This window comes from Streptomyces sp. NPDC012935, assembly GCF_042900345.1.
Lineage (GTDB): Bacteria > Actinomycetota > Actinomycetes > Streptomycetales > Streptomycetaceae > Streptomyces.
In genome coordinates this window covers 56317-113987 of sequence record NZ_JBIBBC010000009.1, presented here as the reverse complement: position 1 = coordinate 113987, position 57671 = coordinate 56317, and the positions used below count along the sequence as shown (strand labels likewise).

At 70.4% G+C, this 57671-nt stretch carries 46 protein-coding genes (2 of these 46 only partly in view); 26 read left to right on the top strand and 20 right to left on the bottom strand.

Features of this window, described 5'->3' with window-relative positions:
• The 6 genes from ACFY5C_RS22660 to ACFY5C_RS22635 form a co-directional block, all read left to right on the top strand.
• On the top strand, positions 1-808 hold the 3' portion of the coding sequence (locus tag ACFY5C_RS22660; protein ID WP_389446861.1) for a SulP family inorganic anion transporter. The gene continues 650 nt to the left of window position 1, outside the view; the window shows 808 of its 1458 coding nt (coding positions 651-1458); the start codon falls outside the window, past its left edge; the stop codon is at positions 806-808.
• Between the two features lie 165 nt (positions 809-973).
• Entirely contained in the window at positions 974-1945 is a 972-nt protein-coding gene (locus ACFY5C_RS22655) for a slipin family protein (RefSeq protein ID WP_389446859.1), read from the top strand.
• Positions 1946-2038: 93 nt separating this feature from the next.
• Positions 2039-3406, top strand: coding sequence for a PhoX family protein (locus ACFY5C_RS22650; RefSeq protein WP_389446857.1), 1368 nt, complete (start codon positions 2039-2041; stop codon positions 3404-3406).
• Between the two features lie 60 nt (positions 3407-3466).
• Positions 3467-4945, top strand: a complete 1479-nt coding sequence (locus ACFY5C_RS22645; protein WP_389446855.1) for a serine/threonine-protein kinase — start codon at positions 3467-3469, stop codon at positions 4943-4945.
• Positions 4946-5033: 88 nt separating this feature from the next.
• On the top strand, positions 5034-5891 hold the full coding sequence (locus ACFY5C_RS22640; RefSeq protein WP_389446853.1) for a polysaccharide deacetylase family protein: 858 nt from the start codon (positions 5034-5036) through the stop codon (positions 5889-5891).
• 18 nt (positions 5892-5909) lie between these two features.
• Positions 5910-6101, top strand: coding sequence for a hypothetical protein (locus ACFY5C_RS22635; protein WP_328422081.1), 192 nt, complete (start codon positions 5910-5912; stop codon positions 6099-6101).
• 27 nt (positions 6102-6128) lie between these two features.
• Here the strand turns inward: ACFY5C_RS22635 and ACFY5C_RS22630 are convergent, their stop codons facing one another.
• Together ACFY5C_RS22630 and ACFY5C_RS22625 are read right to left on the bottom strand one after the other, a co-directional pair.
• On the bottom strand, positions 6129-6800 hold the full coding sequence (locus ACFY5C_RS22630) for an ABC transporter (protein ID WP_389446851.1): 672 nt from the start codon (positions 6798-6800) through the stop codon (positions 6129-6131).
• Complete coding sequence (locus ACFY5C_RS22625; protein WP_389446849.1) at positions 6797-7669, bottom strand: ATP-binding cassette domain-containing protein; 873 nt, start codon at positions 7667-7669, stop codon at positions 6797-6799. The genes ACFY5C_RS22630 and ACFY5C_RS22625 overlap by 4 nt, the downstream gene beginning before the upstream one ends.
• Before the next feature lie 106 nt (positions 7670-7775).
• Here ACFY5C_RS22625 and ACFY5C_RS22620 point away from each other — a divergent pair, with 106 nt between their 5' ends.
• The 6 genes from ACFY5C_RS22620 to ACFY5C_RS22595 all read left to right on the top strand — a co-directional run bounded on the left by ACFY5C_RS22620 (position 7776) and on the right by ACFY5C_RS22595 (position 14846).
• The gene (locus ACFY5C_RS22620; protein WP_389446847.1) at positions 7776-8492 is read left to right on the top strand and encodes an aminoacyl-tRNA hydrolase; all 717 of its coding nucleotides are present in this window, start codon (positions 7776-7778) and stop codon (positions 8490-8492) included.
• A 79-nt stretch (positions 8493-8571) separates the two neighbouring features.
• On the top strand, positions 8572-8880 hold the full coding sequence (locus ACFY5C_RS22615; protein WP_389446845.1) for a hypothetical protein: 309 nt from the start codon (positions 8572-8574) through the stop codon (positions 8878-8880).
• 325 nt (positions 8881-9205) lie between these two features.
• On the top strand, positions 9206-10858 hold the full coding sequence (locus tag ACFY5C_RS22610) for a DUF692 family multinuclear iron-containing protein (protein WP_389446843.1): 1653 nt from the start codon (positions 9206-9208) through the stop codon (positions 10856-10858).
• Positions 10859-11364: 506 nt separating this feature from the next.
• Positions 11365-12144: a DUF4142 domain-containing protein gene (locus tag ACFY5C_RS22605; protein WP_389446842.1), complete on the top strand. Its 780-nt coding sequence runs from the start codon at positions 11365-11367 to the stop codon at positions 12142-12144.
• A gap of 102 nt (positions 12145-12246) precedes the next feature.
• Positions 12247-13041 carry a TIGR04222 domain-containing membrane protein gene (locus ACFY5C_RS22600; protein WP_389446840.1) on the top strand — a complete coding sequence of 265 codons (795 nt, stop codon included), beginning with the start codon at positions 12247-12249 and terminating at the stop codon, positions 13039-13041.
• Positions 13042-13178: 137 nt separating this feature from the next.
• A complete protein-coding gene (locus ACFY5C_RS22595) occupies positions 13179-14846 on the top strand; it encodes an alpha/beta hydrolase (protein WP_389446838.1) in 1668 nt (555 codons plus the stop codon).
• Here ACFY5C_RS22595 and hemQ read toward each other — a convergent pair whose 3' ends face one another.
• Entirely contained in the window at positions 14847-15578 is a 732-nt protein-coding gene (gene hemQ / locus ACFY5C_RS22590) for a hydrogen peroxide-dependent heme synthase (protein WP_389446836.1), read from the bottom strand.
• Positions 15579-15583: 5 nt separating this feature from the next.
• Entirely contained in the window at positions 15584-17044 is a 1461-nt protein-coding gene (hemG, locus tag ACFY5C_RS22585) for a protoporphyrinogen oxidase (RefSeq protein WP_389446834.1), read from the bottom strand.
• 161 nt (positions 17045-17205) lie between these two features.
• Between hemG and ACFY5C_RS22580 the strand changes: the two genes are divergently transcribed.
• Positions 17206-18228: a DUF4349 domain-containing protein gene (locus tag ACFY5C_RS22580; RefSeq protein WP_389446833.1), complete on the top strand. Its 1023-nt coding sequence runs from the start codon at positions 17206-17208 to the stop codon at positions 18226-18228.
• Positions 18229-18255: 27 nt separating this feature from the next.
• Entirely contained in the window at positions 18256-19665 is a 1410-nt protein-coding gene (locus ACFY5C_RS22575) for an FAD-dependent oxidoreductase (protein WP_389446831.1), read from the top strand.
• Between the two features lie 135 nt (positions 19666-19800).
• Here ACFY5C_RS22575 and ACFY5C_RS22570 read toward each other — a convergent pair whose 3' ends face one another.
• Positions 19801-20139 (bottom strand): hypothetical protein, encoded by a 339-nt coding sequence (locus tag ACFY5C_RS22570; RefSeq protein WP_362386788.1) that lies wholly within the window; start codon positions 20137-20139, stop codon positions 19801-19803.
• Positions 20140-20264: 125 nt separating this feature from the next.
• On the opposite strand from ACFY5C_RS22570, the gene ACFY5C_RS22565 reads away from it, so the two are divergent.
• On the top strand, positions 20265-21086 hold the full coding sequence (locus ACFY5C_RS22565; protein WP_389446830.1) for a rhomboid family intramembrane serine protease: 822 nt from the start codon (positions 20265-20267) through the stop codon (positions 21084-21086).
• A gap of 7 nt (positions 21087-21093) precedes the next feature.
• Here ACFY5C_RS22565 and hemE read toward each other — a convergent pair whose 3' ends face one another.
• A complete protein-coding gene (gene hemE, locus ACFY5C_RS22560; protein ID WP_389446828.1) occupies positions 21094-22149 on the bottom strand; it encodes a uroporphyrinogen decarboxylase in 1056 nt (351 codons plus the stop codon).
• Between the two features lie 104 nt (positions 22150-22253).
• Here hemE and ACFY5C_RS22555 point away from each other — a divergent pair, with 104 nt between their 5' ends.
• From ACFY5C_RS22555 to ACFY5C_RS22535, 5 genes are all read left to right on the top strand, one after another.
• Positions 22254-22931: a DUF3000 domain-containing protein gene (locus tag ACFY5C_RS22555; protein ID WP_389446826.1), complete on the top strand. Its 678-nt coding sequence runs from the start codon at positions 22254-22256 to the stop codon at positions 22929-22931.
• A 319-nt stretch (positions 22932-23250) separates the two neighbouring features.
• Positions 23251-23913, top strand: a complete 663-nt coding sequence (locus ACFY5C_RS22550) for a response regulator transcription factor (RefSeq protein WP_003997051.1) — start codon at positions 23251-23253, stop codon at positions 23911-23913.
• A 178-nt stretch (positions 23914-24091) separates the two neighbouring features.
• A complete protein-coding gene (locus tag ACFY5C_RS22545) occupies positions 24092-25372 on the top strand; it encodes an HRDC domain-containing protein (protein WP_389446825.1) in 1281 nt (426 codons plus the stop codon).
• Positions 25373-25659: 287 nt separating this feature from the next.
• The gene (locus tag ACFY5C_RS22540; protein WP_389446823.1) at positions 25660-26886 is read left to right on the top strand and encodes a thiolase family protein; all 1227 of its coding nucleotides are present in this window, start codon (positions 25660-25662) and stop codon (positions 26884-26886) included.
• A complete protein-coding gene (locus ACFY5C_RS22535; protein ID WP_389446821.1) occupies positions 26883-29012 on the top strand; it encodes a 3-hydroxyacyl-CoA dehydrogenase NAD-binding domain-containing protein in 2130 nt (709 codons plus the stop codon). Before ACFY5C_RS22540 ends, ACFY5C_RS22535 begins: the two co-directional genes overlap by 4 nt.
• A gap of 134 nt (positions 29013-29146) precedes the next feature.
• Here the strand turns inward: ACFY5C_RS22535 and ACFY5C_RS22530 are convergent, their stop codons facing one another.
• Complete coding sequence (locus ACFY5C_RS22530) at positions 29147-30163, bottom strand: hypothetical protein (protein ID WP_389446819.1); 1017 nt, start codon at positions 30161-30163, stop codon at positions 29147-29149.
• Between the two features lie 95 nt (positions 30164-30258).
• Here ACFY5C_RS22530 and ACFY5C_RS22525 point away from each other — a divergent pair, with 95 nt between their 5' ends.
• Together ACFY5C_RS22525 and ACFY5C_RS22520 are read left to right on the top strand one after the other, a co-directional pair.
• The gene (locus tag ACFY5C_RS22525) at positions 30259-31152 is read left to right on the top strand and encodes an NAD(P)-dependent oxidoreductase (protein ID WP_389446817.1); all 894 of its coding nucleotides are present in this window, start codon (positions 30259-30261) and stop codon (positions 31150-31152) included.
• Between the two features lie 19 nt (positions 31153-31171).
• Positions 31172-31579, top strand: a complete 408-nt coding sequence (locus ACFY5C_RS22520; protein WP_389446815.1) for an NTP pyrophosphohydrolase — start codon at positions 31172-31174, stop codon at positions 31577-31579.
• Between the two features lie 39 nt (positions 31580-31618).
• Here ACFY5C_RS22520 and ACFY5C_RS22515 read toward each other — a convergent pair whose 3' ends face one another.
• From ACFY5C_RS22515 to ngcE, 9 genes are all read right to left on the bottom strand, one after another.
• Complete coding sequence (locus ACFY5C_RS22515) at positions 31619-33142, bottom strand: amino acid permease (RefSeq protein WP_389446813.1); 1524 nt, start codon at positions 33140-33142, stop codon at positions 31619-31621.
• A 144-nt stretch (positions 33143-33286) separates the two neighbouring features.
• Complete coding sequence (dxs, locus tag ACFY5C_RS22510; RefSeq protein WP_389446811.1) at positions 33287-35251, bottom strand: 1-deoxy-D-xylulose-5-phosphate synthase; 1965 nt, start codon at positions 35249-35251, stop codon at positions 33287-33289.
• Positions 35252-35436: 185 nt separating this feature from the next.
• Positions 35437-36729, bottom strand: a complete 1293-nt coding sequence (locus tag ACFY5C_RS22505) for a sugar ABC transporter permease (protein ID WP_389446809.1) — start codon at positions 36727-36729, stop codon at positions 35437-35439.
• Complete coding sequence (locus ACFY5C_RS22500; protein WP_328878578.1) at positions 36726-37517, bottom strand: ATP-binding cassette domain-containing protein; 792 nt, start codon at positions 37515-37517, stop codon at positions 36726-36728. The genes ACFY5C_RS22505 and ACFY5C_RS22500 overlap by 4 nt, the downstream gene beginning before the upstream one ends.
• Before the next feature lie 199 nt (positions 37518-37716).
• On the bottom strand, positions 37717-38820 hold the full coding sequence (locus ACFY5C_RS22495) for a substrate-binding domain-containing protein (protein WP_389447188.1): 1104 nt from the start codon (positions 38818-38820) through the stop codon (positions 37717-37719).
• A 133-nt stretch (positions 38821-38953) separates the two neighbouring features.
• Positions 38954-40153, bottom strand: coding sequence for an ROK family protein (locus tag ACFY5C_RS22490; protein ID WP_389447186.1), 1200 nt, complete (start codon positions 40151-40153; stop codon positions 38954-38956).
• 209 nt (positions 40154-40362) lie between these two features.
• Positions 40363-41295: a carbohydrate ABC transporter permease gene (locus ACFY5C_RS22485; protein WP_389446807.1), complete on the bottom strand. Its 933-nt coding sequence runs from the start codon at positions 41293-41295 to the stop codon at positions 40363-40365.
• 12 nt (positions 41296-41307) lie between these two features.
• Positions 41308-42231: a carbohydrate ABC transporter permease gene (locus ACFY5C_RS22480; RefSeq protein WP_389446805.1), complete on the bottom strand. Its 924-nt coding sequence runs from the start codon at positions 42229-42231 to the stop codon at positions 41308-41310.
• A 51-nt stretch (positions 42232-42282) separates the two neighbouring features.
• Complete coding sequence (gene ngcE, locus ACFY5C_RS22475) at positions 42283-43749, bottom strand: N-acetylglucosamine/diacetylchitobiose ABC transporter substrate-binding protein (RefSeq protein WP_389446803.1); 1467 nt, start codon at positions 43747-43749, stop codon at positions 42283-42285.
• Positions 43750-44103: 354 nt separating this feature from the next.
• Between ngcE and ACFY5C_RS22470 the strand changes: the two genes are divergently transcribed.
• Together ACFY5C_RS22470 and ACFY5C_RS22465 are read left to right on the top strand one after the other, a co-directional pair.
• Positions 44104-47904: a GH92 family glycosyl hydrolase gene (locus ACFY5C_RS22470; protein ID WP_389446801.1), complete on the top strand. Its 3801-nt coding sequence runs from the start codon at positions 44104-44106 to the stop codon at positions 47902-47904.
• Between the two features lie 85 nt (positions 47905-47989).
• Positions 47990-48385 (top strand): hypothetical protein, encoded by a 396-nt coding sequence (locus ACFY5C_RS22465; RefSeq protein WP_389446799.1) that lies wholly within the window; start codon positions 47990-47992, stop codon positions 48383-48385.
• Between the two features lie 250 nt (positions 48386-48635).
• On the opposite strand, the gene ACFY5C_RS22460 is transcribed toward ACFY5C_RS22465, so the two are convergent.
• Complete coding sequence (locus ACFY5C_RS22460) at positions 48636-49736, bottom strand: lytic polysaccharide monooxygenase (RefSeq protein ID WP_389446798.1); 1101 nt, start codon at positions 49734-49736, stop codon at positions 48636-48638.
• 282 nt (positions 49737-50018) lie between these two features.
• Between ACFY5C_RS22460 and ACFY5C_RS22455 the strand changes: the two genes are divergently transcribed.
• Together ACFY5C_RS22455 and ACFY5C_RS22450 are read left to right on the top strand one after the other, a co-directional pair.
• A complete protein-coding gene (locus ACFY5C_RS22455) occupies positions 50019-50633 on the top strand; it encodes a Uma2 family endonuclease (RefSeq protein WP_389446796.1) in 615 nt (204 codons plus the stop codon).
• Between the two features lie 83 nt (positions 50634-50716).
• On the top strand, positions 50717-53425 hold the full coding sequence (locus tag ACFY5C_RS22450; protein ID WP_389446794.1) for a SpoIIE family protein phosphatase: 2709 nt from the start codon (positions 50717-50719) through the stop codon (positions 53423-53425).
• On the opposite strand, the gene ACFY5C_RS22445 is transcribed toward ACFY5C_RS22450, so the two are convergent.
• The 3 genes from ACFY5C_RS22445 to acnA all read right to left on the bottom strand — a co-directional run.
• Positions 53422-55065, bottom strand: a complete 1644-nt coding sequence (locus tag ACFY5C_RS22445; RefSeq protein WP_389446792.1) for a sensor histidine kinase — start codon at positions 55063-55065, stop codon at positions 53422-53424. The two genes, ACFY5C_RS22450 and ACFY5C_RS22445, sit on opposite strands and share 4 nt — an antisense overlap.
• Entirely contained in the window at positions 55062-55787 is a 726-nt protein-coding gene (locus ACFY5C_RS22440) for a response regulator transcription factor (RefSeq protein WP_389446790.1), read from the bottom strand. The genes ACFY5C_RS22445 and ACFY5C_RS22440 overlap by 4 nt, the downstream gene beginning before the upstream one ends.
• 180 nt (positions 55788-55967) lie before the next feature.
• A protein-coding gene (gene acnA / locus ACFY5C_RS22435) for an aconitate hydratase AcnA (protein ID WP_389446788.1) crosses the window boundary here: on the bottom strand, positions 55968-57671 show its 3' portion. Its footprint extends 1014 nt past the window's final position; the window shows 1704 of its 2718 coding nt (coding positions 1015-2718); the start codon falls outside the window, past its right edge — the gene reads right to left on this strand; its stop codon occupies positions 55968-55970.

The window sequence follows — 57671 nt, the reverse complement described above, 5'->3', positions numbered from 1 at the left end:
GGGCCTGCTGGGCTCCATCCAGCCGCCGTCCCTGACGGCCTTCGGTGAGCTTGCGAATGTCGGCGTGCTCGCCACTCTCGTCGCCTTCACGCTCATCGCGTCGGCCGAGTCGCTGTTCAGCGCCGCGGCCGTGGACCGGCTGCACGACGGGCCGCGCACCGAGTACGACAAGGAGCTGATGGCGCAGGGCGCGGGCAACGCGGTCTGCGGCGCCCTCGGCGCGCTGCCGATGACCGCGGTCATCGTGCGCAGCTCCGCCAACGTCCAGGCGGGCGCCAAGACGAAGGCGTCGCGTGTCATGCACGGCGTGTGGCTGCTGCTGTTCGCGGCGCTGCTGCCCGCCACGCTGGCACTGATCCCGATCCCCGCGCTGGCGGGCATCCTGGTCCACGCGGGCTTCAAGCTGATCCCCTTCCGCGGGATCGTCTCCCTGTGGCGGGGGCACCGGGGCGAGGCGCTGATCCTCGTGGTCACCGCCCTCTCGATCGTCATGGTGAACATGTTCGAGGGCGTGCTGATCGGTCTGGCCCTGTCGGTCGCCAAGACCGCCTGGGAGGCCTCGCACGTGAAGCTGGAGGTCATCGACAAGGGCGCCGGACCGATCCAGGCGTACCTGTCGGGCAACGCGACCTTCCTCAGGCTGCCGAAGATCCTCGACAGCCTGGAGGCCCTGCCGCAGGACCGCCCGGTCGAGCTGGACCTGTCCGGACTGCACCACCTCGACCACGCCTGCCGTACGGCCCTGGAGAGCTGGGCCGAGCGCCACAGTGCGGCAGGCACGGATCCGGTACGGGTCACGGCGCCCTGACCGGCGTACGACTCCGGGTGGCGTGTGCCCCCTGGTGAGGTGTGACCCCAGGCCCGGTGTCCGGTCCGGGGCCGTCCATGGCCCCGGACCGGACACCGGGCATATCGTTGCAGGACATACCCTTACAGGAGCGTACGGATCGGACCTCTCGGCGAGGAGGTCGCCATGGTCGAGGAACTGCTGGGTGCGGCCGCGGGTGTCGCAGCGGTGGGGCTGGTGTATGTCGCGGCTGCCGCGCGGGTCGTCAAGCAGTACGAGCGCGGGGTGATCCTGCGGCTCGGGCGGCTGCGGGGCGCCGTACGCGAGCCGGGGTTCACGCTGATCCTCCCTGCCGTGGACCGGCTCCACAAGGTCAACATGCAGATCGTGACGATGCCCGTGCCCGCCCAGGAGGGCATCACCCGCGACAACGTGACCGTGCGGGTCGACGCGGTCGTGTACTTCCAGGTCGTGGACGCGGCGGCCGCGATCATCAACGTCGAGGACTACCGCTTCGCCGTCTCCCAGATGGCGCAGACCTCGCTGCGCTCGATCATCGGCAAGAGCGATCTCGACGACCTGCTGTCCAACCGCGAGAAGCTCAACCAAGGCCTGGAGCTGATGCTCGACAGTCCGGCGATCGGCTGGGGCGTGCAGATCGACCGCGTCGAGATCAAGGACGTGTCCCTGCCGGAGTCGATGAAGCGGTCCATGGCCCGCCAGGCCGAGGCCGACCGGGAGCGGCGGGCCCGGGTCATCAACGCCGACGCCGAACTCCAGGCATCCAAGAAGCTGGCCGAGGCCGCGCACCAGATGGCCGACGCGCCCTCCGCCCTCCAACTGCGGCTGCTGCAGACGGTGATGGCCGTGGCGGCGGAGAAGAACTCCACTCTGGTGCTGCCGATCCCGGTGGAATTGCTGCGGTTCCTGGAGCGCGGCGCACAGCCACCGCAGGACCACACGAGCCGGGCGACCACTGAGCCGGCTGCCACCACCGAGTCGGCCGCACTTGCCGAGTCGGCCGCCGGCGAGTCGGCCGCCGTCACCGATCCGGCCGCCGTTGCCGATCCGGCCGCCATCGAGGAATTCCTGGAACCTCCAGCCGAACTTCCGGCCGAACCTCCTGCCGACCCCCCTGGGCAACCGCCACTGAAGTGACACACGCTACGCGCGTGGTTCACGCGACTGGCGCCAGGTGATAGACACGGCGGAATCAAAGTTCCTGTCCGCCAGCAGGAAGGTTTCCTCACCATGTCCGCAACACGACGTCAGGTCCTCGCCCGCTCCGGCGCCCTGGGTATCGGCATCACGTTCGCCGGGTCCCTGTCGGAGCTCTTCGCAGGCACCGCCGCCGCGCAGAACCTCGGTGACACCGGATACGGACCCCTGGTCCCCGACCCCAAGGGCCTGCTCGACCTGCCGGAAGGCTTCCGCTACCGGGTCCTGTCCCGCGAGGGCGACCAACTCCGCTCCGGCGAGGGTCCGGTCCCCTCCAACCACGACGGCATGACAGCGCTGGCCGGCTCCCGCGGTCGCGTCCACCTGGTCCGCAACCACGAGAACCGCAACACGGCGGCCGTCCCCGTCCCTACGGTCCCCGGCCTCACCTACGACCCGGAAGGCAAGGGCGGCTGTACGGCCCTGACCCTGGACTCCCGCAACCGCGTCCTGTCCGAGCGCGTCGCCATCGCCGGTACGGCCGTCAACTGCGCGGGCGGGCCCACCCCTTGGGGCACCTGGCTGACCTGCGAGGAGACCGAGGACAAGGCCGGCACCAACGGCTACACCAAGGACCACGGCTTCATCTTCGAGGTCGACCCGGCGAACCCGCACCGCTCCGGCGCCGTCCCGCTGACCGCGATGGGCCGCTTCCAGCACGAGGCGATCGCGGTGGACCCACGGCGCGGCATCGTCTACGAGACCGAGGACGCCTTCGAGCGCCCCTTCGGCCTCTTCTACCGCTTCCTGCCGCACACCCCGCACGGCGGCCTCGGCTCCCTGCGCGCGGGCGGCCGGCTCCAGGCGATGCGTGTCCCGGGCGTACCCGACCTCTCCTCGATCCAGGAGACGGGCGCGAGCTTCGAGAACATCGAGTGGGTCGACGTACCGGATCCCCTCGCCGCGCAAACCCCCATCCGCCACCAGGACTTCGGCCCGAAGGGCATCACCCACGCGCAGAAGCTGGAGGGCTGCTACTGGGGCGGCCGCTGCGTTTACTTCGTCTCCTCCTTCGCCCGCAGCGCGGAGGGCTCGGCGGCAGACCACTACGGCCAGATCTGGCGCTACGACCCCACCGAGCGCCGCCTCACCCTCGTGATCGTCTTCGGCCCCGACACCGACCTCCAACTCCCGGGTGAGTCCCCGGACAACATCTGCCTCGCCCCCAGCGGCGGCCTGATGGTGTGCGAGGACGGCAACGGCGCCCAGCACGTGTTCGGCGTGACGCGGCGCGGGGAGGTGTACGCGATGGCGCGCAACGCACAGAACCTGGGCACGCCGCAGGAGCCCGAGTGGGGCGAGTTCGCCGGGGTCACCTTCGCGCCGGACGGCGAGACGATGTACGTCAACTGCTACACGCCGGGGACGACGTTCGCGGTGACGGGCCCCTGGCGCAGGTAGCGCCCCGTCCCCCGAACGAGTGGAGGCCGCCTCTCCGGAACGTCCTCTAACCTGTGCGGCATGAACGCACCGGGGGATCTCGTCGACGGCCGTTTCGAGCTGGTGGAGCGGCTGGGCAGCGGAGGGATGGGCACCGTGTGGCGGGCTCGCGACACGGTGCTGCACCGCGAGGTCGCGCTCAAGGCGGTCCGGTCCGACGCGGACACGGTCGGCGTGGTGCGCGAGCGGGTGCTGCGGGAGGCGCGGGCGCTGGCCCGGCTGAGCCACCCCCATGTGGTCACCGTCCACCAGATCGTGGCCGCCGAGCCGCATCCCTGGATCGTCATGGAGCTGGTGCCGGGCGTCTCGCTCCAACGGCGCCTGGACGACGGCCCGTTGACTCCGGTCGAGGCGGCCCGCGTCGGCCGTCAGGTGCTCGCCGCGCTGCGGGCCGCGCACACGGCGGGCATCCAGCACCGGGACGTCAAGCCCGCCAACATCCTCCTGCGCCCCGACGGCGACGCCGTCCTCACCGACTTCGGCATCGCAGCCCTGCAGGGCACGACGGCCCTCACGGCGACCGGCGAACTCGTCGGTTCGCCCGAGTACATGGCCCCCGAGCGGATCCGGGGCCGCGACGACGACCCCGCCGCCGACCTCTGGTCGCTGGGCGTGGTGCTGTACGTGTGCGTGGAGGGCGTCAGCCCCCTGCGCCGCCCCACCACACTGGCCACCCTGGCCGCCGTACTCGACGAGCCGCTCCCGCCACCGACCCGCTCGGGCTCGCTGACTCCGGTGCTCGACGCCCTGCTGGTTAGGGACCCGGCGGCGCGCCCGGACGCCGCCCGGCTGGACGCGATGCTGGCGCAGGTGGAGGCGGGTACGACTCCGTACTGGGCCCAGCCGACGCTGACCGCCGCCGCCCCGCCCGCGCCCGCGACGCCGACGCAGCTCGACACTCCCCGGCCCACGGTTCCGCAGCGGATGCCCAAGCCCCGACGCAGGCGCCCCCTCGTGGTGGCCGCGACCGCGGGGCTCGCGATCGCCACCGCGGCGGCTCTCGTCCTGCTCGCCCTGCGCCCCGGCGACCCGGGCGACGACAAGACCCGCGCCACCACGAACGCTCCGGCCACCACGTCCGCCCCCACCCCGGCGAAACAACAGCCGACGCCTTCGCCCACCACGAAGTCGCCCACTCCCACTCCCCCCACCACACCCGCCACAACCGACGGCCGCTGGATCGCCCAGCTCCACTCCGAACCCCTCAGCGCAGGCACCGCGGCCCGGGACAAGCGGCTCGCCACCGTCCGCCAGTCGGTGCCGGAGGCGGCCGTCCTGCGCAGCGACGAGTACGCCTCCCTGCGCCCCGGCTACTGGGTGATCTACGCCCCCGGCCCCTTCACCGACGGCCGCGCCGCCCTGACCTTCTGCGCCGAGCGCGGCCGAACCTCGGTGAGCACCTGCATGGGCCGCTACCTGAGCACCGACGCGGGCGACTACAGCCTCCAGTGCCGCCCTCCGGCCGCCGCGCCGACGGGCTCCTGCTCACGCCCCGACTGAGCCGACCGGGCCCGCCGGGTGGGTGACACGGGCTCGGCACACCCATCGGCGTACCAAGGAAGTCGTTTTATCCTCATATCTTCATGCGGTGATCAGATCCGTACGCCGCGTCACCGCCCTCTGCGGCCTGGGCGCGGCGCTCAGCGCGCTCGCCGCGTGTGCGCCGCACGAGGCGACCAGGGCTCCCCTGCCGGCACCCAGCGCCACCGCCGACGTCTCCCCCATGGCCGGGCCGCCGACCCTCGCCCCCGGTCCCGCCGGTCTGACGCCCGTCTTCGAGCATGGCCCACGCAGCCGGGACAAGGCCGTCGCGCTCACCTTCGACGCCGACATGACCGCGGACCAGGGGCCCAGAGCGGCACGCGGGGAACGGTTCGACAATCCGGGGCTGGTCGCTGCGCTGCGGGAGTTGAAGGTGCCGGCGACCGTCTTCATGACGGGGCGTTGGGCCGAGGAGTATCCCGGGCAGGCCCGGGCCATCGGACGGAATCCGCTGTTCGAGGTCGCCAACCACTCGTACAGCCACTACGCGTTCACCGAGGACTGCTACGGACTGCCGACGATCGGCGCGGAGCGGATGCGGGTGGACGTGGAGCGGGCGTACACGGCGTTACGGAAGGTGGGCGTCCGTGACGCGATGCCGTACTTCCGGTTTCCCGGCGGCTGCTACGACCGGCGCGCCCTGAAGGCGATCGGCCCGGTCGGTGTCACCGCCGTGCAGTGGGACGTGGTGAGCGGGGACGCGTTCGCGACGGACGCCCGTGCCGTCGCCCAAGAGGTGCTGGACGGGGTGCGGGCGGGGTCCGTGGTCGTCATGCACTGCACGCTCAGTGCCGCTCCGACGACCGAGCGGGTGGTCCGCAGCGTCGTACCGGAGCTGCGCGAAAGGGGCTTTCGGTTCGTGAAGGTGTCCGAGCTGATCGGGGCGGCCGGCCGGCGGGCCTGATACTCGTACGCTGGACGTATGAGCGAGGAACAGGCCACGACCGACTACTGCCTGATCGACGCGACCAGGCCGCCCAAGGCCGACGGGCCGCCGTACGCCGAGTGCGTGCTGTGCCGGGAGCCGACGGAGTACCCGGAGTCGTACAAGGGGATCACGCTCTGCCCGGTCTGTGAGTGGCAGGAGGCGCAGCGCACCGCCTGTTCAGGCTGACGCCGGCCGTTCAGGCCGGCCCCGTCCTCAGGGGGACCTGCGGGACGTCAGCGCGCAGGCCACGGCGATCGCCGCCGCCGTGAGCAGGGCGGCCGCCGCCAACGGCAGCAGGGGCATGGGGACCGTCCCCGAGCGGGAGCCGGTGACCAGCCCGCTGACCGCCGCCTGCGCCGGGGAGCCGGTCACCACCACCGACAGCAGCGCCGCGAGCAGCATCGTGGGGACCGCGCGTCCGGTGGAGCGCAGCAACGGCCAGGTGGTGAGGGCGCCGACGGCCGTGCCGAGCAGGGCGCAGGCCAGCATGGCGAGCAGCCCGGCCGCGCCCGCCGCAAGCCGCGGCACACGCGTCTGGTGATCCGCGCTCACCGGGTCGCTGATCAGCGTCACGACGACGGTCGCTACCGTGCCCAGAACCGCCGCCGCGGTCAGCGCGACCAGCAGCGCGGCGAGGTGAGCCCGCCCGGGCCCGACCGCCGCCGACACGCAACTGCGGGCGGCGGGCGGCTCGTTGGTGACGCAGATCCGCACCAGCCAGGCGGCGACGGGCAGCAGGGCCGCGGCCGTGTAGCCGAGCGAGTCGAGCACCGGCTGCCCGCCCGACACACCGACCCCGAGGAACACGGCGTACAGGATGAACGGCGGCAGCCAGCGCTGTGAGCGGGCAAGCAGGGCGGTCTCGTAGCTGAGAAGGGCGGTCATCGGCGGCTCTCGGTCTCGGGGGTCGTCTCCTGTCGCACGCTCACCACATGCCAGGGCGGGCGGGCCGTCAGCAGGGCGCGCAGGAGGACGTCCGAATGGGACGCGGGGACGGTAAGGCAGTGGGTGCCGGGCGTGGGCTCCTCGGCGGATATCACCGTGCGGGGCGCGTCGTCGGGGAGCTGTCCGCCCCGCGGGCCCTGCACGACGACGGTCACGTGCGGGCCGGCGGCTTCCGAGGGCGCCTCTTCGGTACGCAGGTCGAGGCCCGCGTCCCGCACGGTGTACGTGGCGTCGGGCGCTCCCGCCAGGCGGCTCGGGTCGTGGTCCACGAAGACCACGGCGGTGCCACCCGCGGTGCGCTCGGCGACGGCCCGCTCCAGTTCCGCGCGGGCGTCGGCGTCGAGGCCGGTCCACGCCTCGTCCAGGACGAGCAGCTCCGGTTCGGCGAGGAATGCCTGTACGACGGCGACCTTCTGGCTGCTGCCCTTCGACAGCTGCGCCATCGGTGTACGGGCGTACGAGGCGGCGCCGAAGCGCTCGAGCCACTCCAGGGCGGCCCGGGTGGCCGCGGCACGGGAGAGGCCGTGCACCTTGCCGAGATGGGTGAGGTAGCCGACGGCGGTGAAGGGGAGGGCCGTGGGGAAGCGTTCGGGAACGTAGGCGGTGCGGGGGCGGCCGGTGATCCGGCCCTCGGTCGGGGCGTCGATGCCGGCCAGGAGCCGGAGGAGGGTGGATTTGCCGGTGCCGTTCGGTCCTTCGACGCGGATGAGGGTGCCGGGTGGGACGGTGAGGTGGACACCGCGTAAGACCCATGGGCCACGTAGGCCGTAGCGGCGGCCCACGTTGTCCAGACGAAGATCACGTTGCATGGAGGACATCCTGTCCCATGGCCCGTGCGGCCGAGTCGGGGCTGATCCCGCCCATGCAGGCGGACCTGCAAAATCGGCACGGTCCCGCGCCCCTTAGGGTGTTGCCGTGAGCCAAGATCCGACGCAAACCGGCGACAGTCCCTTCCGGTCAGAGCCCAGTGCTCGCGATGACGCTCCGCAGTTCGTCCTGCCGCTCGTCGTGCGGATCGAGCGAGACGCTCCACCCGCTCGCACCGACGCCCTCGAAACCTCCGCCCGCGCCGTCCTGGTGATCCTCGACGACGAGCGCTCCGTCGGCGACGGCGAGTGGGCCGAAGCCATGCGGGACTGGCAGGACGCCCGGATCCGGAAGGTCGTGCGGCGGGCCCGCGGCGCCGAGTGGCGGCGAGCGGAGGGGCTCCCGGGCATCACCGTCACCGGCAAGTCGGCCGAGGTGCGGGTCTTCCCGCCCGTGCCCTTGGACGGGTGGCCCAAGGAACTGGCGAAACTGCAGGTCTCCGGCACCGACCTCGACGATCCGGAGCCGCCCGTGCCCGCCGACCCGTCGGCGCCCGTGCTCTGGCTGAACCCCGAGCTCGACATGTCGGCCGGCAAGGCGATGGCGCAGACCGGTCACGCGGCGCAACTCGCCTGGTGGGAGCTGTCGGACGAGGAGCGGGCCGCCTGGCGCGACGCGGGGTTCCCGCTGGCCGTACGGACCGCGGATCCGGGGCGCTGGCCCGAGCTGACGACCAGGGGGCTGCCGTTGGTGCGCGACGCGGGGTTCACGGAGATCGCACCCGGGTCGTGCACGGTGGTCGCCGACCATCCGGCGTTGCGGTAGGACTCGGGGCGTTCCTGGAAGCGATCGCCTGCTGCGCGCCGGGGCGACCGGATCGGTGTCCGGACGGCGGGGAGAGGCCATGGCGGAGTACTTGGTGCCGCTGGAGCTGATCGGGGACCGGTGGGTGATCGGGGACCGGTGGGTGATCGGGGACCGGTGGGTGACCGGGGACCCGACGCGCAGGGAGGGCCTGAGCGTCGTGCTGACGCCCGAGGGCCTCGATCACTGCCGGCGCGGCGAGACGGCGCCGCTGCTCGCCGTCCCGTGGTCGCCGTTCCCGGAGCTGCGGGCTCGAGTCGCTTTCCGCAGGTGGCGCACCACGCCCTTCGCAGGCTTCGCCGGAGGGTTCGCACCGGCGCCGGCCTGGGCCGCTCCGGCTGCTCCCTGAACGACATCGTGCGCCATCCCTATGACCTGTGGAAGGTGCGGATACACCCATCACGAGCGCACCCACCTTCCGCCGGTCGTTCACCGGCTCCCAGATTGGGTCTCCGGGCGTTTGAACGTCGTCGGCCCAGGGCGCGTACGACCTTGCACAGGCCGTTCGCGTGGTGCGGTCAGCGGGACGCGGGTCCCGGCCGCCCAACCTCAAATGTTGCTCTGAAGGTGTCGGCCGAGGGGTTCGAGCCGGTCCTGGGGGGCCATACCCCCGTCACATCCGGCACGTCCGAGGAGACGGGACAGCGGGTACGGAAGAGGCCGAGGAGGGGACGATGGAGCGACTGGGTACGGGAATCGGGTGGCGTCCGGAGATCGCGGACGCCGTGGAGCGCATGCCGGGCATCGACTGGGTCGAGGCCGTCGCCGAGAACGTCTGCCCCGGACACCTTCCGCAGTCCCTGGTACGGCTGCGGGAGCGCGGCGTGACCGTGATCCCGCACGGCGTCTCGCTCGGTCTCGGCGGTGCGGAGCGGCCCGACGCCGAGCGGCTGGCCGCGCTCGCCGAGCGGGTGGAGGCGTTGCGGGCGCCGCTGGTCACCGAGCACATCGCGTTCGTACGGGCGGGAGGGCCGCTGACGGCGTCGCCGCGCCTGGAGGCGGGGCATCTCCTGCCGGTACCCCGGACCCGGGACGCCCTCGACGTGCTGTGCGAGAACGTCCGTATCGCGCAGGACGCCCTGCCCGTGCCGCTCGCCGTGGAGAACATCGCGGCCCTCATCTCGTGGCCGGGCGAGGAGATGACGGAGGGGCAGTTCCTGTACGAGCTGGCCGACCGTACGGGGGTACGGCTGCTCATCGACGTGGCCAACCTCCACACCAACCACGTCAACCGGGGCGAGGACCCCGCCAAGGCCCTCGCCGAACTTCCGCTGGAGGCCATCGCGTACGTCCATGTGGCGGGCGGCTTCGAACGCGACGGCGTCTGGCACGACAGCCACGCCCACCCCGTCCCTCAGCCTGTCCTCGACATCCTGACCGACCTCGCCTCCCGCGTGACCCCGCCGGGGGTTCTGCTGGAGCGCGACGAGAACTTCCCGGAACCGGGGGAACTGGAGGGGGAGCTGGGGGCGATTCGGGGGGCGTTGGCGAGGGGGGCGGCGGAGAAGGAGGCAGCGGAGAAGGGGGCAGGGCTGGGGAGCCTGGCGTCCGCGGAGCGGGGGACCTGGGCGCAGGGGCCGCGGGAGACGCCGCGCGCGACCGAGGCGCCTCGCGAGATGCCGAGCCGGGACGGGGAGTCCCCGGCTGAAGCCGCCTCGGACGCGGGGAGCTTGGCGGGGGCCTCGCCCGAGGCGGCGCTGGACGCGCGCGCGGGCGAGCCGGAGGCCGCCGCAGGGACGGCGCCGGGGGACCTGGTTTCCGCCGAGAGGGCCCGCTCCGATTCCACTCCGCCGAAGACACAGCCCGCCGGCACCGCCCACCCGGCGGAGACGGCCGTCGGCACGCCTACCCGCCACGGAGAAACGGCGCCGGGCCGGGCAGCAGGGGCGGTGCGGGTCGAGGCTGTCACCGACCCCGCCCGTCAGCGGCTCGCCCTCGCGCAGGCCGCGCTGCTGTCCGCGCTCGTCGCCGGGACGCCGGTGCCGGAGGGGTTCGACCGGGTGCGGCTCGGCGTGCAGGCCCGGGCGCTCGCCGGTAAACGGGCGGACGTCGTGGCGAAGGTCGCGCCCGAGCTGCAGGTGATTCTCGGGAACACATATCGACGGGCCTTCCTCGGCTACAGCCACGGGCACCCGATGACCGACGGCTACCGGCGTGATGCGCTGGACTTCGCCGGGTGCCTGCTGGCCGAGGGCCGACTGGAAGACGCCCGGATCCGGGCGGAGTTGCAGGAGTGGTGGCTGGAGCGCTCGGGACCGACGCCGCGGTCGCGACGGCCGGGGGTACGGCTGGCCCGGGCCACGCGACGCGTCCTGCTGCGACGCTGAGCGGATACGCCGACGGGCGCGCTGCACACAGGAGCGGGCCGCGGGCTACGACGCCGCAAGCGACGCGAACGCGGCGGCCGCCCCAGTGGATGCCCGGCGGCGCCATGCAGTGCCCGGCACAACGGATGGCACCGGCGCCGACTCCCCCCACGATCCGCTCCACGCGCGCAGTTACCGCGCTGAACAGGCGATGCGACCCGACGCGCGAGCGGCGTGAGTTCGCGGCGGCCGTACCGGGTGCCGAGTGACACGTGCCGTGTGTGGTTCAGCGGAACGTGCCGGCGGCCTCCCAGTGTGCCGCGGCTAACATCCGACCCCGCGCACCGCCGGGAACTCCGTTTCACCACCTTTCGCCGCCGTATGGCCCTCATCTCCCCTCCCCATTCGCCCGCAACCACCCCTGTTGCAACCATTCGCCCCCGTACGACAGTTGGCGTAGGCGCCGAAGTAATATGCCAACCCACCCCCGAAGCGCACTAACGTGCGGTGCCGCACCAGGAGGCACCATGCGATCGCGACCCCGCATCAACGGCCGAGGCATCTTCAGCGGCACCGGGCTCATCATCACCGGCCTGACCGCGACGCTGTTGGCGATGATCTTCCCGATCTGGTCGTACGCCGACCGGTCCGGGACCGGGCTCGACGTGCTCAATGCCGAGACCGTCTCGACCGGCTACGGGCCGTTGTCCGCGCTGGACCGCGACTTCATCACGAAGGTCCGGCTGGCCGGGCTGTGGGAGCTGCCCGCCGGTGAGCAGGCGCAGCAGAAGGGCACGACCCCGGCCGTGCGGACCGCCGGTCAGCACCTCATCGAGGGGCACACATTCCTCGACGAGCGGGTGCGCGACGTCGCCGCCAAGCTCAGCCTCGCGCTGCCGAACGAGCCCACCGAGCAGCAGCAGGAGTGGCTGGACACCCTGAGCACGGCCCAGAGCGTGGAGTACGACCGGCAGTTCGCGAACATCCTGCGCCTGGCGCACGGCAAGGTGTTCTCCGTCGTCGCCCAGGTGCGGGCCGGCACCCGCAACTCCCTCGTCCGCAAGCTCGCCGACGACGCCAACACCACGGTGCTGGACCACATCACGGTCCTGGAGGCGACCGGCTACGTCGACTACGACGCCGTGGCCCGGGACCTGGTCGCCGACAGCACCCCTCCGCTGACGCCCTCCCCCGCCCCGCCCGGGCCGACCGAAGACCCCGCTCCGGCCGTCCCGATGAGCCCGCCCCCGTCACCCACGTACACGCTGCCGCCTGCCGCGACCAGCCCCCGCCCGCAAAGGACCTGACGCCCTCCACGCCCGATCCGGAACGTCACATCCCGGCAACTCTCGGTCCGTATTGTGAACAAGGCATGGCGTTTCACCGGGCCTTTGGCATAGAAACGCGGCATGTTCTGGGTCCTTCTCCTGCTGCTCGCCTGGGCCGTCGCCGGCACAGCCTGCACGCGCCTGTGCCTGGCCGCCGTACACGCCGCGGCCTCGGACGCGAAAGAGGCGACCGCGGGCCAGGGGCACGATCTGACGCTGTACGAGGCCGCGTTCCTGTCCGGCGGACCGCGGCGGGTCGCCGATCTGACCCTCGTCTCCATGGCGCGACAGCGACGCCTGCTGCTCGCACACACCGGCTGGGCGACGGTCGTCGATCCGCGCGGCCGGGACGAGATGGAGCGCTCGGTGATAGGGGCCATCGGGCCGGAGGGCCAGTCCCGGATCGCGCCGGTGCGGGACGCCGCGGCCGCCGCCGACGCCGTCGGCAGCCTCGCCGACCGGCTGGTCAGCGCGGGCCTCGCCGTACCCGACGGGGCGCGCAGCGGGATCACGGCCGCGATCCGGCAGGTGCAGCTCGCCGCGGCGGCCGTACTGGCGCTGGGCGCGGTGGCCCTGCTGGCGCCGGACCGGTCGGACATGCCGGCCCATCTGATCGCGCTCTGGTTCGCTCTCCCCTTCGTGCTCACCCTCAGCTGCCTCACCATCGCCCGGATCGAGATCCACCCGTACGCGCAATGGGCCTCCCCGGCCGGACAGCGGCTGCTGAGCGCCCTGGTCCGGCACTCCCGGGGCGGGGACGACCGTACGTACCTCACCTCCGTAGCCCTGCGGGGCGTGCGCGCGATCGGCGAGCCGGACCTGCGCGCGGCCTTCGCGCACCGCGAGCCGCACCACGCGTTCCACCGGCACGACTGACACCCGCGAGCGACGGCCCATGGGCTCGGTGACGCATAGGGGGCATTGAGGCCGACACCGGCCGGGTGGTGCTTGCCTTCATCAACAGACGAACGAAATATCCCTTTTGTTGCTGCCGTGCACCGAAGGGATACGCCATGAGAGCTGCCGCCCTCTACTCGGTCGCCGGGGCTCTGCTCCTGACGACCCTCTCCGCCGCTCCGGCCGGCAGCACCGGGGCCGCCCCGGGCACGGCCGAGCAGCACGGCACGACGGTGGCCGCCGCGCGCGCCGAAAAGGCCGGCATCACCTTCGGCAACTGCCCCAAGCAGCAGGATCTGCCGGGCAAGATGCAGTGCGGCACGGTGTCCGTCCCGCTCGACTACGCCCGTCCGGACGGCAAGCAGATCAAGCTCGCCGTCAGCCGGGTGCGGGCCACGCACAAGGACCCCAACAACAGCAAGCGCCGGGTGCCGGGGCAGGGCGCGCTGGTCTACAACCCGGGCGGGCCGGGCGCCTCCGGGCTGCACTTCCCGCTGATCGGCCTGCTGCCGGCGTGGAAGCGGCTGGCGGCGGCGTACGACCTGGTCGGCTACGCCCCGCGCGGGGTGTCGCCGTCCGCGCCGCTGTCCTGCCAGGACCCCAAGCACTCCGTCAAGGGACCGGTGCAGACGCCGACGCACCCTTCGGAGTCGTACAAGAAGGAGCGCATCGCCCGGGCGAAGGCGTATGCGCGTGGCTGCGCGCAGCGCACGGGCAGCGCGCTGCAGCACTACAACTCCCTCAACAACGCCCGTGACCTGGACGTCCTGCGGGCCGCGCTGGGCGAGCCGAAGCTGACGTTCATGGGGGCGTCGTACGGCACCTACTTCGGTGCGGTGTACGCCACGCTCTTTCCCTCGCACGTGCGGCGGATGGTGTTCGACTCGGCGGTGAATCCGGACCCCGCCCAGATCTGGTACCGCAGCAACCTCGCCCAGTCGGCCGCGTTCGAGGAGAGGTGGGCGGACTTCCGGGAGTGGGTCGCCGAGCACGACGACGTGTACGGCCTCGGAGCCACGTCCGACGAGGTGCTGCGCAGCTACGAGAAGGTACGGGCCCGGCTGACCGAGGAGCCGGCGGGCGGGAAGGTCGGCACCGGGCAGCTGCAGGAGGCGTTCCTGCAGGCCGGGTACTACGACGACTACTGGCCGTCGCGGGCGAAGGCGCTGTCGGCGTATCTGAAGGGCGACCCGAAGCCGCTGGTGGAGCTGGCCGCGCCGGCGACGGAGGCCGCTGCCGCGGACGAGAACTCGAGCGCGGTCTACACGGCCGTGGAGTGCAACGACGCGCCCTGGCCGACGGACTGGGCGGTCTGGGACCGGGACAACACGCGGCTCGCGCGCGTGGCGCCGTTCGAGACCTGGGACAACGCGTGGATGAACCTGCCGTGTGCCTACTGGCAGGCGCCCCGGCAGGAGCCGCTCGATGTGCGGACCGGGCGGGGTGAGTTGCCGCCGATCCTGATCCTGGCCGCCGAGCGGGATGCCGCCACGCCGTACGACGGGGCGCTGGAGATGCACCGGCGGCTGTCGGGCTCAGTGCTGGTGACCGAGCGGGACGCCGGAACGCACGGCATCGCGTACGGCCCGAACGCCTGCGTCAACGGTCACGTCGACGCCTACCTGCTGGAGGGCCGCCTCCCGGCCCGGCGCGCGGCGTGCGAGGGGCACCCCGAGCCCAAGCCGGAGCGCCCGGGCGAGAGCAAGGCGAAGAAGCTGAGGCAGCACACCGCGACGAAGCCGGGCGGCCGGCCTCAGCAGGCCACCGCCCGGCTCCCGCACTGATCAGGCGAGCCCGGCCACCAGCTCGGCCACGCTCTTGCGGCGGCCCGTGTAGAACGGCACCTCTTCGCGGACGTGCATGCGGGCCTCCGAGGCGCGCAGGTGGCGCATGAGGTCGACGATGCGGTACAGCTCGTCGGCCTCGAAGGCCAGGATCCACTCGTAGTCGCCCAGCGAGAACGAGGCGACGGTGTTGGCGCGCACGTCCGGGTAGCCGCGGGCCATCTTGCCGTGGTCGGCGAGCATGCGGCGGCGGTCCTCGTCGGGCAGCAGGTACCAGTCGTAGGAGCGCACGAAGGGGTAGACGCTGACGTAGTCACGGGGCGTCTCGTCGGCGAGGAAGGCCGGGATGTGCGAGCGGTTGAACTCGGCGGGGCGGTGCAGCGCCATGTTCGACCAGACCGGCTCCAGGGCGCGGCCCAGCCTGGTGCGGCGGAAGAGGTTGTACGCCTCCTGGAGCTGGTCGCTGGTCTCGGCGTGCCACCAGATCATGACGTCGGCGTCGGCGCGCAGCCCGGAGAGGTCGTAGGTGCCGCGGATCGTCACGTCCTTGGCGGCGAGCTGGTCGAACAGCTCCTGGACCTCGTCGGCGTAGCCCGCGCGGTCCTCGGGGAGGACGTCCTTCAGCTTGAAGACGGACCAGAGGGTGTAGCGGATGACCTCGTTGAGGTCCTTGGCCAGCTTGCCCTTGTTCGGGATCCTGCCGGACTCGGTGGTGGAGGCGTCGTCACTCATGTCCCTTATTCTCCCGCTCCGCCGTGCAGACTCTGCACCGGGTTGGCGATGAGGTCCTCGACACCGCTCAGATCGCCGTCGAGCTGGTCCACGGCGGCGTACGCGCTCGCGATGCACGCGGGGATGCCCACCCCGTCGTACTGAGCGCCGCACACCGCCAGGCCCGGCACCTTGGCGACGTGCTCGCGGACGCGGGCCACGCGTGCGTGGTGGCCGACCGGGTACTGCGGCAGGCCGTCGGTCCAGCGGGTGACGCGGGTTTCCAGAGGGGTGGCGTCGAGGCCGGTCGCCGCCCGGAGGTCCCGGCGGGAGACGTCGACGAGGTGGTCGTCGTCGCGCTGCAGGATCTCCGTCTCGCCGTACCGTCCGACGGAAGTGCGCAGCACGACCGTGTCCGGGTTCTCGTCGGCGATCCAGCCCCACTTCTGGGAGGCGAACGTCGACGCCTTGATGGTGCGCCCGTCGACCGGCGGCACGAGGAAGCCGCTGCCCGCCGGGAGGTCGGTGTCGCCGCGGCGGTAGGCGAGGGTGACCAGGGCCATGGAGGCGTATTCGATGCCGTCCAGCTCGGCGGCCGCCTCGGGGACCTCGGCGCGCAGGAGGCCGGCGGCGGCCGGCGCGGGTACGGCGACGACGACCGCGTCGGCGTGCAGCACACGGTCACCGGCGACGACACGCCACCCGTCGGTCGCCTCCCGGCGCAGCTCCGTCACCGGTGCCCCGGTCACGATCTCGCCGCCTCGCGCGCGCACCGACTCCGCGACGGCGAGCGGGAGTTGGCCCACGCCGCCCTCGATGCCCATGAACACCGGCCCGGTCTGCCGGCCGGCGGCGGCCTTGGCCTGGATCTCGCGGACGCCCTCGGTGAGGGAGTCATGCGTCTTCGCCGCCTGGTAGAGCTGCGGGACCGCCGAGCGCATCGAGATGCGGTACGCGTCGCCCGCGTACACGCCGCCCAGCAGGGGCTCGACCAGGCGGTCGACGACCTCGCGGCCGAGGCGTGCCGCCACGTACTCGCCGACCGCCACGTCGTCCCCGACCTCGGTGCGGGGCAGGTCGGCGTCGCGCTCGATGCGGGCCAGCCCCTCGTCGGACAGGACGCCGGTCAGGGCGGCGGCGGTGCCGGGGACGCCCATCACATGGCCCTTGGGCATGGGGCGCAGGGCGCCACGGGTCCAGATCGAGGCCGTCGCGGTGGCGGGCGGCTGGAGGCGGTCGGCGAGGCCCACCTCGCGGGCGAGGGCGACCGCCTCCGGGCGGCGGGCCAGCATCGACTCGGCGCCGAAGTCCACGCGCGCACCGGCGATCGTGCCGGGCAGCAGCTTTCCGCCGACCCGGTCCGACGCCTCCAGGACGGTCACCCGCCTGCCGTCGGCCAGCAGCCGGTGGGCGGCCGCCAGACCGGCGATCCCGCCGCCGATGACGACGACCTGGCCCGCACCTCTACGAGTCTCCGTTTCGCGCATGTCCCCAGCCTCTCAGACCCCACTGACAGCCCGTTCGCGCCCCGGTGTCCCGTACGAGTCCCGACCGTGACCGCATCGGGACCGTTTCCCGCCAACGTTCTGCCGGGCCCCGGCGTCGAAGGAGCGTCAGTCACCACGACAACCCTCGGGGGTACGCCCACATGCGCGCACGACGAGCCGCACGATCCGCACCATCCGTACGACCGGTTCAGGTCCTGACCGGCCTCCTGCTGGCCGCCGCTCTCGCGCTCACCGGCTGCAGCGGCACGGGCGACTCGGGGTCCGACAGCCGCGCCGCCGGGGGCGAGGCCGCCAAGGAGGACCTCCAGGCGAGCGCGGACGCGGGCGCCCCGGGCAGCGGCTCCGGCGCGGACCGGGCGACCGCGCCGCCCAAGGCCACGGCGAGCCACATCATCCGTACGGCCTCACTGACCGTGCAGGTCAAGGACGTACCGAAGGCCCTCGACGAGGCCCGCGCCACCACCGAGAACGCGGGTGGCTATGTCGGCAACGAGACGACCACCAGCGACGGGAAGGGCCACGAGCGCACCCGCGTCGTCCTGCGCGTGCCCGTCGACGAGTACGCCGAGGTCCTCGCCGATCTGGAGGGCGCGGGCAAGCTGATCGAGCGCAGCGCCAAGGCGCAGGACGTCACCGACCAGGTCGTGGACGTGGAGAGCCGCATCACGTCCCAGCGGGCCAGCGTGGCCCGCATCCGCGAGCTGATGGACCGGGCGACCAAGCTCAGCGACGTGGTCACGCTGGAGGGCGAGCTGAGCTCGCGCCAGGCCGACCTCGAGGCGCTGCTGGCCCAGCAGGCGTCCCTGAAGGACCGCACCAGCCTGGCCACGATCACCCTCTCCCTGTCGGAGACGCCGGTGAAGAAGGCGGCCCCGAAGGACGAGGACCCCGGCTTCCTGGACGCGCTCGCGGGCGGCTGGGGCGCGTTCGTGACGATGCTGCGCTGGCTCGCGGTCGCGTTCGGCGCCGTGCTGCCGTTCGCCGCGGTGGCGGCACTGATCGTGTTGCTGTGGCTGAAGGTCCTGCGGCCCCGGATGCCCCGCCGCCCGGCCACCGCGCCCACGACGACCGCCCTGGGTCCGCTGCCGACGGCCCGCCCGGCACCCGAGCGCACGCGCGCGGGGGACGGGCGTGGCGCCGAACAGGGCGGCGAGCGGGACTGAAATGCCCGGCGCTCGTAGCGTGTTCGCATGAACATGAGCGCTGCGAGTGGTGGGTCGGGAACGCGAGAACGACTGGTCGTCATCGGAGGCGACGCCGCGGGGATGTCCGCGGCGTCGCAGGCGCGGCGCCTGAAGAGCGCCGAGGAGCTGGAGATCGTGGCGTTCGAACGCGGCCACTTCACCTCCTTCTCGGCCTGCGGCATCCCGTACTGGGTGGGCGGCGATGTCCCCGAACGCGACCAGTTGATCGCCCGTACGGCCGAGGAGCACCGCGCGCGGGACATCGACCTGCGGATGCGGACGGAGGTCACGGAGATCGACGTGGCCGGCGGCCGGGTACGCGCGCGTGACGTCGATTCCGGCGCGGAGTCCTGGACGTCGTACGACAAACTCGTGATCGCGACCGGCGCCCGCCCGATCCGCCCCGACATGCCGGGCGCCGAGGCTCCCGGGGTGCACGGCGTGCAGACCCTCGACGACGGCCAGGCCCTGATCGACACGCTGGAACGCACACGTGGCCGGCGCGCGGTGGTCGTCGGCGCCGGTTACATCGGTGTCGAGATGGCCGAGGCGCTCATCAACCGCGGCTACGAGGTCACGGTCGTCAACCGTGGCAGCGAACCCATGTCCACGCTCGATGCGGACATGGGCCGTCTGGTGCGCGAGGCCATGGAGGGTCTGGGCATCACCATGGTCAACGACTCCGAGGTCACCAAGATCCTCACCGGCGAGGACGGCCGGGTCCGGGCCGTGGCCACGCAGGACGCCGAATACCCGGCGGACGTGGTCGTCCTCGGCATCGGCGTCCGCCCCGAGACGACGCTCGCGCGGGCCGCCGGCCTCCCCCTCGGCGACCACGGGGGCCTTCTGACCGACCTCGCCATGCGTGTGCGCGGGCACGAGAACATCTGGGCGGGCGGCGACTGCGTGGAGGTCCTCGACCTGGTCGTCGGCCGGGAGCGCCACATCGCCCTCGGCACCCACGCCAACAAGCACGGCCAGGTCATCGGCACGAACGCCGCCGGCGGCTACGCCACGTTCCCCGGCGTCGTCGGCACGGCCGTCAGCAAGGTCTGCGACCTGGAGATCGCCCGCACGGGGCTGCGCGAGAAGGACGCCCGCAGGGCGGGCCTTCAGTTCGTCACGGCCACGATCGAATCGACGAGCCGCGCGGGCTACTACCCGAACACCTCGCTGATGACGGTCAAGATGCTCGCCGAGCGACGCACGGGCCGCCTCCTGGGCGTCCAGATCGTCGGCCGGGAGGGCGCGGGCAAACGGGTCGACATCGCGGCGGTGGCCCTGACGGCCGGCATGACGGTGGAACAGATGGTGTCCCTGGACCTGGGATACGCGCCCCCGTTCTCGCCGGTTTGGGACCCGGTGCTGGTGGCAGCCCGCAAGGCGGTAAAGGCGGTGAACGCCGGACCCTCATGAGGGACGGCGCGGCCAACCCCACAGGGGCGCGGGGCTGTATCGATATGCGGCTCCGCCGCGTGGGCGCGACCAGCCACAGACTGCGCGCAGCCCGCAGCGCGCCGACACCCGTACGGCGCTACCCGAACAAAGCCGCTACGCGCTCCCGTTGATCCGCTCAATGGCCTGCCGAGCCTGCTCAGCCGGCGGCCTCGACGGCAACGAAGAAACAGACGCACTCACACTGGGCGGCATGGCCGCGGCGGCAGCGGGCTGCTCCCCCGCCGGCTTCGCATGCGCGGCCCCCGGCCGAACCGACCGCAACCGATGGCTGACGGCCTCGTCCAGCGTCACCGGCCGCTGCATCTGCGAAGCAAGCCGTCCCGCCTCCTGCCCCAGCCGAGCCACGTCTTCCCACGGCAGCCGCACCACCACCGCGATCTCGGCCTCCCCGTCGGGCAACGCGTGAATCGGAGGAGTAACTCGGTCGTTCATCGCCTGTTCCTCACGTAGACCCCGCGACCCGCCTTCCCCGTGCCGCGGGCGGTTGCCGAGTCATACGCGCGCGGGGACGGCCCCGTTCACCGGTTCGCGGCACACATCCGGGGCAGATACACCTCGTGGTCATCCCCGTCCATGACGTGAACCCGGTGCGCCGCACCCCCTGGGTGACATACGCACTGATCGCCGCCAGCGTCCTCGTCTTCCTGTCCACGCCCGGCACGGCCGGCGCCGTGGCCGGCGAGAGCAACCTGTCCCAGCTGTGCCATCTGCACGCGTTCCTGGACCAGTACGCGGCGGTGCCGAGGGAGTTGATCCACGGTCAGCTGCCGGGAGTGGTGCCGACCGGTGAGGTCGCCGTCGGCCCGCGGGGCCCGGGTTGTGTGATCGGCCCGCCCGGCTACGACAAGTCCCCGGTGCTGTCGGTCTTCACGGCGATGTTCCTGCACGGCGGCTGGCTGCACCTGCTGGGCAACATGCTGTTCCTGCTGATCTTCGGCAACAACATCGAGGACCGCATGGGCCACGTGCGGTACTTGCTCTTCTACGTCGTCTGCGGATACGCGGCGTCGTACGGCTTCGCCCTGCTCAACGACGACTCCGCCGAACCGCTGATCGGCGCCTCCGGGGCCATCGCGGGCGTGCTGGGCGCCTACCTGGTGCTGTATCCGAAAGCCAGAGTGTGGGTCCTCGTGCCGTTCCTGATCTTCCTGCCGCTACGGCTGCCCGCCTGGCTGGTGCTCGGGTTCTGGTTCGTGCTGCAGGCGGTGTACTCCAACGGCGAGGGCGTCTCCGACGCGGGAACCGTGGCCTACGCGGCGCACATCGTCGGCTTCCTGGCCGGCATGGCGCTCGCCTGGCCGCTCAAGCCGGGCACCCCACCGCCGCCGGAGCCGCGCGGCCTGCTGTTCGGCAGGAGAGCGCGGCCCCACACGTGGTGAGCGCCCGCTAGCGAGCCGTCTGCGTGTGGACGTACTCGACGAGGCGGGTCAGCGCGTCCGGGTCCGTGGACGGCATGACGCCGTGGCCGAGGTTGAAGACGTGGCCCTCCAGGCCGGCGGCCGTGTCGAGGACCTCGCGGGTCTTGGCCTCGACGGCGTCGGTCCCGGCGAACAGGACGGTCGGGTCGAGGTTGCCCTGGAGCGCCTTGCCGGGTCCGACGCGGCGGGCGGCCTCGTCGAGCGGGACGCGCCAGTCGACGCCGACGACGTCCGCGCCGGCCTCGCCCAGGAGCTTGAGCAGCTCACCGGTGCCGACACCGAAGTGGATGCGCGGGACGCCGTAGGACTCGACGGCCTTGAAGACCTTCGAGGAGGCGGGCATCACCGAGCGCAGATAGTCGGCGGGGGCGAGCGCTCCGGCCCACGAGTCGAACAGCTGGACCGCGGAGGCGCCGGCCTCGATCTGCACCTTGAGGAAGGCGGCCGTGATGTCCGCGAGGCGATCGAGCAGGTCGGCCCAGAGCTCCGGGTCGCCGTACATCATCGCCTTGGCGTTCTCGTACGTGCGGGACGGACCGCCCTCGACGAGGTAACTCGCAAGGGTGAAAGGCGCGCCGGCGAATCCGATGAGCGGAGTGGCCCCGAGCTCGCGGGTGAGCAGGCCGATGGCCTCGGTGACGTAGGAGACGTCCTCGGGGGTGAGGTCGCGCAGTTGGGCCAGGTCGGCACGAGTGCGGATGGGGCGCTCGACGACCGGGCCGACGCCGGGCTTGATGTCGAGGTCGACACCGATGGCCTTGAGGGGCACGACGATGTCGCTGAAGTAGATCGCCGCGTCCACGTTGTGCCTGCGTACGGGCTGCAGGGTGATCTCGGTGACCAGCTCCGGCCGCATGCAGGACTCGAGCATCCCGATGCCCTCGCGGACCTTGCGGTACTCCGGCAGGGAGCGCCCGGCCTGCCGCATGAACCACACGGGCGTGTGCGGCACGGGCTCGCGCCTGCACGCCTTGAGGAAGGCGGAGTCGTACGTGGCGGTCGGCGGCGTCTGGTTGGCACTCACGGGGGCAAGTCTCGCACGGCCGCAACAGGCCCGGCGCTGGGGTTGCCGTGTTGTCCGGGTGTCCCTCCCTGCACGAAGCGCCGGTTCCCTTTAATCTTCCCGGCATGGCTGCGGCTCAGGGAAGACTGTCGGACGGCAGTGGCGGAATGGATGAGGCGAGGGACAACGGGGAGGCGGACCGGCATTCGAGCAGTACGGCTCCACCGGCGTTCCGCGCCGCGGTCGACGCCCTGCGCAGCAGCCGGCTGCGGCCGCAGATCGAGGTCGAGCAGACCAAGGCGCCCCAGCGCCTGGCTCCGTACGCGTACGCGCTGGAGGCCACCGTCGTCGACGGCGACCACGACCTGGCCGACGGCCGCCTGGTGCTGCTGCACGACCCGGCGGGCCACGACGCCTGGCGGGGCACCTTCCGGCTGGTGACCCTGGTGCGGGCGGAGCTGGAGGCGGAGATGGCCGTCGACCCGCTGCTGCCCGACGTGTGCTGGTCCTGGCTGACCGGCGCGCTCCAGGCGCGGGGGCTGTCGTACGGCGAACCGAGCGGCACCGTCACGCGGGCGAGCTCCCACTACTTCGGCGGGCTGTCCGAGCGTCCGGCGTCCTCACAGATCGAGATCCGCGCCTCGTGGACGCCACGCGAGGGCCTCGGCGGCGTTCCGGACACCTCGGCCCACCTGACGTCGTGGTGCGATCTGCTCGCACAGGTCGCTGGGCTGCCCCCGGCGGGCCCGGGGGACGCGTCGGTGGTGACGCTGCCACAGCGGCGGGACCCGCAGTCCCGCTGACCGTCGTCGTCGGCCCCCTGACCCACCGTCGACCCAATAACCCCAACCGACCCTGCGGCCGTCACTTGCTGTGACGGCTCCTCGTTGTGATCACCACGCGCGGTGACCGCCACCGACTTGACCGTCACTTTGTCGATACGGCCACTTTCGGTCAGGAACCGCCCTTGATCGAGCCGATTTCCTCGCCAGTCGATCGACCGTGTGTCTGAATTGCCCCGATTGTTACTCACTAAATCGTGATCTTTCTCTAAAGGGCCACGGGTTTGGTGCCGAAGACGACTGTGACCTTGAAAGCCGTCCCCGCACCCCAGGAGGCCTGGTGTCCGTTCTCCTCGAGCAGCCCGCAAGCCTGGTCGCCTACCGCCCGAACAAGCCGACCGCCATGGTGGTCGTGGCCGATCCCCGCGTCCGCTCCACCGTCACCCGTCATCTCTGGGCGCTCGGTGTGCGCGACGTCATCGAGGCCTCGTCCATCGCGGAGGCTCGTCCCCGCATCGGCAACCCCCGCGACATCTGCGTCGCCGACGTCCACCTGCCCGACGGATCCGGCCTCACCCTCCTGTCCGAGACCCGCGCCGCGGGTTGGCCCAACGGCCTCGCTCTCTCCGCCGCCGACGACATCGGCGCCGTACGCAACGCCCTCGCCGGCGGTGTGAAGGGTTACGTCGTCACCGGCACCCGCACCAACGTCGGGCTCCCCACCCGGCCCGGTGCCGCCCCCATCGGCGCTGCCGCAGCCCGTATGCACCGTCGCCACCCGGGTGCCCCGAGCCACCCGGGCGGCTACCGCGAGCTGTCCGGTCGCGAGGTCGAGGTACTGCGGCTGGTGGCGGAGGGCCAGTCGAACAAGGCGATCGGCGTCTCGATGGGCCTGTCCGCCCTGACCGTCAAGAGCCACCTCGCCCGCATCGCCCGCAAGCTCGGGACCGGTGACCGTGCCGGAATGGTCGCCGTGGCCCTGCGGACGGGCATCATCCACTGAACTCAATGAACACTTGATCATTCACTGACGTGAACGGGATCGATCGCTGATCCCGCCCGCGTCCCCTATCTGTCGTGGACCGGAACCTTCACGTGGCTGACTGGTTTACGACCCTCAGGCGCCCGCCGACGGAACGTTCCGTCGGCGGGCGCTGTCCATACACAGATACCCTTGACATGTGACCGACGCCCAAGAGACCGCAGCAGACAGTTCACTGCGAACCACCGGAGGCGCCCCTCCGGAAGACGACGGGTCTTCTGTTACGGAGGCGCCGATCCCCTTGCTGGAGCCCCGCGAGGGCATTCCGCCCGTGATCGCCGACGAGGACGCGCTCGCTGAAGTGATCGCCGCCTTCGGCGCCGGCTCCGGCCCCGTGGCCGTCGACGCCGAACGCGCGTCCGGGTACCGATACGGCCAGCGTGCCTATCTCGTCCAGCTGCGCCGCGCGGGCGCGGGGTCCGCGCTGATCGACCCCGTGGCCTGTCCCGACCTGTCGGGACTCGGCGAGGCGCTGTCCGGCGTCGAATGGGTGCTGCACGCGGCCACCCAGGATCTGCCCTGTCTGCGCGAGATAGGCATGGTGCCGACCCTGCTGTTCGACACCGAGCTGGCCGGGCGGCTCGCCGGTTTCCCGAGAGTCGGCCTGGGCGCGATGGTCGAAGGTGTGCTCGGGTTCGTGCTGGAGAAGGGTCACTCGGCCGTCGACTGGTCGACGCGGCCGCTGCCGGAGCCGTGGCTGCGGTATGCGGCGCTGGATGTCGAGCTCCTCGTGGATCTGCGCGACGCGCTGGAGAAGGAGCTGGACCGGCAGGGGAAGCTGGAGTGGGCGCGGCAGGAGTTCGAGGCGATCGCGGCCGCGCCGCCCGCGGAGCCGCGCAAGGATCCGTGGCGGCGGACGTCCGGGATGCACAAGGTGCGGCGGCGTCGGCAGCTGGGCGTCGTGCGGGAGCTGTGGCAGACGCGGGACCGTATCGCCCAGAAGCGGGATGTCTCGCCCGGCAAGGTGCTCTCGGACGCGGCCATCGTGGAGGCCGCGCTCGCCCTGCCGGTCAATGTGCACGCTCTCACCGCGCTGAACGGGTTCGGGCATCGCATGGGGCGGCGGCAGCTGGAGCAGTGGCAGGCCGCCGTCGATCGTGCGAGGGCTCTGACCGAGTCGCAGCTGCCGGCACCGGGGCAGCCGGTGACCGGGCCGCCGCCGCCGCGCGCCTGGGCCGACAAGGACCCTGCTGCCGCGGCCCGGCTCTCCGCGGCTCGCGCCGCCGTGTCCGCGCTGGCCGAGCAGCTCAACATGCCGCAGGAGAACCTGATCACGCCGGACACCGTGCGGCGGGTCTGCTGGGAGCCGCCGAAGGTCGTCGACGCCGAGTCGGTCGCGGAGGCGCTGGCCGGTTACGGGGCTCGGGCCTGGCAGGTCGAGCAGGTCACGCCGATGCTGGTTGCTGCTCTGTCCGCCTAGCAGCGCCTCATCTGGTCGCCCCCTGCGGAACAGCGGCGTCGAGATCACGCCAAGATCCTCAGACGCCGCATGGGGACCGGAATGCCGGAGTAGGTGCCGGCGATGAGTCATGACGGGCAGGGGTTCGAGGCGGAGGTGGCTCGGACGACTCTCGGGATGTGACCTTCGCCGCTCCCCCCTCCAGGACTGTGCAGCTACGTTACTCATAAGTAGCATGGGCCTGAGCGCGCGCTCAGCGCTTGCGCAGCGCAGCAGTGCAGATCCCGCACCTCTGGAGGAGAGCCATCGTGCCTCGTACCGTCAGGGACGTCGTCTTCGTCGACGGCGTCCGCACCCCGTTCGGCAAGGCGGGCCCGAAGGGCATCTACCACGAGACCCGCGCCGACGACCTCGTCGTGAAGGCGATCCGGGAGCTGCTGCGCCGCAACCCCGGTCTCGACCCGAAGGAGATCGACGAGGTCGCCATCGCCGCGACCACGCAGATCGGTGACCAGGGCCTCACCCTCGGCCGCACGGCCGGCATCCTCGCGGGCCTCCCGCAGTCGGTGCCCGGCTACTCCATCGACCGTATGTGCGCCGGCGCCCTGACCGCCGTGACGTCCGTCGCCGGTTCGATCGCCTTCGGTGCCTACGACGCCGTCATCGCCGGTGGAGTCGAGCACATGGGCCGCCACCCGATGGGCGAGGGCGTGGACCCCAACCCGCGCTTCGTCAGCGAGAAGCTGGTCGACGAGTCGGCGCTGTTCATGGGCATGACCGCCGAGAACCTGCACGACCGCTACCCGACGATCACCAAGCAGCGCGCCGACGAGTACGCGGTGCGTTCGCAGGAGAAGGCCGCCAAGGCTTACGCCAACGGCAAGATCCAGCAGGACCTGGTGCCGGTCTCCGTGCGCCGGACGAACGCCGAGGCCGGTGAGACGGGCTGGGGCCTGGTCACCGCCGACGAGCCGATGCGTCCGGGTACGACCCTGGAGAGCCTGTCCGGCCTCAAGACCCCGTTCCGCGTCCACGGCCGGGTCACCGCCGGTAACGCGGCCGGTCTGAACGACGGCGCCACGGCGTCGATCATCGCGAGCGAGGACTTCGCCCGCGAGAACAACCTGCCGGTGAAGATGCGCCTCGTCTCGTACGCCTTCGCGGGCGTCGAGCCCGAGGTCATGGGCTACGGCCCGATCCCGGCGACCGAGAAGGCCCTCGCCAAGGCCAGCCTGTCGATCGAGGACATCAATCTCTTCGAGATCAACGAGGCCTTCGCCGTCCAGGTGCTCGCCTTCCTGGAGCACTACGGCATCGCCGACGACGACGCGCGCGTCAACCAGTACGGCGGCGCCATCGCCTACGGCCACCCGCTCGCCTCCTCCGGCGTCCGCCTGATGACGCAGCTGGCCCGCCAGTTCGAGGAGCAGCCGGAGGTCCGCTACGGCCTGACGACCATGTGCGTCGGCTTCGGCATGGGCGCGACGGTCATCTGGGAGAACCCGCACTTCGAAAACGCCGGAGGCAGCAAGTGAGCACCACCGCTGAGCTTTTGAAGGGTGCGGCCGAGCTGTTCCCCGACGAGGTCGTGACGTCCGCGCACGTACGCCACCTCGACCTGCCGTACGGCGCCGGGCGTTTCGCGCTCATCACGCTGGACAACGGCTTCGACCACACCAAGCCGACCACCTTCGGCCCGCAGTCGCTGGCCAACCTCGACAGGGCCATCGACCAGGTCGAGGCGGAGGCCGCGGCCGGCGACATCGTCGGCGTCGGCATCACCGGCAAGCCGTTCATCTTCGCCGTCGGCGCCGACCTCAAGGGCGTCGAGCTCCTCAAGGAGCACAAGGACGCGCTCGCCATCGGCAAGGGCGGCCACGAGGTCTTCAAGCGCCTCGCCGGTATCGCGGTCCCGACCTTCGCGTACTACAACGGCGCCGCGATGGGCGGCGGCGTCGAGGTCGGTCTGCACTGCAAGTACCGGACCGTCTCCAAGGCACTCCCGGCCTTCTCGCTCCCCGAGGTCTTCCTCGGCCTGGTGCCCGGCTGGGGCGGCTGCACGATCCTGCCGAACCTGATCGGCGCCGACAAGGCAGTCTCGGTGATCATCGAGAACAGCCTCAACCAGAACAAGCAGCTCAAGGGCCAGCAGGTCTTCGACCTGGGTATCGCCGACGCCATCTTCGAGGGCGCCGACTTCCTGGAGCAGTCGCTGATCTGGACCGCCCAGGTGCTGAAGGGCGACGTCGAGGTCGAGCGCCCGGTGATCGACCGCGGTGAGGCCTGGGACCAGGCCGTCGCCAAGGGCCGTTTCATCGCGGACTCCAAGGTGCACGGGGCCGCTCCGGCCGCCTACCGCGCCCTCGACATCATCGCCGCCGCCAAGAACGGCGACCTGCAGCAGGGCTACGACGCCGAGGACAAGGCGCTCGCCGACCTGATCATGGGCGGCGAACTGCGCTCCGGCATCTACGCCTTCAACCTGGTCCAGAAGCGCGGCAAGCGCCCGGCCGGCGCCCCGGACAAGAACCTGGCCCGCCCGGTCACCAAGGTCGGCGTGGTCGGCGCGGGCCTGATGGCCTCGCAGCTGGCGCTGCTCTTCCTGCGCCGCCTGGAGGTGCCGGTCGTCCTGACCGACATCGACCAGGAGCGCGTCGACAAGGGTGTGGGCTACGTCCACGCCGAGATCGAGAAGCTGCTCGGCAAGGGCCGTATCAACCAGGACAAGGCCAACCGCCTGAAGGCCCTGGTCAGCGGTGTGCTGGACAAGGCCGAGGGCTTCGCGGACGCGGACTTCATCATCGAGGCCGTGTTCGAGGAGATCGGCGTCAAGCAGACGGTGTTCGCGGAGGTCGAGGCGGTCGCCCCGGCGCACGCGATCCTCGCCACCAACACCTCCTCGCTGTCGGTCTCCGAGATGGCGTCGAAGCTGAAGAACCCCGAGCGGGTCGTCGGCTTCCACTTCTTCAACCCGGTCGCGGTCCTGCCGCTCCTTGAGATCGTCCGCGGCGAGAAGACGGACGACGCCTCCCTGGCCACGGCCTTCGCCGTCGCCAAGAAGCTGAAGAAGACCGCGGTCCTGACGAAGGACGCCCCGGCGTTCGTCGTGAACCGCATCCTCACCCGCTTCATGGGCGAGATCCAGAACGTCATCGACGAGGGCACGCCGGTCGAGGTCGCCGAGAAGGCCATCGAGCCGCTCGGTCTGCCGATGTCGCCGCTGGTGCTGCTGGAGCTGGTCGGTCCCGCGATCGGTCTGCACGTCTCCGAGACCCTCAACCGGTCCTTCCCGGACCGCTTCACGGTCTCCCCGAACCTCGCGGCCGTCGTCAAGGCGGGCAAGCGCGGCTTCTACGTCTACGACAGCGGCAAGCCGGAGCTGGACCCGGAGGTCGCCGCGCTGCTGAAGCAGGGCGACTCCGTCCTCACCGAGGAGCAGGTCCGCGAGCGCGTCCTCGACGCCGTCGCGCAGGAGATCGGGCTCATGCTCGACGAGGGCGTCGTCGCCGAGGCCCAGGACATCGACCTGTGCCTGATCACGGGTGCCGGCTGGCCCTTCCACCTGGGCGGCATCACGCCGTACCTCGACCGTGAGGGTGTCTCCGAGCGCGTCAACGGCAAGAAGTTCCTGGCGCCGGGCGTGGCGTCGGTTCCGGCGTAACCCCGACTCGTACGCCAGAAAGGGCCCCTGCTCCGGCAGGGGCCCTTTCGCGTGGGTGGGGGCTGTTCGCGGGGGTGGCAGCCGTTCGCGGGGATGGCAGCCGTTCGCGTAGGTGGGGGTCAGGCCTCCCGGGGTCAGACTTCTCGCCAGGCCTCCAGCGCCAGCCCGGGCTCCTCCTTGCGCCGCGTGATCAGCAGCTGCCCGGTCGACGGCGACATGGTGGCCGCCACCACCCGCTCGTCCTCGTCCAGCGCCAGCGCCACCACGGCGTCGGACGCGAGCGGCGGTCCCGATTCCGTCCACCACGCCCCCGCCGACTCCTGCTCCGTCGGATACGCGGCGAAGGCGACGCGCCCGCTCGCCGAGCGCTGGGCGAGCAACGTGCAGTCGTGGCCGTCGAGTTCACAGCGGATCACGGAGACCGAGCCGGGGCCGGCGGACGCCAGCAACGTGACCGGCTTGGTGCCGGGGCGCCAGGCGCACAGGTCGCCGGAGTCGTCCGCGTAGAAGAGCGTGGTGTGCTCGGCGGAGGTGGCGAGGGCGCGGAGCGTGCCCGGGCGCACCGGGGTCTCCATCGCCTCCTCCAGGACCGGGACGGCGCCCGGACTCTCCTGCCGCCAGTGCAGGATGGCTCCGGGGACGGCCGCGTACAGCTCGACGAGCCCGGACTCCCCCGTCACGGCGGCCAGCCGCTCGTCGACCTCACGCCCCTTGAGGTCACGCCACGGGCCCCAGCCGCCCACCGCCTTCTGGCCGAGCATGCTCACCCCGCCCCCCTTGTTGCGGACGAAGACATGGCAGCGCCCCTGCGCGTCGACCGTGACGGCCGGCATGCCCGTGCGGTCGCCGGTCCGGTTCGGGTGGCCGATGGGGATCCAGTCCAGCGCGGCGAGGCGCGGGCGGAAGTGCGTGGAATGCACGAGGCCCGCCTCGCCCGGCTTGGTGGGTCGCCAGGCCGCCAGATGGGCGTAGCAGTCGGCGCCCTGGCCGACCGCGGGGCCGGGGCGCAGCTGCTGCTCGCCGCCGAGCCGACGCGGGGGTTCCCAGGGGCCGCCGGGTCCGAGTTCCGCCCGGCACAGGACGGCGTCGTCGGTCGGCAGATAGACACTGAGGCGGCCGTCGCGGCCGCGGATGAGCCAGTCGCCGTTCACCGGTTCACTCTATTCGGGGGCGTGCGGACGGCGTGCCCCGACCCCGGGCAAGCTGGATCACAGCAACGTCCGCACGAGAACAGGAAGTCGACGTCATGACCGACAAGCTCACCGTGAGCGTCCTGGGCACCGGCATCATGGGCGCCGCGATGGCCCGCAACCTCGTCAAGGCGGGGCACACCGTCCGCGCCTGGAACCGCACCCGCACCAAGGCCGAACCCCTGGTCGCCGACGGCGCCCTCGTCACCGACACCCCCGCCGAGGCGGTCCGCGGCGCCGACGTCGTCCTGACCATGCTGTACGACAGTCCCGCGACGCTGGACGTCATGCGGGACGCGGCGCCCGCACTGCGCTCCGGTGCCGTCTGGGTGCAGTCGACGACCGCCGGCATCGAGGGGATCGCCGACCTGGCCGCCTTCGCCCGCGACCACGGCCTGGTCTTCTACGACGCCCCGGTGCTCGGCACCCGCCAGCCCGCCGAGGCCGGTCAGCTCACCGTCCTGGCGGCGGGGCCCGTCAAGGGACGTGAGACGGTGACGCCGGTGTTCGACGCCGTCGGCGCCCGTACGGTATGGACCGGCGAGGACGGCGGGGCCGGCAGTGCGACGCGGCTGAAGCTGGTCGCCAACAGCTGGGTGCTCGCGGTGACGAACGCCGCCGGTGAGGTGCTGGCGCTGTCCAAGGCGCTGGATGTGGATCCGCAGCGGTTCTTCGAGGTGATCGACGGGGGTCCGCTCGACATGGGGTATCTGCGGGCCAAGACCGGCCTGGTGCTGAACGGAGGGCTGACCCCGGCCCAGTTCGCGGTGGCCACGGCGGCGAAGGACGCGCGGCTCATCGTGGCGGCGGGCGAGCGGAACGGCGTACGCCTGGATGTGGCTGCGGCGAGCGCGGAGCGGTTCGAGCGGGCCGTTGAACAGGGGCACGGGGACGAGGACATGGCGGCGGCCTACTTCGCCAGCTTCGAGGAGGACAAGGCCTCCGGGTGAGCCGTGCGACCCTTGCCCCATGACTGACGACGTCCCCCCGACCGAAGACGTCCCGCTGCCCGGCGGCGTGCCCCTGCTCGTGGTCGTCGACGCCGCGAACGTCGTCGGGTCGGTGCCCGACGGATGGTGGCGGGACCGGCGGGGGGCCGCGGAGCGGCTGCGGGACCGGCTGGCGGCGGACGGCGTGCCGGGGCGTGCGGGGCCCGTGGAGATCGTGCTCGTGGTCGAGGGGGCCGCCAGGGGCGTGGAGAGCGTGCCGGGGGTGCGGGTGGAGTCGGCTGCCGCGAGCGGCGACGACCACATGGTCGAGCTGGTCGCGCGGGCGGACGGACGGCCCTGCCTGGTGGTGACCGCAGATCGGGAACTGCGGCGGCGCGTGTCCGAGTTGGGGGCGGACGTGGCCGGGCCCCGCACGGTCCGGCCGTAGCCGGCTGCCGTACGGGGCCCCTGCAGACGTCGGTTCCGCCTACGCGGTGTCCCCGGGCTGCCCCTTCTCCACCTCGGCCACTGTCGTCTCCTCGTGCCGTCCGAGGCGGCTGTGGGACCGGCCGTAGAGGAAGTACACGAAGAAGCCGGCGGCCATCCAGATGGCGAACCGCACCCAGGTCTCGGCGGGCAGGTTGATCATCAGCCACAGCGAGGCGCACACCGACAGGATCGGCAGGACCGGCACCCACGGGGTACGGAAGGCCCGGTGCAGGTCGGGGCGGGTCTTGCGGAGGATGATCACGCCGATGGCCACGACCACGAAGGCGAACAGCGTGCCGATGTTCACCAGTGCGGCGAGTTCGGTCAGCGGGGTGAAGCCGGCCAGGACCGCGATGATCACGCCGAGCAGGATCGTCGGCCGGTGCGGGGTCCTGAACCGGGGGTGGACATGCGAGAAGAAGCGGGGCAGCAGTCCGTCCCGGCTCATCGCGAAGAAGACACGGGTCTGGCCGAGGAGCAGGATCATGCAGACCGTCGTCAGGCCGACCGCGGCGCCGAAACTGATGAAGCCCGCGAACCAGGGATGCCCGGTGTCCTTGAACGCGTCGGCGAGCGGGGCGTCCACGGACAGCCGGCTGTAGTGCTGCATGCCCGTGACGACGATCGACACGAGGACGTACAGCGTGGTGCAGATCACGAGTGAGCCGATGATGCCGCGTGGCATGTCGCGCTGCGGGTTCTTGGTCTCCTCGGCCGCCGTGGCCACGACGTCGAAACCGATGAAGGCGAAGAACACGACGGACGCGGCGGTGAAGATGCCCATCACGCCGAAGTTGGACGGGGCCCAGCCGAACATGAGCTGGATCAGCGGGGCGTCGAGATTGCTGGCGGCTTCCACCGTCTGGGTCTTCGGGATGAACGGGTCGTAGTTGTCGGCGTCGATCAGGAACGCACCGGCGATGATCACGGTCAGGACGACGGCCACCTTGATGGCGACGACCAGGGACGTGATCCGTGCGGACAGCTTCATGCCGAGGACGAGGATGAAGGTCAGGACGAGGACGAGCGCGGCGGCGAGGATGTCGAAGCCGAAGGCGTCGGCGCCCTCCCGGCTGCCCAGCGCGTCGGGCATCGTCCAGCCCGCGTTGTCCATGAGCGACTGGATGTAGCCGGACCAGCCGACGGCCACCACCGCCGTCCCGAGCGCGAACTCCAGGACCAGGTCCCAGCCGATGATCCAGGCGGGCAGTTCACCGAGGGAGGCGTACGAGAACGTGTACGCCGACCCGGCGACCGGGAGCGTGGACGCGAACTCGGCGTAGCAGAGCGCGGCCAGCGCGCAGGCGACGCCGGACACGACGAACGCCAGGGCCACCGCGGGCCCGGCGTTGTCCTTGGCGACGGTGCCGGTGAGGACGAAGATGCCGGTGCCGATGATGACACCGACACCGAAGACGGTCAGATCCAGCGCGGACAAGGACTTCTTGAGCGCGTGCTCTGGCTCCTCGGTATCGAGGATGGACTGCTCTACTCTCTTCGTCCGGAAGAGTGTGCTGCTCACGGTCGTACCTCCCACTTGTCGTCCTCGACATGATCGAGAGGGGGCGTGGTACGCCTGCCCCGGCGCGGGGGGATTCACACAGATGGGCCGGTTCCGCCACCGACACGGGTGGCGGAACCGGCCCATCCGGCCGTACCGGTGTTGTCAGTCCCGGGCGGGCTCCACGGAGTCGACGTCGGCCGTCGTCCGGTCGGTGGGGGTCCCCCCGCTCGAGCGAAGCCGAGAGTGGGGGAGGCCGTCCAGCTTGGAGACCAGCCCGGTGACCTGGCGGGCGATGTCGGGTGCGGTGAGGCCGATCTCGGTCAGGACCTCGGCGCGGGACGCGTGGTCGAGGAAGCGCGGCGGGATGCCGAAGTCACGCAGCGGGACGTCGACGCCCGCGTCGCGCAGGGCCTGCGCGACCGCCGAGCCGACGCCGCCGACACGGGAGTTGTCCTCGACGGTGACGACCACGCGGTGCCGCTCGGCGAGCGGGGCCATGGCCTCGTCGACGGGCTTGACCCAGCGCGGGTCGACGACGGTGGTGGTGATGCCCTGCTTGTCGAGCAGACCGGCGATCTCCAGGCACATCGGCGCGAGGGCGCCGACGGAGACGAGCAGCACGTCCGGGGTGTCGGTGCCGGGCTCGCGCAGCACGTCCATGCCGCCGACGCGGCCGACGGCGGGGACGGCGGGGCCGACGGCGCCCTTGGAGAAGCGGACCACGGTCGGCGCGTCCTTGACCTGGACGGCCTCGCGCAGCTGCGCGCGCACCTGGTCGGCGTCGCGCGGGGCGGCGAGCCTGAGGCCGGGCACGACCTGAAGGATCGACATGTCCCACATGCCGTTGTGGGAGGCGCCGTCGGTGCCGGTGACGCCGGCCCGGTCGAGCACGAAGGTGACGCCGCACTTGTGCAGCGCGACGTCCATCAGGACCTGGTCGAAGGCGCGGTTGAGGAAGGTGGCGTAGACGGCGAAGACGGGGTGGACGCCGCCCGTCGCCAGGCCCGCCGCGGACACGGCGCCGTGCTGCTCGGCGATGCCGACGTCGTAGATGCGGTCCGGGAAGGTGTCCGCGAACTTCTTCAGGCCGACGGGCTGCAGCATCGCGGCCGTGATGGCGACGATGTCCTCGCGCTCCTTGCCGAGCTGGACCATCTCGTCGCCGAAGACCGACGTCCAGTCGGCGCCGGAGACCTTGACGGGCAGACCGGTGTCGGGGTGGATGGGGCCGATGCCGTGGAAGCGGTCGGCCTCGTCCTGGAGGGCGGGCTGGTAGCCGCGGCCCTTCTCGGTGAGGCAGTGCACGATGACCGGGCCGCCGAAGCGCTTGGCGCGCGCGAGGGCCGACTCCAGCGCCTCGATGTCGTGTCCGTCGATCGGCCCGACGTACTTCAGCCCGAGGTCCTCGAACATGCCCTGCGGCGCGATGAAGTCCTTGAGGCCCTTCTTGGCGCCGTGCAGCGTCTCGTAGAGGGGCCGGCCGACGACCGGGGTGCGGTCGAGGATCTCCTTGGTGCGGGTCAGGAAGCGCTCGTAGCCGTCGGTCGTGCGCAGGGTCGCAAGGTGGTTCGCGAGGCCGCCGATGGTGGGCGCGTACGACCGCTCGTTGTCGTTGACGACGATGACGAGCGGGCGGTCCTTGGCCTCGGCGATGTTGTTCAGCGCCTCCCAGGCCATACCGCCGGTCAGCGCGCCGTCACCGATGACGGCGACGACGTGGTCGTCGCGTTTGCGCAGCTGGTTGGCTTTGGCGAGACCGTCGGCCCAGCCGAGGACCGTGGACGCGTGGCTGTTCTCGATGACGTCGTGCTCGGACTCGGCCTGCGAGGGGTAGCCGGACAAGCCGCCCTTCATCTTCAGCCGGCTGAAGTCCTGACGGCCGGTGAGCAGCTTGTGGACGTAGGACTGGTGGCCGGTGTCCCAGAGCACCTTGTCCTTGGGCGAGTCGAAGACCCGGTGCAGGGCGATGGTCAGCTCCACCACACCGAGGTTGGGGCCGAGGTGGCCGCCGGTCTTGGAAACCGCCTCGACGAGGAAGGTCCGGATCTCCTCGGCCAGCTGGTCCAGCTGCTCAGGGCTGAGCCGGTCCAGATCGCGCGGTCCCGTGATGCGGGTCAGCAGCGGCACCCGTGCCTCCTTGCAGTAGAGCTGTTGCCGGGCTTGTCGAGTCTAATGTTCCGCTCAGGCGGAAGGTTCCCGGCCCACCCGTCGTGGGCCATGCGATCGGCTGTACCCAATTTGTGCCGTTCCTACGACATGACTGTGCCCGGCACCGCCATTGGTGCCGGGCACAGGACCTGTGCGCGAGGGTGCTATGCGCGACCCGCGGTCTTCTGCGTCTTACGGGTGATCGAGTCGATCACGACCGTCGTGAGCAGGACACCGGCGGTGATCATGTACTTCACCGGCTCGGCGATGGACTCCAGCTGCAGGCCGTACTGGATCGAGACGATCACCAGCACACCGAGCAGCGCGTTCCAGGTGCGGCCGCGTCCACCGAACAGGGACGTACCACCGATGACGGCCGCCGCGATGGCGTTCATCAGCAGGTCACCGGTACCGGCGCTCTGGTTGGCGGAGGCGATCTTCGAGGCCAGGAACAGGCCACCGATCGCGGCGAACCCGCCCGAGATCGCGAACACGGTGATCCGCACCATGGTGACGTTGATGCCCGCACGACGCGAGGCCTCGACGCTGCCACCGAGGGCGAAGACCTTTCGGCCGTACGAGGTACGCCGCAGCAGGAAGTCCGTACCCACCAGGAACACCAGGAAGATCACCGTGGCCAGCGGCAGGCCCTTGTACTGGTTGTACATGACCGCCGCGGCGAAGGAGACGACGCCCAGCAGTGCCGTCCGCATGATCGTGTCGCTCATCGGGCGGAACGGGATGCCCGCGGCCTGACGGCGGCGGTTGCCCAGGAACGAGGTGATGAAGAACACCGCGGTCACCACGGCCGCCAGGCCGTACGCGGCCGCCACGTCCGTGAAGAAGTACGTCGTCAGCTTGCCGATCAGACCGTCGCTGTCGAGGTTGATCGTGCCGTTCTCGCCCAGTGTCTGGAGCATGAAGCCGAGCCAGAACAGCAGACCGGCCAGCGTCACGGCGAACGCGGGAGCGCCGAGCACCGCGAAGAAGAAGCCGTGCGCCGCGCCGATGACGGCACCCGCCGCGACGGCGATGAGCACGGCCGCCCACTCGGGCCAGCCCTGGTTCACCGCGAGGACGGCCGCGATCGCGCTGGACGCGCCGCTGACCGAGCCGACGGAGAGGTCGATCTCGCCGAGCAGCAGCACGAAGACGATGCCGACGGAGATCATGCCCGTGCCGACCATCGTGACGGTGATGTCGCTGATGTTCTGCGCGGACAGGAAGGCCGAGTTCAGGCTCTGGAAGATCACGCAGATGGCGACCAGGCCGAGGATGACCGGCAGGGAGCCCAGCTCACCGGCCTTCAGCTTGCGCCGGAACTCGGTGACGTAGCCGGCCAGACCCTGCTCCTGCACGAGCAGGCGGGGGTCGACGGCGGTCACCGCGGCCGCGGCGGCCTCGGTGTTGAGAACCTCGTGGTCCTGCGACGTCGTGGAGGTCTTGTCGATGCTCACTTGGAAACCTCCCCGTTCGTGCGCGCCGCACGGCGGGTCACGGCGTTCTCGGTGGCGCCGGTGATGGCGGAGATGATCTCCTCCTGCGAGGTCGTCTTGACCTCGAAGACGCCGTTGTTGCGGCCGAGCCGCAGCACGGCGACCTTGTCCGCGACTGCCTTGACGTCGGCCATGTTGTGGCTGATGAGGATCACGGCGTGCCCGCGCTCGCGCAGCCGCTCGACCAGGTCGAGGACCTGGGCGGTCTGCTCGACGCCGAGGGCGGCGGTGGGCTCGTCGAGGATGACCAGCTTGGGCTCGCCGAGCATGGAACGCGCGATGGCCACGGTCTGGCGCTGACCGCCCGAGAGCGAGGCGATCGGGATACGCACGCTGGGGATGCGGATCGACAGCGTCTGGAGCAGCTCCAGCGAGCGGCGCTCCATCTCGACCTCGTCGAGGACACCGCGCTTCTTCAGCTCGCGGCCCAGGAAGAGGTTGCCGACGACGTCGATGTTGTCGCACAGCGCGAGGTCCTGGTAGACCGTCGCGATGCCCAGGCTCTGGGCGTCGTGCGGCCGGTTGATCTGGACGGACTTGCCGTCCCACTCGATGACGCCCTCATCGATGGGGTGCACGCCGGCGATCGTCTTGACCAGCGTGGACTTTCCGGCGCCGTTGTCGCCCACCAGGGCGACCACTTCACCGGCGTGGACCTCAAGCTCTACGTCGGTGAGCGCCTGAACGGCACCGAACCGCTTGGAGACCCCGCGCAACGCCAGCACGGGCGTAGCGGACACGTGAACCATCTCCTTCGCCGCCTGACCCGGCGGAAGGGTTGTGCAGAGAAAAGTTGGGGGGTTCCGTCCGGCGCCCCGCGCCGAGCTTGCGGGGCTGACGTATGCGCGGGGCGCCGGAGGAGTCTTGAGCAGTCATGTCCCGTGCGTGAATTCAAGGACGAATTCCCGCACCTGGAAAGGGACCTGTGGCTGCTTTCGCCGATACGGCTCAGCCGGTGACGCCGGCCTTGTCGCAGGCGGCCTTGTACTTGCCGGTGCAGATCTCGTCGACCGTGTAGACGCCGTCCTTGATGACGGTGTCGTTGATGTTGTCCTTCGTCAGCGAGGTGACGGGGACGAGCACGGACGGGATGCCCTTCTCGCTGCCGCTGTCGACCTTGTCCTTGGCGATGGAGTCGAGCGACTTGCCCTGGGCGAGCGCGACGGCCATCTCGGCGGCGGCCTCGGCCTCGGGGGCGTACGGCTTGTAGACGCTCATGTACTGCTCGCCGGTGACGATGCGCTGCACGGCGGCCAGCTCGGCGTCCTGACCGGTGACCGGGACGCTGATGCCCGCGGCCTTGAGCGCGGTGATGATACCGCCGGCCATGCCGTCGTTGGCGGAGTAGACGCCGGCGATGTTGTTCTTGCCGACCGCCGAGATCGCCGCCTCCATCTCGGAGTTGGCGTTCTCCGGCTTCCACTCCTTGGTGTCGTACTCCTTGGCGATGGTGACCTTGCCGTCGAGCGCGGAGTGGGCGCCTTCCTTGAACTGCGCGGCGTTCGGGTCGGTGACCGATCCGTTGATCATGACGACCTTGGAGTCCTTGGTCGCCTTGTCACCCAGCGCCTTCAGCAGGGCCTCGCCCTGGGTCTTGCCGACGGACACGTTGTCGAACGAGGTGTAGGCGCTGATCGGGCCCTCGGCCAGACGGTCGTAGGCGACGACCTTGATGCCGGCGTCGACGGCCTTCTGCACGGAGTTCTTGATCGCCTTGGCGTCGACGGCGTCCAGGATGAGGACGTCCACCTTGTTGGTGATCATGGTGTCGACCTGCTGGGCCTGCAGGTTGGCGTCCTGCTTGGCGTTGTTGTAGTCGATCTTCGCCTTGCCGTCCGTCAGCTCCTTGATCTTCTCCTCGATCAGCGGACGGTCGAACTTCTCGTAGCGCGCGGTCTGGTTCTCCGGGAGCAGGAGACCGACCTTGATGTCATTGCCCTTGGCGGCGGAGGCGGTCGAGTCGTTGTCGCCACCGGCTTCCTCGGCGCTGCCACAGGCAGCCAGCGAGACGGCCATCGCACCTGCGGCAATGGCAACGGCGGCACGACGCATACGCGTGTTCACTTCAGAAACCTCCCTGACGAGGCCGCGACGTTGCGGCCGAGGTGGCTGGAAGTCAACTCGGCCACACGTGCGACGTCAAGAAGTAAATCCTTAACGGGTTGGCAACGGTGCCATCCGTTCTCTAAGTGAAGGCAGGCGTGGCCGCGTGCAGCGTGCTGTCCAAAAGGGTCGAATCCCCCATCTCGCTGAGCGCGAGCGCGAGGGCTCCGAGCACTTCCGCACGACCGCCAAGTGCCCCGGGGAGAACGGACAGTTGGCGCGCCGCGCTGGGAATGGCGTAGCGGCCGACGGACTCCCGGATCGGCCCGAGGACCAGCTCACCGGCCTCGGCGAGATCACCGCCGAGGACCACGCGGCTCGGGTTCAGGAGATTGCAGAGATTCGCGACTCCACTGCCGATGTGGCGGCCGACGTCAGCGATCACCCGACGGCAGCCCGGGTCTCCGTCCCTGGCCAGCCGCACGACGCCCTCCATGGTGAGGTCGGTGCCATGGCTGGACTGGAGCAGCGGGAGCACGTAGCGCGCGGCCGCGAAGGTCTCCAGGCAGCCCCGGTTTCCGCAGCGGCAGACCGGGCCGGATTCATCCAGAGTAATATGCCCGATTTCTCCTGCTGTGCCGCCCGGGCCACGGTAGATCTTGCCGCTGATGACGAGGCCGGCACCGACACCGCTGGCGACCTTGATGTACGCCAGGTCCCGCACGCCCCGCCCGCTGCCCCAGACCAGCTCACCCAGGGCACCCAGGTTGGCGTCGTTGTCCACGTGCACGGGCACGCCGAGCCGCCCCCGCAGCTCCTCGGCGGGCTTGGTGCCGGTCCAGCCGGGCAGGATGGCGGTCGAGCCGAGGGTGCCGGACTCGACGTCGATCGGGCCGGGCACGCCGACGCCCACCCCGGCGATCTTGGACCGGTCGACACCGGTCGCCGCGATCAGCCGGTTGACCAGCTCCTCGGCCCGGTCGAAGCCCTGCGTCGAGGAGGCGTCGACGTCCAGCGGCTCGGCCTCCTCGGCCAACACCTGGTGGGCCAGGTTCCCGACCGCGACGCGCAAATGGGTGTGCCCGAAGTCGACCCCTATGACGATCCCGGCGTCACCGCTCAGGGAGACGCTGCGGGCCCGTCGGCCACCCGCCGAGGTGGGCGTGACCTCGACCGTGCCGCCGTCCTTGAGCTCGCGGACGATGTTGGAGACCGTCGCCGCCGACAGACCCGTGGTCCTCGCGATCTCCGCCTGGGTGAGCGATCCGGCGAGCCGGACGGCCCGGACGACCCGCTCCAGGTTGGCTCGGTGCAGCGACGACTGCGACCCCGGAGTCTCCACGACGACCTCCTGCGCGCGGGACCGCTTCGATGAGGCCCCGTCCGTGTCCAACTAGTGAACTCTAAGCTGAGCCGTTCGGGTTGCCTCCCGTCAAGAGGTTGAACCGGATCCGGGAGTGTGCACACGCGCGCGTGAGCCGCCCCGGTGTGGGACGGCTCACGTGTGACGTGGGGTGACGTGGTGCCTACGGTGGGGCCAACAGAGAGCGTTTACTTCAGCGCACCTGCCGTAAGGCCCGCCTGCACCTGTCGTTGGAAGATGAAGTAGACGATCAGCACCGGCAGCATCGCGATCATCATGCCGGCCATCAGGGCGCCCCAGTCGTTCTCGTAGCCCTGCTGCAGGGCGATCATCGCCAGGCCCTGGGTGAGCACGTACTTGTCCTCGTTCTGGTTGAGGACCATCGGCAGCAGGTACTGGTTCCACTGCCCCAGGAAGTTGAAGATCCCGATGCTGATCAGACCCGGCTTGGCCATCGGCACCATCACCTGGAAGAACGTTCGCGTGTGCGACGCCCCGTCGATCAGCGCCGCCTCCGCGACCGAGGTCGGCAGGGTGCGGAAGAACGCGGTCATGAAGAAGACCGTGAACGGCAGCGAATAGGCGATGTAGACGAGGATCAGTCCGTGGTACGTCGCCAGCAGCGAGCTGCCGGGGAAGTCCCGCAGCACGAAGAACAGCGGGATGACCAGCATGAAGACCGGGAAGGACATGCCGGCCACGAACATGAAGTAGATGAACCGGTTGCCCGGGAAGGTGAAGCGGGCCAGCACATAGGCGGCCATCGAGCCCAGCACCATGGTGCCGACCACCGAACCGCCCACCACGATGGCGGTGTTGAGGAAGTACTGGCCCATGTTCGCCTTGTTCCAGGCGTTGGCCCAGTTCTCGAAGTGCAACGAGGTCGGCAGCCCCCACGGCTCCGAGAGGATGCCGTTGCTCGTCTTGAAGGAGCTCCACAGCACCCACAGCAGCGGCACGCCGACCATCAGCGCCCACAGGACGAGCATGCCGTGCGAGAAGACGTGCAGGACGCCGCCCTCGGAGCTGCGGCCGTCGGTCGCGCCGAGCTTCTTGGTGACGCTCGGCCGGTCCGCCTCGTCCGTCTTGGTGACCGTGCCGGTGTTCGTGTCGGTCGTCATCGCCCCGTACCCCTAGAACTCGATCCGCTCACGCCGCGCGAAGCGCAGGGTGAGCACTGCGAACGTCATGGTGACGATGAGCATCGCGACGCCCATCGCGGACGCATAGCCGAACTGGCTGTCGCGGAACGCCGTCAGGTACAGACGCAGCGGCATGACGTCCGTGGCTCCGTCGGGGCCGCCCATGTTGACCGACATGATCTGCACCAGGGCGAAGCCGTCCAGGGCGATGATGCCCATGTACACCCAGCCGGTCTGCACGGTGTCCCACAGCAGCGGCAGGGTGATCCTGAAGAAGGTGTGGAAGCGGCCCGCGCCGTCGAGCAGCGCCGCCTCGTAGATGTCCCGCGGGATGGAGGCCATCGCCGCCGAGAACAGCACGACGTAGAAGCCGACGTGGGACCAGATCATCACCGCCATGATGCACAGCAGGGCGAGGCTCTTCTCGCCCAGCCAGGCGTTCTGCCAGCCGTCCAGACCGACCCCGCCCAGCAGGGAGTTGAGCATGCCGTCCTGCGGGTCCGGGTTGTAGATGTTGAACCAGATGACGGCGATGATGGTGATGGAAATGACCTGGGGGAAGAAGAAGACGAAACGGTAGAACTTCGAACCGGCGACACCGGTGATGACTTCGTTCTTACGTCGCTTTCCGCCGACATTCAGCATGAAGGCGAAGAACAGGCCGAGTCCCAGCGTCACGATCGGCACCGCGATCAGCATGTAGACGTTGTGCCACAGCGCGTTCCAGAAGTCCTCGTTGTGCCAGAGCTTTTCGAAGTTCTCGAGGCCGACGAACTTCGCCGTGCCGACCAGGCCCGACCAGTCGGTCAGCGAGATCTGGAACGCCTGGACGAACGGCGAGATCACAAAGACCGCGTACACGATGACGGGCAGGGCCAGGAAGCCCACGATGAATCGGTATTTGCCGTGTTGCATGGAGCTTCCCGGCCCCTTCCCCTTCGAGTGCCGTTGCGCCGGACCGGACTCTTACTTCTCGCGCGTGAACTTCTTCACCGAGTCGTCCTTCCGGACGGCGTCGGCGTATTGCTGCGTCTTCTTGATCCAGTCGGCCGCCTTCAGTTCACCGGTGAGCAGCTGCCCGGTGAGACCGCCGATCTTCTCGTCGGTGAGCGAGGGGTACCACTCCTGGAGCTGGAGGCTGATGATGTTGTCGCCGGCGTCCTTGAACGCCTTGCTCGCCGAGGCGAGGCCCGGCGAGAGAGTCATGCCCTCGGTCGCGTCGACCACACAGGTGAGCGACTTGACCTTGGTGGCGAAGTTCTGCGCGTGCTTCTTGGAGAGCATGATGCGCAGCAGTTCCATGCCGCCGGCCGGGTTCTTGCCCTTGGCGGACACGATGTACGGCTCGCTGGGCTCGGCGCGCAGGGTGCCGTTCGGCAGCTTGTCGCCGGCGGAGCCGTCGAACAGGGCGCCGACGGACATCCCGAAGTCCTTGGGCGTGGTCGGGGCGGCCTCGTTCTCCACCCAGGAGCCGTTCGGGATGAAGACGGCCTTGCCCTTGTTCCAGGCGGTCTGCGACTGAATGTGCGTCAGGCCCTGGCTGCCCTGGAGGAAGTACTTCTTGGCGGCCAGCTCCTCGTAGTGCTCCACGACCTGCTTGACCGCGTCGTTGCTGGTCCAGGCGTTCGGCTCCAGGTTGTCGATGGCGATCCAGCCCTCCATGCCACCGATCTTCGCGATCTGCGCGAACAGGTTGAAGTGGACGTAGTACGGATACTTTCCGGCGTACGTCCAGGGCGCGATGCCCTTCTTCTTGATCTCGCCGCAGAGCTTGACCATCTCGTCGAGGGTCTTGGGGTACTCCCAGCCGTTGTCGTCGAGGGCCTTCTGCGAGTACCAGGTGCCGTAGATGGTGAAGGCGTAGTAGAGCACGTCGAAGGTCTCGCCGTGCTTGCCCTTCTCGATGGTGCTCGGGTGGATGACGTCCGAGATCTTCTTGCTCGCGTCGTCCAGCGAGGGTGCGTCGAGCAGCGCCTTGAGGTCCTGGAGCTGGCCCTGTGTGGACAGCTTGTTCATGTCCAGGTGGTCGGCGCCGGAGTTGTCGATGACGTCCGGCGGGTTGCCGCCGGCGAAGCGCGGGGTCAGCTTCGGGCCGACCTGCTGGGTACCGGTGTGCTTGACCTCGGCCTTGTACTTCGACTTGTAGTCGGCCTCGGCGTCCTTGGCGTACTGGTCACCCAGGCCGCCCTTGAAGATGAACGCCTCCAGCGCGGTGCCCTCCTTCACCCCGAGGGGGTTGGTGGCGGACTTCGCGCCACCCGGGGCCTTGCTCTCCTCGTCGCTGCCGCCACCCCCGCCGGTGGCACACGCGGAGAGGAAACTCATCGTCGGTACGGAGATCAGACCGAGGGCGGCGGACCGCTTGATCAGATCGCGGCGCCCCACACTTGCGGAGCCGTTGTTCTCGGTGTTCTCGGCGGAAGTGGATCCCATGCTCAAGTCCTCGCCTTCTCCAGGACTCAGGCGGTGAACCGGATCCTCCCCGGCACCGCGGTCGGGTCACGCTGGGTTGTGCAGGAAGTGCGGAATCATGTGAAGTGCCGACAGGTATAGTCCACTTCCCGCCAGCGGAGCAAGATCGAATGCAAGGTTGGCCGATGGTCTTTTCCGAGTTGAGACCTCGCGGAAATATGAGCGGCCTGTGTGTGGCTTGCCCGGAATAATCCGCGACATAGGCCCCGTATGCCGCACCCAACACCCTTGACAATACCCGGCACTTGAGCCACAACTGATCCTTGCGCAGCGAAGTTGACAACGTTGTCCCGTGCGCAGGGAGGGTACCGGCTTATGCAGCAGAGAGCTCGGCACAGATGGGGTACGGCGGTCGTGTCGGCGACCGCCTTTGCTTTGACCGTGGGCTCGCAGGGCGTGGCGGTCGCCCTGCCCGAGGCCCCCGCGAAGGCCGACCGGAGTTTCGCGTCCTCGTTCGAGGCCGACGATCCGGCACCCGACTGGCTCAATACCGTCGACACCGCCCCGGACGGCGGCAAGCGCGCCTCGGGCGTCGACGGCGGCTACAGCAGTGGCATACCGGGCAATGTGACCGACCACGTCACCGACGTCCGGGCCAGCGGCGAGAACACTGGCGGCGGCGAGGTGAAGGAGAACCTCTCCGACGGGGAGTCGAGCAGCAAGTGGCTGGTCTTCGAAGCCACCGGATGGGTGGAATTCGACCTCGACAAACCCATGAAAATCGCTAAATACGCGCTCACTTCGGCCAACGACTACGCCGAACGTGACCCGCGGGACTGGACCCTGAAGGGCTCCACGGACGGCAAGGACTGGAAGACCGTCGACACCCGATCGGGCGAGACGTTCGCCGAACGGTTCCAGACAAAGACGTACGACCTCTCGGAACCGGCCGAATACCAGCACTTCCGGCTGGAAATCACCCAGAACAACGGCGCCTCCGACATCCTTCAGCTCGCGGACGTCCAGTTCTCCACGGGCGGCAGCGACGGCCCGGTCCCGCAAGACATGCTCTCCCTCGTCGACCGCGGCCCGAGCGGCTCCCCGACCGCGAAGGCGGGCGCCGGATTCACCGGCAAGCGGGCGCTGCGCTACGCCGGCCGGCACACGGCGGACGGGCGGGCGTACTCGTACAACAAGGTCTACGACGTGAACGTGGCCGTCGGCCGCGACACCCGGCTGTCGTACCGCGTCTTCCCCTCGATGGCGGACGGCGACCGCGACTACGACGCCACGAACGTCTCGGTCGACCTGGCCTTCACCGACGGCACCTACCTCAGCGACCTCGGCGCCACCGACCAGCACGGCTTCCCGCTCTCCCCGCGCGGACAGGGCGCGGCCAAGGTGCTGTACGTCAACCAGTGGAACGCCGTCGCCTCGCGCATCGGGTCGGTCGCGGCCGGCAGGACGGTCGACCGGATACTCGTGGCGTACGACTCCCCCAAGGGCCCGGCGAAGTTCCGGGGCTGGCTGGACGACATCTCGCTGAAGTCCGTCGCGCCCGAGAAGCCGAAGGCCCACAAGTCGGACTACGCGCTCACCACCCGCGGCACCCTCTCCAGCGGCGGTTTCTCGCGCGGCAACAACTTCCCGGCGACCGCCGTCCCGCACGGCTTCAACTTCTGGACGCCGGTGACGAACGCGGGCTCGCTGAGCTGGCTGTACGACTACGCCCGCGCGAACAACGACGACAACCTGCCGACGATCCAGGCGTTCAGCGCCAGCCATGAGCCGAGCCCCTGGATGGGTGACCGGCAGACGTTCCAGGTGATGCCGTCGGCCGCCTCCGGCACCCCGGACACCGGGCGCGAGGCGCGTGAGCTGGCCTTCCGGCACGAGAACGAGACCGCGCGGCCGTACTACTACGGGGTGCGGTTCGAGAACGGGCTCAAGGCGGAGATGGCGCCGACCGACCATGCGGCGGTGCTGCGCTTCACCTACCCGGGTGACGACGCGAGCGTCCTCTTCGACAACGTGACCGACCAGGCGGGACTCACGCTCGACAAGGAGAGCGGAACCTTCACCGGCTACTCGGACGTGAAGTCCGGGTTGTCGACAGGGGCCACCCGGCTGTTCGTGTACGGCACTTTCGACAAGCCCGTGACCGAGGGGTCCTCCAGCGGGGTGAAGGGCCACCTGCGTTTCGACGCCGGCGACGACCGCACCGTGACGCTCCGCCTGGCCACCTCGCTCATCAGCGTCGACCAGGCCAAGGACAACCTGCGCCAGGAGGTCGACGACGCCTCCTTCGAGGCGGTGAAGTCGCGCGCCCAGCGCCAGTGGGACAAGCTGCTCGGCAAGGTCGAGGTGGAGGGCGCGACGCAGGACCAGCTGACCACGCTGTACTCCAGCCTGTACCGGCTGTACCTGTACCCCAACTCGGGCTTCGAGAAGGTCGGTTCGAAGTACCGGTACGCGTCGCCGTTCTCCCCGATGCCGAACCCGGACACCCCGACGCACACCGGCGCGAAGATCGTGGACGGCAAGGTGTACGTCAACAACGGCTTCTGGGACACCTACCGGACCACCTGGCCGGCGTACTCGCTCCTCACGCCCAGCCAGGCGGGCGAGATGGTCGACGGCTTCGTCCAGCAGTACAAGGACGGCGGCTGGACGTCCCGCTGGTCCTCCCCCGGCTATGCGGACCTGATGACCGGCACGTCCTCGGACGTCGCCTTCGCGGACGCCTACGTCAAGGGCGTCGACTTCGACGCGAAGTCGGCGTACGACGCGGCCGTGAAGAACGCGACGGTCGTGCCCCCGTCCTCGGGCGTGGGCCGCAAGGGCATGGCGACCTCGCCCTTCCTCGGCTACACGAACACCGAGACGCACGAGGGCCTGTCGTGGGCGCTGGAGGGCTACCTCAACGACTACGGCATCTCCAGGATGGGCCAGGCGCTCTACAAGAAGACCGGCGACAAGCGGTACAAGGAGGAGTCCGAGTACTTCCTCAACCGTGCCCAGGACTACGTCAACCTCTTCGACTCCAAGGCCGGCTTCTTCCAGGGCCGCGACGAGAAGGGCGACTGGCGCGTCGAGTCCTCCAAGTACGACCCGCGTGTGTGGGGTTACGACTACACGGAGACGAACGGGTGGGGTTATGCCTTCACCGCCCCGCAGGACAGCCGGGGCCTGGCCAACCTCTACGGCGGCCGTAGCGGTCTCGGGGACAAGCTCGACGAGTACTTCGCCACCCCGGAGACGGCCTCGCCCGACTTCGTCGGCTCCTACGGCGGTGTCATCCACGAGATGACGGAGGCGCGGGACGTCCGGATGGGCATGTACGGCCACTCCAACCAGGTCGCCCACCACGCGAACTACATGTACAACGCGGCCGGGCAGCCCTGGAAGGCGCAGAAGAACGTCCGCGAGGTGCTGTCCCGGCTGTACGTCGGCAGCGAGATCGGGCAGGGCTACCACGGCGACGAGGACAACGGCGAGCAGTCGGCCTGGTTCCTGTTCTCCGCGCTGGGCTTCTATCCGCTGGTGATGGGCAGTGGCGAGTACGCCATCGGATCGCCCCTGTTCACCAAGGCGACGGTCCAGCTGGAGAACGGCCGCAAGCTGGTCGTCAAGGCGCCGAAGAACAACGCCCGCAATGTGTATGTCCAGGGCCTGAAGGTCAACGGCGTTCCGTGGAAGTCGACTTCGCTCCCCCACTCGCTGATCGCGAAGGGGGGCGTCCTGGAGTTCGACATGGGCCCGCGGCCCTCCACCTGGGGCACCGGCAAGAACGCCGCTCCGGTGTCGATCACCAAGGACGACGAGGTGCCGACGCCGCGGACGGACGTACTGAAGGGTGACGGTGCGCTGTTCGACAACACGTCGGCGACGCAGGCGAGTGTCACCTCGCTCGAGCTGCCGGTGCCGGAGCGGACCAAGGCCGTGCAGTACACCCTGACGTCGCCGGCCGAGCGGGCGAAGGCTCCGACCGGCTGGAAGCTCCAGGGGTCGGACGACGGCACCACGTGGCGGACCCTCGACGAGCGCACCGGGCAGTCCTTCGCGTGGGACCGGCAGACACGGGCGTTCTCCGTGGGGTCACCGGGTACGTACGGGAAGTACCGCCTCGTGCTCGACGGTGAGGCGGTGATGTCGGAAGTCGAACTGCTCGCCTGAGCAGGTGCATCGGGGGTCTCATGCAGGGTGTCGATCCGGCCTGGCTGCCGGACGAGGCGTTCCGGCCGATCGGCACCGGCGGACCATGATCCGTGGTTCGGTTCCGCTGGTGGACACGGTGCGCGCAGAGGTGGCGGAGGCCTGCCGACGGTTCGGGGGAAGCGTCAGGCGCGACAGCGCGGCGGCTCCCGGTCCCGGTCCCTGCGACCTGGTGCTGGAGCTGGCCGGCACCGAGGGCGGCGAGGGGTTCACCTCCGGACGCGGTGACAGTCGTACGACCGTCACCGCGTCCGGCGCGTCCGGGCTGCTGTACGGCCTGTTCCATGTCGTGCGCCTCGGGGAGGCCGCGTTCCACGGCGATCGTCAACCCGCGGGTACGCCGGCGGGTCACTGTTCTGGGCGGACGGCCGGGCGCGCGGTGAGCCACGGAAGAGTGCCTGCGGGGCGCGAGGGCACACAGGCGGGGCACCCGAACGGCTGAGCGGCCCAACTGAGTTGACATCGTTGTCCGTTGAGGCGATAGAGTCATGTGCAGACCAATCGACAACGTTGTCGCATCGCGGCATCGCACCAGCCACGCACCATCCGGACGGTCCTACTTCCCCCCTCTGGCCCGTCCGGCTCGCGGACCCGGTGGATGGCGGCTCAGCGTCCACCGGGTCCGCCCGGAGCCACGGCCCTCCGGGGCATCGGGCCCTTGGGATCGGACCCTGGGGATCAGGCCCTGCGGATCAGCCCACCCGGCAGGGCAGGGTCGTCGCACTGTCGCCGCCCGGGCCGGAGACGACGTAGCCGAACGTCGTGCTCTCCCCAGGATCGAGAGAGCCGTTCCAGTCGGCGTTGTGGACCATGACGTCCTGGCCGGTGTAGGTCGCGTTGCCGCTCCAGAGGCTCTCGACCTTCTGGCCGCTCGCGAGCGTCCAGTCGACCATCCAGCCGAGCATCGGGACGTCGCCGCTGTTGGTGACGGTCACCTCGGACTGGTAGCCGCCGGACCAGCTGCCGGTCGTGCGGCGGGTGGCGGAGCACTCGCCGGGCACCGGGTCGGTCGGGTTGCCGGGCTCCTTGATGCCGGTCACCTCGCCGTTGCCGCCGTCGAAGACGATGTCGGAGCAGGAGTAGAAGGTCTCCGCACTGTCCGAGCGCTGCCAGACCATGTAGATGAGGTGACGGCCGGACTTGTTCGCCGGAAGCTGCCCGCTCCAGGAGTAGTTGGCCTCGACCGTGCCCGGGGAGCCGTTGAGCGGTGGGTGGTCGACACTCAGGAAGGGCCGCTCCTCCATGTCGTCCCAGGTGAGGGGCTGGGTGGGGTCGAAGCCGTCCTTGGTGAGGTAGACGTAGAACCAACCCGGGTGCGCCGCCCAGGCGTTGTACGAGAAGTCGACCGCCGCACCCGAGGTGAGGTGGGTGAGCGGCCAGTCCTTGCTCGGTGTGTCGAAGCCGTTGAAGTTGGCGTTGCCGCCGCTGCAGAGCTCGCCGTCGGGCACGAAGCCGCGGGTGCGGCCGGCGCCGTCGGAGCGCAGCACCGAGAACCAGTTGTAGAACGGCGTGGTGCCGCCGGCCTGCTGGGCCGACCGGCAGGCCGGGTTCACGGGCTTGATCTCACCGGTGTCGGTCAGGCCGTCCTGCCAGCACAGGAAGGTGCGGCTGCCCGGCTTCATGGGCGTGCCGTGAGCCTCTGCCTCGCCGCTGGCGCTCATGACCAGGGCAACGGCCGGGACGGTCGCGAGCAGGGAGATCAGGACGAGGAAGAGGGCTCTGGCGCGGGTGGGGAGGGTTAATCGGCGGGGCGGCGGGGTCGTCGCCCCCGAGTCATGCGTTGTCAGGATCATGACAGTCGAGTCCGTCCCTTCAGGTACGGGGCTGCGTGGATGCGTGCATGGAAGTACAGCTGCCGCGATGCGGGCGCGCGGGGCGGGAGCGGTCCGGGCGGCGGGTTCCGGTCCACCGACGATGGGAGCGCTCCCACCCCGTCTGTTGCGGAAGGTAGCGCCGTGGGGCGTGGTTGTAAACGCCTTCGCGAGCGTCAAGGGCATGTCATGGCATCGCCGGTTCGGGTGGCGATACCTTCGTACGTACGATCACGCCGCGTATCGGCGTCCACACTGGCGTCCATGGGAGCAGTGATGACCACACCCCAGCGGGGACCGGCGACCGAGGACACCTGGATGTTCCCTCCGGCCGACGGCTGGACCTTCGACCAGGTCAAGGCCTTGGAGCTGCCCTTCGACTGGGAACTCGTGGACGGAGTGATCGTGGCTCGTGGGCAGACCAATGTCTGGCACAACGAAGTGCGGGACGGGATCACCGACGCACTCAAGGCTGCGCGAGTGTCGCCCTATCGGGTCCTGACGGAACAGTGCGTAATGGTGGACGACCGGAACACACCCAAACCCGACGCGATCATCTACGATCCTCGGAATCTGAACTTCTTCGAGGCTGAGTGCATCCCGGTAGCGAAGGTCGCCCTGGCTGTGGAGGTCGTCTCCCCCGGCTCCCGCCAGGACGACCGCGTACGCAAGCCCGCACTCTTCGCCGCACACAAGGTCCCGTACTACTGGCGTGTGGAACTGGATCGGGACCAGAAGCTCGCGGTGCACGAGTACTGGCTCAACGCGGACACCTTTTCCTACTTCCCCGCACCGTCGCACCCGGTGCACCACGACAAGCTGGTCACCGAGCTGCCCTTCCCGATCGAGATCGACCTCGACGCGCTCGTAGGGTTCTGACCTCGGCGTATGCCCTCCCGCGACGCCGTCCACCGACTGGACGGCCATAGCCACCAGGCATAAGCAGTGCTACAAATGCCCGCATGGCGGAGCGTTTCGCCCTGTTTGGGCGCCACTCCCTGCGATCACTGATCGGCAAGAGCCCCCGTAGCGTCGCCGGACAGGTCTTCGTGCTGCAGGTGGCGCTCGTGGTGCTGCTCGTGGCCGGCGCCGTCGTGGCGCTGGTCCTGCAGTCGGAACGGGACACCAATGCCGAGGCCAAGCGCCGCTCCGTCGCCGTCGCGCAGACCTTCGCGCACGCTCCGGGCGTCGAGGCGTCGCTGCAGGCCGCCGACCCGTCGAGCGCCCTTCAGCCCCTCACGGAGGCCGGGCGCAAGGCAGCGGGCGTCGACTTCATCGTGGTCATGGACACCAACGGCATCCGCTACACCCACCCCATCCCGGACCGGATCGGCGAGCGGTTCGTGGGCCGGATCGAGCCGTCGCTGGCCGGGAAGGTCTACACCGAGAGCGTCCAGGGCCCGCTGGGCCACGAAGTACAGGCGACGGTTCCCGTCCACGACGCCGCCGGCAGGGTGACCGCCCTCGTCTCCTCCGGCATGAAGGTCGAGAACGTGACCAGCCAGGTGCACCGGCAACTGCCGATCATCCTGGGCGCCGGGGCCGGCGCGCTCGTGGTGTCGACCGGCGGGATGGCGCTGGTGGGCAGGCGGCTGCGACGGCAGACCCACAGCCTGGCCCCGGACGAGATGAGCCGCATGTACGAGCACCACGACGCGGTGGTGCACTCCGTGCGGGAAGGGGTGCTCATCATCGGTGACGACGGGCAGCTGCTCCTCGCCAACGACGAGGCCAGGCGGCTGCTGGAGCTGTCGCCCGACGCCGAGGGCCGGCCCGTCCGGGAGCTCTCCGGTCTCGACCCCGAAACGGCGGCACTGCTCGTCTCCGGGCGCGAGGCCACCGACGAGGTGCACGTCGCCGGAGGACGGCTGCTGGCGGTCAACCAGCGGATCACGGACCGCGACGGAGGCCCCAGGGGGACGGTGGTGACACTCCGCGACACCACGGAGCTCCAGGCGGTGTCCGGGAGGGCACAGCTGGCCCGTGAGCGGCTGAACCTGCTGTACGACGCGGGACTGCGCATCGGCACCACCCTGGACGTCATCCGCACGGCCGAGGAGCTGGCACAGGTCGCCGTCCCCCGCTTCGCCGACTTCGTCACCGTGGACCTGGCCGACGGCGTCGTGCATGGCGACGAGCCGACTCCCACGGCCACGGACATACGACGCGTCACCGTGCGCGGCATCCACGACGACCATCCGCTCTACGAAGAAGGCCGGCTGATCGACTTCCTGCCTTCCACGCCCCAGGGGCGCGGCTACGGCACCGGCCGCTCCGAGCTGGTGACCGACCTGTCGGCCGCGACGGACTGGCACGAACAGGACCGCGAGCGGACCCGGGACATCCTCGAGTACGGAATCCACTCGCTCATCACCGCCCCGATCCAGGCCCGCGGGGTCGTGCTGGGCATGGCCAACTTCTGGCGTGCCGAGCACGCCCCCTTCGACGAGGAGGACCTGTCGCTGGCGGAGGAGCTGGTGGCCCGGGCCGCCGTCAGCATCGACAACGCCCGCCGGTACACCCGCGAGCATGCCCTGGCGGTCACCCTGCAGCGCAGCCTGCTGCCGCGGGCCCTGCCCGAGCAGAGCGCCCTCGACGTCGGCTACCGCTACATCCCGGCCCAGTCGGGCGTGGGCGGAGACTGGTTCGACGTGATTCCGCTGCCGGGGAGCCGGGTGGCGCTGGTCGTCGGCGACGTCGTCGGCCACGGCCTGCACGCCGCCGCCACGATGGGACGACTGCGCACCGCGGTGCACAACTTCTCCACGCTCGACCTGCCGCCCGACGAGCTGCTGAGTCATCTGGACGACCTGGTGGGCCGTATCGACCAGGACGAGTCCTCGAGTGCGGAGACGGCCTCGGACCTCGTGGGCGCCACCTGCCTGTACGCGATCTACGACCCCACGAGGCGCCGCTGCGTCATGGCGCGGGCGGGGCATCCGGCGCCGGCGCTGGTCGACCGCGACGGCAGCGTGACCTTCCCCGAGCTGCCGGCCGGGCCGCCGCTCGGCCTCGGTGGGATGCCGTTCCAGACGGCCGAGCTGGAACTCGACGAGGGCTCCCAGCTCGTGCTGTACACCGACGGCCTCGTGGAGGACCGGTCGCGGGACCTGGACGTGGGCATGGAGCTGCTGCGCAAGGCGCTGACGGGCCATCCCGGCCGCCCCCCGGAGGAGAGCTGCCAGGCGGTCGTGGACGAACTGATGCCCGGCCGGCCCAAGGACGACGTCGCTCTGCTCATTGCACGCACGCGGGCCCTGCCGCCGGACCGGGTCGCCGACTGGGACGTGCCCCGCGATCCGGCCGCCGTGTCAGGGATGCGCGAAGCCGTGTCCGGGAAGCTCGCGGAATGGGGCCTGTCCGAGCTGGACTTCGCCACGGAACTCGTGCTGAGCGAGCTGGTCACCAACGCCATCCGCTACGGCTGCGGGGCGATCCACGTGCGGCTGATCCACGATCGCACGCTGATCTGCGAGGTCGCCGACGGCAGTAGCACCTCCCCGCATCTGCGGTACGCCGCGACGACCGACGAGGGAGGCCGGGGTCTGTTCCTGGTCTCGCAGATGACCGAGCGCTGGGGCACCCGGTACACCCCGCAGGGCAAGGTGATCTGGGCCGAACAGGCACTGCCGGAGACCGGCGCGCTTCCCTGCGCCCCCGTGCCGGACTAGCTCCGCGCCCACGGGCGGGCGGCGCACAGCGCGGGAAGCGCTGCCGGGACGGCCGGGCCCGAGGCCGTGTCCGAGGCCGTGTCCGAGGCCGTGTCCGAGGCCGTGTCCGAGGCCGTGTCCGAGGCCGTGTCCGGCGGTGGTGGCTCGGTGCCCGCGGGCGGCAGTTCGATCGTGAACTGCGTACGGCCCGGCTCGCTCCGCACGTCGATACGGCCGCCGTGCGCGGACACGATCGCCGCCGCGATGGCGAGGCCGAGACCGGAGCCGCCGCCCCGCGCGCCGCCGCGGGCACGGGAGGTGTCGGCGCGGGTGAAGCGGTCGAAGACCTGTGGCAGGAGGTCGGGCGGAATGCCCGGGCCGTCGTCGCGGATCCGGACCGCACAGCGGCCGGCGCCGGTCTCCACAGCGGCGACCACCGTCGTACCCGGAGGGGTGTGGACCCGTGCGTTGGACAGCAGGCACGCCACCACCTGGTGCAGCCGGGCCTCGTCACCCAGGACCAACGGGGCCTCGTCGACGCGGAGTTCGAGCTGCCAGTCGTGCTCTGGCCCGGCGGCCCGCGCGTCCCACACGGCCTCCGCGACCAGCGCCGCCACATCCACCTCGGCACACTGGAGGGGACGGCCCTCGTCCAGCCGGGCCAGCAGCAACAGATCCTCCACGAGGCCCGTCATCCGGGCCGACTCGGCCGAGACGCGGCGCCAGGCGAGCATCGGCTCGATCCGGTCGGTGCCGCGGTTCATGAGTTCGGCGTATCCGGCGATCGAGGCGAGCGGGGTGCGCAGCTCGTGGCTGGCGTCGGCGAGGAAGCGGCGCATGCGTTCCTCGGTGCGCTGACGGGCGCAGAGGGAGGACTCGACGTGGTCGATCATGCGGTTGAGGGCGGCGCCGACCTGTCCGGCCTCGCTGGCGGGGTCGGTGTCCCGGGCCGGGACCCGGGTGAGGCCGGTGACCTCGCCGCGGTCGAGCGGGGCGCGGGAGACTTCGGCGGCGGTGGCGGCGACCCGGCCGAGGGGGCGCAGTTGGCGTCGTATGACCACCGTGCAGATGCAGCCCGCCACGAAGAGACCGGCCACCGCGACGGCGGCCTCGGCGACGACCAGTCCGCCGATCATGCGCTGGACGTCGTCCATGGGCAGCCCGGCGAGGACGCGGACGCCGCCGCTGTCGACAGCGGTGAGCCGGTAGATGCCGAGCCCCGGCACGGTCCGGGTGTGCTTGGAGCCGTCCGTCGCGATGTCCGCCAGGGCGTCGATCTGCGCGGCCGTGAGGCTCTTCGGAGCGGCGTCCTGGCTGACGACCTCGGCGGCGACGATCCTGCCGTCCTCGTCGAGGCGGGCGGCGAGCATGCCGGTGGCGTGGCCGTTCTCGTTGAGGAAGCCGAGGTCGTCCTCGATCTCCGGGTGCAGTGAGGCCCCGCCCAGGCTGCGCGAGGCGGCCGCGGCGACACGGCCGTCCAGGTCGCCCATGAGGTAGGCGCGTTGGACGAAGGCGGTGGTCAGCGCCATCGTGGCGCAGACGAGGACGAGGGCGGCGCTGACGAACACGAGCAGGCGGGTGCGCAGCGAGCGGGTACGCGGCCGTGGGCGGCACCCGGCGGTGCGCTCCTGCGGTCGGTTGCGACGCGGGCGGAGGCTCATCTTCCGTCCTCCGCCGGCCGGATGGCGTAGCCGAGGCCACGCACGGTGTGGATCATCGGCGCCCGGCCCCTGTCGATCTTGCGGCGGAGGCTGGAGACGTAGACCTCCACGAGGTTGCCGTCGCCGTCGAAGGAACTGCTCCAGACGTGGTCGAGGATCTGCGCCTTGCTGAGCACCTGCCTCGGGTGGCCCATGAACAGGCTGAGCAGCTCGAACTCCTTCGCTGTGAGCTGGACGGGGACGCCGGCGCGCTGCACCTCGCGGGTCTCCTCGGTCAGCACGAGGTCGCCCAGGACGTGCTCGCGGTCGCGGATCCGGGTCTGCCCGGCCGCGGTCCGGCGCAGCAGTCCCCGCAGCCGCAGCACGACCTCCTCCAGGGAGAACGGCTTGGTGACGTAGTCGTCGGCGCCGGCGCCGAGCCCGTCGAGCCGGTGCTCCAGGGCGTCGCGGGCGGTGAGCATGAGGACGGGCAGCTTCGGGTTCTCGTACCTGAGGCGGCGCAGCACCTGGAGACCGTCCAGGTCGGGCAGCATCCCGTCGAGCACGACGGCGTGCGGTGCGCAGCCGCGCGCGATCTTCAGCGCGCTCTGCCCGTCGGGGGCCTGACAGGCGCGCCAGCCCGCCTCCTCGACGGCCGCGGAGAGCACGTCGGTGAGCGCGGGCTCGTCGTCGACGATGAGCACACGGACGCGGTCGTTTCGCAGCCCTGCGATGCCAGTCATGTCCGGATCGTGTCCCGGTCCGCTGAGGGAACGCTGTGTTCCACCTGAGGGTGGGTGATGACGTGGGGTTTCCCGGCGCGGACATGGCGAAGGGCCGCACCCCCGTCACCGGGGATGCGGCCCTCTACAGGGTTCTCAACCGCCCTGCCGTACCGCTTGCTTGGCCGCTTGCCTGAGCGCTTACTTGCGGATCAGGGAGCGCAGCACGTACTGCATGATGCCGCCGTTGCGGTAGTAGTCGGCCTCACCGGGGGTGTCGATGCGGACGACCGCGTCGAACTCGACGCCCGTGTCGGTGGTGACCTTGACCGTGCTCGGGGTGGTGCCGTTGTTCAGCTCCTCGACACCCGCGATGGAGAAGGTCTCCTCGCCGGTCAGCCCGAGCGAGTCGGCGGTCTGGCCGGCCGGGAACTGGAGCGGCAGGACGCCCATGCCGATGAGGTTCGAGCGGTGGATGCGCTCGTACGACTCGGTGATGACGGCCTTGACGCCGAGGAGGGCGGTGCCCTTGGCCGCCCAGTCGCGGGACGAGCCGGAGCCGTACTCCTTGCCGCCCAGGATGACCAGCGGGATGCCGGCGGCCTGGTAGTTCTGCGAGGCGTCGTAGATGAACGACACCGGCGCGTCGGCCTGGGTGAAGTCGCGGGTGTAGCCGCCCTCGGTGCCCGGCGCGATCTGGTTGCGCAGGCGGATGTTGGCGAACGTGCCGCGGATCATGACCTCGTGGTTGCCTCGGCGCGAGCCGTAGGAGTTGAAGTCACGACGCTCCACACCGTGCTCGGTGAGGTACTTGCCGGCCGGGGTGTCGGCCTTGATGGCGCCGGCCGGGGAGATGTGGTCGGTGGTGACCGAGTCGCCCAGCTTGGCCAGGACGCGGGCGCCCGTGATGTCGGAGACCGGGGTGGTCTCCATCGTCATGCCCTCGAAGTACGGGGGCTTGCGGACGTACGTCGAGTCCGCGTCCCACTCGAAGGTGTTGCCGGTCGGGATCGGCAGGGCCTGCCACTGGGCGTCGCCCGCGAAGACGTCCTGGTAGGACTTGTTGAACATGTCCTCGCCGATGGCGTTGGCCACGACGTCGTTGACCTCGGCCTCGGTCGGCCAGATGTCGGTCAGGTAGACCGGCTTGCCGTCCTGGTCGACGCCGAGCGCGTCCTTGGTGATGTCCACCTTCATGGAGCCCGCGATGGCGTACGCGACGACCAGCGGCGGGGAGGCCAGGTAGTTCATCTTGACGTCGGGGTTGATACGGCCCTCGAAGTTCCGGTTGCCGGAGAGGACCGAGGTGACCGCGAGGTCGTGGTCGTTGACGGCCTTGGAGACCTCCTCCGGCAGCGGGCCGGAGTTGCCGATGCAGGTGGTGCAGCCGTAGCCGACGAGGTTGAAGCCGACCTTGTCGAGGTACGGGGTCAGGCCCGCCTTGTCGAAGTAGTCGGTGACGACCTTCGAACCCGGGGCGAGGGTGGTCTTGACCCACGGCTTGCGGGTCAGGCCCTTCTCGACCGCCTTCTTGGCCACCAGGGCGGCGGCGACCATGACGTACGGGTTGGAGGTGTTGGTGCAGGAGGTGATGGCCGCGACCGTCACCGCGCCGTGGTCGATCTCGTACGTCGAGCCGTCGGGGGCGGTCACGGTGACCGGGTTGGACGGGGCGCCGTTCGGGGCGACGGCCGGGGCGTCGGAGGCCGGGAAGGACTCCTTGCCCGCCTCGTCGACGTCGTCGACGTAGTTGCGGACGTCCTGGGCGAACTGCTGGGCGGCGTTGGCCAGGACGATACGGTCCTGCGGGCGCTTCGGGCCGGCGATCGACGGGACGACCGTCGACAGGTCCAGCTCCAGCTTCTCGGAGAAGTCCGGCTCGGCGGCCGGGTCCAGCCAGAGGCC

Excerpts from the sequence above, each read along its gene's own strand:
- ACFY5C_RS22655 (WP_389446859.1), top strand. The coding sequence starts at position 974 with ATGGTCGAGGAACTGCTGGGTGCGGCCGCGGGTGTCGCAGCGGTGGGG.
- ACFY5C_RS22650 (WP_389446857.1), top strand. The coding sequence starts at position 2,039 with ATGTCCGCAACACGACGTCAGGTCCTCGCCCGCTCCGGCGCCCTGGGT.
- ACFY5C_RS22645 (WP_389446855.1), top strand. The coding sequence starts at position 3,467 with ATGAACGCACCGGGGGATCTCGTCGACGGCCGTTTCGAGCTGGTGGAG.
- ACFY5C_RS22635 (WP_328422081.1), top strand. The coding sequence starts at position 5,910 with ATGAGCGAGGAACAGGCCACGACCGACTACTGCCTGATCGACGCGACC.
- ACFY5C_RS22630 (WP_389446851.1), bottom strand. The coding sequence starts at position 6,800 with ATGACCGCCCTTCTCAGCTACGAGACCGCCCTGCTTGCCCGCTCACAG.
- ACFY5C_RS22625 (WP_389446849.1), bottom strand. The coding sequence starts at position 7,669 with ATGCAACGTGATCTTCGTCTGGACAACGTGGGCCGCCGCTACGGCCTA.
- ACFY5C_RS22615 (WP_389446845.1), top strand. The coding sequence starts at position 8,572 with ATGGCGGAGTACTTGGTGCCGCTGGAGCTGATCGGGGACCGGTGGGTG.
- ACFY5C_RS22610 (WP_389446843.1), top strand. The coding sequence starts at position 9,206 with ATGGAGCGACTGGGTACGGGAATCGGGTGGCGTCCGGAGATCGCGGAC.
- ACFY5C_RS22605 (WP_389446842.1), top strand. The coding sequence starts at position 11,365 with ATGCGATCGCGACCCCGCATCAACGGCCGAGGCATCTTCAGCGGCACC.
- ACFY5C_RS22600 (WP_389446840.1), top strand. The coding sequence starts at position 12,247 with ATGTTCTGGGTCCTTCTCCTGCTGCTCGCCTGGGCCGTCGCCGGCACA.
- ACFY5C_RS22595 (WP_389446838.1), top strand. The coding sequence starts at position 13,179 with ATGAGAGCTGCCGCCCTCTACTCGGTCGCCGGGGCTCTGCTCCTGACG.
- hemQ (WP_389446836.1), bottom strand. The coding sequence starts at position 15,578 with ATGAGTGACGACGCCTCCACCACCGAGTCCGGCAGGATCCCGAACAAG.
- hemG (WP_389446834.1), bottom strand. The coding sequence starts at position 17,044 with ATGCGCGAAACGGAGACTCGTAGAGGTGCGGGCCAGGTCGTCGTCATC.
- ACFY5C_RS22580 (WP_389446833.1), top strand. The coding sequence starts at position 17,206 with ATGCGCGCACGACGAGCCGCACGATCCGCACCATCCGTACGACCGGTT.
- ACFY5C_RS22575 (WP_389446831.1), top strand. The coding sequence starts at position 18,256 with ATGAACATGAGCGCTGCGAGTGGTGGGTCGGGAACGCGAGAACGACTG.
- ACFY5C_RS22570 (WP_362386788.1), bottom strand. The coding sequence starts at position 20,139 with ATGAACGACCGAGTTACTCCTCCGATTCACGCGTTGCCCGACGGGGAG.
- ACFY5C_RS22555 (WP_389446826.1), top strand. The coding sequence starts at position 22,254 with ATGGCTGCGGCTCAGGGAAGACTGTCGGACGGCAGTGGCGGAATGGAT.
- ACFY5C_RS22525 (WP_389446817.1), top strand. The coding sequence starts at position 30,259 with ATGACCGACAAGCTCACCGTGAGCGTCCTGGGCACCGGCATCATGGGC.
- ACFY5C_RS22520 (WP_389446815.1), top strand. The coding sequence starts at position 31,172 with ATGACTGACGACGTCCCCCCGACCGAAGACGTCCCGCTGCCCGGCGGC.
- ACFY5C_RS22500 (WP_328878578.1), bottom strand. The coding sequence starts at position 37,517 with ATGGTTCACGTGTCCGCTACGCCCGTGCTGGCGTTGCGCGGGGTCTCC.
- ACFY5C_RS22495 (WP_389447188.1), bottom strand. The coding sequence starts at position 38,820 with ATGCGTCGTGCCGCCGTTGCCATTGCCGCAGGTGCGATGGCCGTCTCG.
- ACFY5C_RS22485 (WP_389446807.1), bottom strand. The coding sequence starts at position 41,295 with ATGACGACCGACACGAACACCGGCACGGTCACCAAGACGGACGAGGCG.
- ACFY5C_RS22480 (WP_389446805.1), bottom strand. The coding sequence starts at position 42,231 with ATGCAACACGGCAAATACCGATTCATCGTGGGCTTCCTGGCCCTGCCC.
- ngcE (WP_389446803.1), bottom strand. The coding sequence starts at position 43,749 with ATGGGATCCACTTCCGCCGAGAACACCGAGAACAACGGCTCCGCAAGT.
- ACFY5C_RS22470 (WP_389446801.1), top strand. The coding sequence starts at position 44,104 with ATGCAGCAGAGAGCTCGGCACAGATGGGGTACGGCGGTCGTGTCGGCG.
- ACFY5C_RS22465 (WP_389446799.1), top strand. The coding sequence starts at position 47,990 with ATGATCCGTGGTTCGGTTCCGCTGGTGGACACGGTGCGCGCAGAGGTG.
- ACFY5C_RS22460 (WP_389446798.1), bottom strand. The coding sequence starts at position 49,736 with ATGATCCTGACAACGCATGACTCGGGGGCGACGACCCCGCCGCCCCGC.
- ACFY5C_RS22455 (WP_389446796.1), top strand. The coding sequence starts at position 50,019 with ATGGGAGCAGTGATGACCACACCCCAGCGGGGACCGGCGACCGAGGAC.
- ACFY5C_RS22450 (WP_389446794.1), top strand. The coding sequence starts at position 50,717 with ATGGCGGAGCGTTTCGCCCTGTTTGGGCGCCACTCCCTGCGATCACTG.
- ACFY5C_RS22445 (WP_389446792.1), bottom strand. The coding sequence starts at position 55,065 with ATGAGCCTCCGCCCGCGTCGCAACCGACCGCAGGAGCGCACCGCCGGG.
- ACFY5C_RS22440 (WP_389446790.1), bottom strand. The coding sequence starts at position 55,787 with ATGACTGGCATCGCAGGGCTGCGAAACGACCGCGTCCGTGTGCTCATC.